The organism is Methanofollis aquaemaris, assembly GCF_017357525.1.
Taxonomy (GTDB): Archaea; Halobacteriota; Methanomicrobia; order Methanomicrobiales; family Methanofollaceae; genus Methanofollis; species Methanofollis aquaemaris.
Map to the genome: position 1 here is coordinate 1,986,741 of NZ_CP036172.1, position 55,802 is coordinate 2,042,542.

The 55,802-nt window shown below is 57.9% G+C and carries 53 protein-coding genes, 4 tRNA genes and 4 rRNA genes (1 of these 61 only partly in view); 24 read left to right on the top strand and 37 right to left on the bottom strand.

All coding sequences use genetic code 11. The annotated features are described in order from the left end of the window. The first annotated feature begins 92 nt into the window (after positions 1 to 92). Complete coding sequence (cofC, locus tag RJ40_RS09545; protein ID WP_265580627.1) at positions 93 to 737, top strand: 2-phospho-L-lactate guanylyltransferase; 645 nt, start codon at positions 93 to 95, stop codon at positions 735 to 737. Here the strand turns inward: cofC and cofE are convergent. From cofE to glyA, 4 genes are read right to left on the bottom strand one after another with little or no spacing between them, the layout of a single operon-like run. Further along, on the bottom strand, positions 663 to 1,466 hold the full coding sequence (gene cofE / locus RJ40_RS09550) for a coenzyme F420-0:L-glutamate ligase (protein ID WP_265580628.1): 804 nt from the start codon (positions 1,464 to 1,466) through the stop codon (positions 663 to 665). The genes cofC and cofE overlap by 75 nt on opposite strands. Next, the gene (gene folP, locus RJ40_RS09555; protein ID WP_265580629.1) at positions 1,463 to 2,272 is read right to left on the bottom strand and encodes a dihydropteroate synthase; all 810 of its coding nucleotides are present in this window, start codon (positions 2,270 to 2,272) and stop codon (positions 1,463 to 1,465) included. The genes cofE and folP overlap by 4 nt, the downstream gene beginning before the upstream one ends. Then, a complete protein-coding gene (gene folD / locus RJ40_RS09560) occupies positions 2,254 to 3,099 on the bottom strand; it encodes a bifunctional methylenetetrahydrofolate dehydrogenase/methenyltetrahydrofolate cyclohydrolase FolD (protein WP_265580630.1) in 846 nt (281 codons plus the stop codon). Before folD ends, folP begins: the two co-directional genes overlap by 19 nt. Further along, entirely contained in the window at positions 3,096 to 4,340 is a 1,245-nt protein-coding gene (glyA, locus tag RJ40_RS09565; protein ID WP_265580631.1) for a serine hydroxymethyltransferase, read from the bottom strand. The genes folD and glyA overlap by 4 nt, the downstream gene beginning before the upstream one ends. A gap of 751 nt (positions 4,341 to 5,091) precedes the next feature. Here glyA and RJ40_RS09570 point away from each other — a divergent pair. The 11 genes from RJ40_RS09570 to ppcA all read left to right on the top strand — a co-directional run bounded on the left by RJ40_RS09570 (position 5,092) and on the right by ppcA (position 18,104). Further along, complete coding sequence (locus tag RJ40_RS09570) at positions 5,092 to 5,652, top strand: DUF7518 family protein (protein ID WP_265580632.1); 561 nt, start codon at positions 5,092 to 5,094, stop codon at positions 5,650 to 5,652. A gap of 11 nt (positions 5,653 to 5,663) precedes the next feature. Beyond that, a complete protein-coding gene (gene smc / locus RJ40_RS09575; protein WP_265580633.1) occupies positions 5,664 to 9,104 on the top strand; it encodes a chromosome segregation protein SMC in 3,441 nt (1,146 codons plus the stop codon). Next, entirely contained in the window at positions 9,097 to 9,816 is a 720-nt protein-coding gene (locus RJ40_RS09580; RefSeq protein WP_265580634.1) for a segregation/condensation protein A, read from the top strand. Before smc ends, RJ40_RS09580 begins: the two co-directional genes overlap by 8 nt. Further along, positions 9,794 to 10,276 carry an SMC-Scp complex subunit ScpB gene (scpB, locus tag RJ40_RS09585; RefSeq protein WP_265580635.1) on the top strand — a complete coding sequence of 161 codons (483 nt, stop codon included), beginning with the start codon at positions 9,794 to 9,796 and terminating at the stop codon, positions 10,274 to 10,276. Before RJ40_RS09580 ends, scpB begins: the two co-directional genes overlap by 23 nt. A gap of 900 nt (positions 10,277 to 11,176) precedes the next feature. Continuing rightward, positions 11,177 to 12,643, top strand: a 16S ribosomal RNA gene (locus RJ40_RS09590). 61 nt (positions 12,644 to 12,704) lie between these two features. Further along, a tRNA-Ala gene (locus RJ40_RS09595) sits at positions 12,705 to 12,776 on the top strand. A 110-nt stretch (positions 12,777 to 12,886) separates the two neighbouring features. Next, positions 12,887 to 15,804 (top strand): 23S ribosomal RNA (locus tag RJ40_RS09600). Between the two features lie 76 nt (positions 15,805 to 15,880). Continuing rightward, positions 15,881 to 15,952: transfer RNA gene (locus RJ40_RS09605), tRNA-Cys, on the top strand. Between the two features lie 6 nt (positions 15,953 to 15,958). Continuing rightward, positions 15,959 to 16,080 (top strand): 5S ribosomal RNA (rrf, locus tag RJ40_RS09610). A 284-nt stretch (positions 16,081 to 16,364) separates the two neighbouring features. Beyond that, positions 16,365 to 16,486: ribosomal RNA gene (gene rrf, locus RJ40_RS09615) — 5S ribosomal RNA — on the top strand. Together the 16S, 23S and 5S rRNA genes with 2 tRNA genes alongside form the textbook arrangement of a ribosomal RNA operon. A gap of 181 nt (positions 16,487 to 16,667) precedes the next feature. Beyond that, positions 16,668 to 18,104, top strand: coding sequence for a phosphoenolpyruvate carboxylase (ppcA, locus tag RJ40_RS09620; protein ID WP_265580636.1), 1,437 nt, complete (start codon positions 16,668 to 16,670; stop codon positions 18,102 to 18,104). Between the two features lie 972 nt (positions 18,105 to 19,076). Here the strand turns inward: ppcA and RJ40_RS09625 are convergent. The 28 genes from RJ40_RS09625 to RJ40_RS09760 form a co-directional block, all read right to left on the bottom strand. After that, a complete protein-coding gene (locus tag RJ40_RS09625; RefSeq protein WP_265580637.1) occupies positions 19,077 to 20,384 on the bottom strand; it encodes a PEGA domain-containing protein in 1,308 nt (435 codons plus the stop codon). Between the two features lie 26 nt (positions 20,385 to 20,410). After that, positions 20,411 to 20,953 (bottom strand): hypothetical protein, encoded by a 543-nt coding sequence (locus RJ40_RS09630; RefSeq protein ID WP_265580638.1) that lies wholly within the window; start codon positions 20,951 to 20,953, stop codon positions 20,411 to 20,413. Between the two features lie 330 nt (positions 20,954 to 21,283). Then, on the bottom strand, positions 21,284 to 22,966 hold the full coding sequence (locus RJ40_RS09635) for a glutamate--tRNA ligase (RefSeq protein WP_265580640.1): 1,683 nt from the start codon (positions 22,964 to 22,966) through the stop codon (positions 21,284 to 21,286). 1 nt (position 22,967) lies between these two features. After that, positions 22,968 to 23,942, bottom strand: coding sequence for a polyprenyl synthetase family protein (locus tag RJ40_RS09640; protein WP_265580641.1), 975 nt, complete (start codon positions 23,940 to 23,942; stop codon positions 22,968 to 22,970). Positions 23,943 to 23,959: 17 nt separating this feature from the next. Then, the gene (locus RJ40_RS09645) at positions 23,960 to 25,297 is read right to left on the bottom strand and encodes an RNase J family beta-CASP ribonuclease (RefSeq protein ID WP_265580642.1); all 1,338 of its coding nucleotides are present in this window, start codon (positions 25,295 to 25,297) and stop codon (positions 23,960 to 23,962) included. A gap of 19 nt (positions 25,298 to 25,316) precedes the next feature. Next, entirely contained in the window at positions 25,317 to 26,351 is a 1,035-nt protein-coding gene (gene fni, locus RJ40_RS09650; RefSeq protein WP_265580643.1) for a type 2 isopentenyl-diphosphate Delta-isomerase, read from the bottom strand. A 62-nt stretch (positions 26,352 to 26,413) separates the two neighbouring features. Beyond that, positions 26,414 to 27,169, bottom strand: a complete 756-nt coding sequence (locus tag RJ40_RS09655) for an isopentenyl phosphate kinase (protein WP_265580644.1) — start codon at positions 27,167 to 27,169, stop codon at positions 26,414 to 26,416. Next, a complete protein-coding gene (gene mvk, locus RJ40_RS09660; protein ID WP_265580645.1) occupies positions 27,162 to 28,031 on the bottom strand; it encodes a mevalonate kinase in 870 nt (289 codons plus the stop codon). Before mvk ends, RJ40_RS09655 begins: the two co-directional genes overlap by 8 nt. Before the next feature lies 1 nt (position 28,032). Continuing rightward, positions 28,033 to 28,824: an AmmeMemoRadiSam system protein B gene (gene amrB / locus RJ40_RS09665; protein WP_265580646.1), complete on the bottom strand. Its 792-nt coding sequence runs from the start codon at positions 28,822 to 28,824 to the stop codon at positions 28,033 to 28,035. A 13-nt stretch (positions 28,825 to 28,837) separates the two neighbouring features. Further along, positions 28,838 to 29,449, bottom strand: coding sequence for a 30S ribosomal protein S2 (gene rpsB / locus RJ40_RS09670; protein WP_265580647.1), 612 nt, complete (start codon positions 29,447 to 29,449; stop codon positions 28,838 to 28,840). 2 nt (positions 29,450 to 29,451) lie between these two features. Next, on the bottom strand, positions 29,452 to 30,639 hold the full coding sequence (gene eno / locus RJ40_RS09675; RefSeq protein WP_265580648.1) for a phosphopyruvate hydratase: 1,188 nt from the start codon (positions 30,637 to 30,639) through the stop codon (positions 29,452 to 29,454). A gap of 4 nt (positions 30,640 to 30,643) precedes the next feature. Further along, positions 30,644 to 30,814, bottom strand: coding sequence for a DNA-directed RNA polymerase subunit K (locus RJ40_RS09680; RefSeq protein ID WP_265580649.1), 171 nt, complete (start codon positions 30,812 to 30,814; stop codon positions 30,644 to 30,646). Between the two features lie 29 nt (positions 30,815 to 30,843). Beyond that, a tRNA-Pro gene (locus RJ40_RS09685) sits at positions 30,844 to 30,918 on the bottom strand. Beyond that, positions 30,919 to 31,107, bottom strand: a complete 189-nt coding sequence (locus RJ40_RS09690; RefSeq protein ID WP_220681007.1) for a DNA-directed RNA polymerase subunit N — start codon at positions 31,105 to 31,107, stop codon at positions 30,919 to 30,921. It lies immediately after the preceding tRNA gene. A 31-nt stretch (positions 31,108 to 31,138) separates the two neighbouring features. Beyond that, positions 31,139 to 31,540 carry a 30S ribosomal protein S9 gene (locus RJ40_RS09695; RefSeq protein ID WP_265580650.1) on the bottom strand — a complete coding sequence of 134 codons (402 nt, stop codon included), beginning with the start codon at positions 31,538 to 31,540 and terminating at the stop codon, positions 31,139 to 31,141. A gap of 12 nt (positions 31,541 to 31,552) precedes the next feature. Then, entirely contained in the window at positions 31,553 to 31,975 is a 423-nt protein-coding gene (locus RJ40_RS09700; protein ID WP_265580651.1) for a 50S ribosomal protein L13, read from the bottom strand. Positions 31,976 to 31,980: 5 nt separating this feature from the next. Then, positions 31,981 to 32,349 (bottom strand): 50S ribosomal protein L18e, encoded by a 369-nt coding sequence (locus RJ40_RS09705; protein ID WP_265580652.1) that lies wholly within the window; start codon positions 32,347 to 32,349, stop codon positions 31,981 to 31,983. After that, positions 32,350 to 33,174: a DNA-directed RNA polymerase subunit D gene (locus RJ40_RS09710; protein ID WP_265580653.1), complete on the bottom strand. Its 825-nt coding sequence runs from the start codon at positions 33,172 to 33,174 to the stop codon at positions 32,350 to 32,352. Then, positions 33,174 to 33,569, bottom strand: coding sequence for a 30S ribosomal protein S11 (locus tag RJ40_RS09715; RefSeq protein WP_220681012.1), 396 nt, complete (start codon positions 33,567 to 33,569; stop codon positions 33,174 to 33,176). Before RJ40_RS09715 ends, RJ40_RS09710 begins: the two co-directional genes overlap by 1 nt. A 2-nt stretch (positions 33,570 to 33,571) precedes the next feature. Then, complete coding sequence (locus RJ40_RS09720; protein WP_265580654.1) at positions 33,572 to 34,111, bottom strand: 30S ribosomal protein S4; 540 nt, start codon at positions 34,109 to 34,111, stop codon at positions 33,572 to 33,574. A gap of 16 nt (positions 34,112 to 34,127) precedes the next feature. Beyond that, positions 34,128 to 34,580 carry a 30S ribosomal protein S13 gene (locus RJ40_RS09725; RefSeq protein WP_265580655.1) on the bottom strand — a complete coding sequence of 151 codons (453 nt, stop codon included), beginning with the start codon at positions 34,578 to 34,580 and terminating at the stop codon, positions 34,128 to 34,130. A 28-nt stretch (positions 34,581 to 34,608) separates the two neighbouring features. Next, a tRNA-Ser gene (locus RJ40_RS09730) sits at positions 34,609 to 34,693 on the bottom strand. Positions 34,694 to 34,790: 97 nt separating this feature from the next. Continuing rightward, positions 34,791 to 35,765, bottom strand: a complete 975-nt coding sequence (locus RJ40_RS09735) for a deoxyhypusine synthase (RefSeq protein ID WP_265580657.1) — start codon at positions 35,763 to 35,765, stop codon at positions 34,791 to 34,793. A gap of 542 nt (positions 35,766 to 36,307) precedes the next feature. Continuing rightward, positions 36,308 to 37,096, bottom strand: a complete 789-nt coding sequence (locus tag RJ40_RS09740) for a CBS domain-containing protein (protein ID WP_265580658.1) — start codon at positions 37,094 to 37,096, stop codon at positions 36,308 to 36,310. Then, complete coding sequence (locus RJ40_RS09745) at positions 37,093 to 37,935, bottom strand: CBS domain-containing protein (protein ID WP_265580659.1); 843 nt, start codon at positions 37,933 to 37,935, stop codon at positions 37,093 to 37,095. The genes RJ40_RS09740 and RJ40_RS09745 overlap by 4 nt, the downstream gene beginning before the upstream one ends. Before the next feature lie 2 nt (positions 37,936 to 37,937). Then, a complete protein-coding gene (locus tag RJ40_RS09750; RefSeq protein ID WP_265580660.1) occupies positions 37,938 to 38,879 on the bottom strand; it encodes a CBS domain-containing protein in 942 nt (313 codons plus the stop codon). 4 nt (positions 38,880 to 38,883) lie between these two features. After that, positions 38,884 to 39,642 (bottom strand): CBS domain-containing protein, encoded by a 759-nt coding sequence (locus RJ40_RS09755; protein WP_265580661.1) that lies wholly within the window; start codon positions 39,640 to 39,642, stop codon positions 38,884 to 38,886. Continuing rightward, positions 39,639 to 40,202, bottom strand: coding sequence for a CBS domain-containing protein (locus RJ40_RS09760; RefSeq protein ID WP_265580662.1), 564 nt, complete (start codon positions 40,200 to 40,202; stop codon positions 39,639 to 39,641). The genes RJ40_RS09755 and RJ40_RS09760 overlap by 4 nt, the downstream gene beginning before the upstream one ends. Before the next feature lie 207 nt (positions 40,203 to 40,409). On the opposite strand from RJ40_RS09760, the gene RJ40_RS09765 reads away from it, so the two are divergent. The 4 genes from RJ40_RS09765 (at position 40,410) to RJ40_RS09780 (ending at position 43,124) form a co-directional block, all read left to right on the top strand. Continuing rightward, positions 40,410 to 41,051, top strand: coding sequence for an Era-like GTP-binding protein (locus RJ40_RS09765; protein ID WP_265580663.1), 642 nt, complete (start codon positions 40,410 to 40,412; stop codon positions 41,049 to 41,051). Between the two features lie 5 nt (positions 41,052 to 41,056). Continuing rightward, positions 41,057 to 41,431, top strand: a complete 375-nt coding sequence (locus tag RJ40_RS09770) for a DUF2073 domain-containing protein (protein ID WP_265580664.1) — start codon at positions 41,057 to 41,059, stop codon at positions 41,429 to 41,431. A gap of 6 nt (positions 41,432 to 41,437) precedes the next feature. Beyond that, complete coding sequence (locus tag RJ40_RS09775) at positions 41,438 to 41,830, top strand: Zn-ribbon domain-containing protein (protein ID WP_265580665.1); 393 nt, start codon at positions 41,438 to 41,440, stop codon at positions 41,828 to 41,830. A gap of 172 nt (positions 41,831 to 42,002) precedes the next feature. Beyond that, complete coding sequence (locus RJ40_RS09780) at positions 42,003 to 43,124, top strand: KamA family radical SAM protein (protein WP_265580666.1); 1,122 nt, start codon at positions 42,003 to 42,005, stop codon at positions 43,122 to 43,124. A gap of 163 nt (positions 43,125 to 43,287) precedes the next feature. Here the strand turns inward: RJ40_RS09780 and RJ40_RS09785 are convergent, their stop codons facing one another. The 3 genes from RJ40_RS09785 to RJ40_RS09795 are packed head-to-tail and all read right to left on the bottom strand — an operon-like array spanning position 43,288 to position 46,248. Next, complete coding sequence (locus RJ40_RS09785) at positions 43,288 to 44,514, bottom strand: PKD domain-containing protein (RefSeq protein WP_265580667.1); 1,227 nt, start codon at positions 44,512 to 44,514, stop codon at positions 43,288 to 43,290. A gap of 25 nt (positions 44,515 to 44,539) precedes the next feature. Continuing rightward, positions 44,540 to 45,346: a type IV pilin N-terminal domain-containing protein gene (locus tag RJ40_RS09790; RefSeq protein ID WP_265580668.1), complete on the bottom strand. Its 807-nt coding sequence runs from the start codon at positions 45,344 to 45,346 to the stop codon at positions 44,540 to 44,542. Continuing rightward, positions 45,346 to 46,248, bottom strand: coding sequence for a hypothetical protein (locus tag RJ40_RS09795; protein WP_265580669.1), 903 nt, complete (start codon positions 46,246 to 46,248; stop codon positions 45,346 to 45,348). Before RJ40_RS09795 ends, RJ40_RS09790 begins: the two co-directional genes overlap by 1 nt. A gap of 191 nt (positions 46,249 to 46,439) precedes the next feature. On the opposite strand from RJ40_RS09795, the gene RJ40_RS09800 reads away from it, so the two are divergent. Both RJ40_RS09800 and uppS read left to right on the top strand, forming a co-directional pair. Next, on the top strand, positions 46,440 to 47,372 hold the full coding sequence (locus tag RJ40_RS09800; protein WP_265580670.1) for a radical SAM protein: 933 nt from the start codon (positions 46,440 to 46,442) through the stop codon (positions 47,370 to 47,372). Positions 47,373 to 47,443: 71 nt separating this feature from the next. Then, positions 47,444 to 48,133: a polyprenyl diphosphate synthase gene (gene uppS / locus RJ40_RS09805; protein ID WP_322743904.1), complete on the top strand. Its 690-nt coding sequence runs from the start codon at positions 47,444 to 47,446 to the stop codon at positions 48,131 to 48,133. Positions 48,134 to 48,150: 17 nt separating this feature from the next. On the opposite strand, the gene RJ40_RS09810 is transcribed toward uppS, so the two are convergent. Both RJ40_RS09810 and polX read right to left on the bottom strand, forming a co-directional pair. Next, a complete protein-coding gene (locus tag RJ40_RS09810; protein ID WP_265580671.1) occupies positions 48,151 to 48,741 on the bottom strand; it encodes an undecaprenyl diphosphate synthase family protein in 591 nt (196 codons plus the stop codon). Continuing rightward, positions 48,738 to 50,423: a DNA polymerase/3'-5' exonuclease PolX gene (polX, locus tag RJ40_RS09815; protein ID WP_265580672.1), complete on the bottom strand. Its 1,686-nt coding sequence runs from the start codon at positions 50,421 to 50,423 to the stop codon at positions 48,738 to 48,740. The genes RJ40_RS09810 and polX overlap by 4 nt, the downstream gene beginning before the upstream one ends. A gap of 109 nt (positions 50,424 to 50,532) precedes the next feature. Here polX and RJ40_RS09820 point away from each other — a divergent pair, with 109 nt between their 5' ends. The 6 genes in view from RJ40_RS09820 to RJ40_RS09845 are tightly spaced (at most 7 nt apart) and all read left to right on the top strand, a layout consistent with a single transcriptional unit that may run on beyond the window. Beyond that, positions 50,533 to 51,204: a metal-dependent transcriptional regulator gene (locus tag RJ40_RS09820; RefSeq protein WP_265580673.1), complete on the top strand. Its 672-nt coding sequence runs from the start codon at positions 50,533 to 50,535 to the stop codon at positions 51,202 to 51,204. Further along, entirely contained in the window at positions 51,201 to 53,057 is a 1,857-nt protein-coding gene (gene feoB, locus RJ40_RS09825; protein WP_265580674.1) for a ferrous iron transport protein B, read from the top strand. The genes RJ40_RS09820 and feoB overlap by 4 nt, the downstream gene beginning before the upstream one ends. Before the next feature lies 1 nt (position 53,058). Beyond that, entirely contained in the window at positions 53,059 to 53,769 is a 711-nt protein-coding gene (locus RJ40_RS09830) for an RAD55 family ATPase (protein WP_265580675.1), read from the top strand. After that, positions 53,766 to 54,941 (top strand): GTP-binding protein, encoded by a 1,176-nt coding sequence (locus tag RJ40_RS09835; RefSeq protein WP_265580676.1) that lies wholly within the window; start codon positions 53,766 to 53,768, stop codon positions 54,939 to 54,941. Before RJ40_RS09830 ends, RJ40_RS09835 begins: the two co-directional genes overlap by 4 nt. 7 nt (positions 54,942 to 54,948) lie before the next feature. Next, positions 54,949 to 55,698, top strand: a complete 750-nt coding sequence (dph5, locus tag RJ40_RS09840; protein ID WP_265580677.1) for a diphthine synthase — start codon at positions 54,949 to 54,951, stop codon at positions 55,696 to 55,698. Then, positions 55,695 to 55,802: the start of a DUF357 domain-containing protein gene (locus RJ40_RS09845; RefSeq protein WP_265580678.1), read on the top strand. The gene runs 459 nt beyond the window's last position; the window shows 108 of its 567 coding nt (coding positions 1–108); the start codon lies at positions 55,695 to 55,697; the stop codon falls past the right edge of the window. The genes dph5 and RJ40_RS09845 overlap by 4 nt, the downstream gene beginning before the upstream one ends.

Genomic DNA, 55,802 nt, shown 5'->3' on the forward strand with positions numbered 1-55,802 from the left:
CCTGACCCTTGTGGGAGAGTGAGATTGGCCTGAGTTTCAGGGTGTCCCCTTTCCGATTGCTTTTTGCATCTATCTGGCCAACTCTCTCTGAAATGGCCATAGACGCGATCATACCGTTCAAGCCGAAGAACCCCAAGACCCGCCTTTCCTGCATCATGGAGCAGGACGAGCGGGAGGCGTTCGCACGCGCCATGCTCTCGGACGTCCTCGCCGCCGTCCGCGCTGCAGGCTGCGCCCCCACTCTCCTCAGCACCGGCCCCTTCGAGCACCCCGACGCCCGGGTCGTCGTGGACCCTGCAGGACTCAACGAATCCCTGAACCGCGTGCTCGCGACTGCACAAGAACCGGTCCTTATTATTATGGCAGACCTCCCCCTCGCCACTCCAGAGGCGGTCGGCAGGATGATCGGGACCGATGCTCAGATGGCGATCGCTCCCGGCCTGGGTGGCGGGACGAATGCGATCTTTGTGAAAGAGCCCTCCCGGTATCATGTGGACTATTATGGCGCAAGTTTCTGCAAACACATGGCGATCGCCGCCGAGGCGGGACTCTCCTGTGAGGTCACCGACTCCTTCAGGCTTCACACCGACGTCGACGAAAAAGAGGATCTCGTCGAGGTCCTGATCCACGGGCAGGGATCTGCCGCCTGCAGGTGCCTCGACTCACTCGGGTTTGCCCTCTCCATCGAACGCGGCCGGGTCGGCGTGGAGCGCCGCACCCATAAAGAGGCACTCTGATGCGTCGATAGTGGGTATTCCATATTCTTCGTTGAGTTCGATTCCCGTGCCGCGCACCAGCACGGCCGGGACGCACTCGTCCGCCTCGCCCATCAGGAGTTCGGCCGCCGAGGCCAGACAGTCGCCGACGGCGCGCTTGGTCACCTCGAGTTTGCGCCCGAAGAGATCGCATCTGCCCGACTCGTCGACGACGGCCGAGAGCCCCGCGCATCCGATCGCGACGCCACTGCACCCGAGGCGCATCGCATGGGTGCGCGAGTCGATGACGAGCACCCCGGTATTCACGCCCAGTCGTGCGCGCACCTCCGCCCGCACCCGTCCGGCCGAGGCGTCGGGATCGCGGGGGAGGGGGACGACCGTCCCGTCGGGGGCGTTCGAGTGGTCCGCGCCGGCGTTCGGGAGAAGGGTGCCGTTCTTGAGGGTGAGCAGGAACCCCGGGATCCCGCCGACCACCCGGTCGCTCTCCCTGAGGACCACCTCGGTGATCGCCGGGTCGATGGCATAGCGCTCGGCAAGCCGGCGCGCCTCGTCGGAGGGGACGACCTCGTCGAGACGGACCGTCCTTCCCTCGGCCGTCGCCACCGCGGACTCGGCGAGCAGGATGATGTCGCCGTCCCGGATCCCCTCGCACGCCGCGGCCTCTGCGGCCGAGACGACCCTCTCCGCGACGTCGTCGCCGTCCCGGATCAGTCCGGTCTCCAGGGCATAGACCGCATACCACCGGCTCATCTGCTCATCTCCATCTTCTCGACCACCAGGATCGTGTCTCTCGTCGCCGCCACGTCGTGGGCCCTCACCATGTCGGCGTGCGGCAGGAGTCTGGTCGTGACCGCGAGGGTGGCGGCCAGACGCTCTTCCGAGGGCCTGCCGACGAGGTCGCCGAGGTAGGACTTTCTGGATATGGCGATGAGGACCGGTCGCCCGAGTTCCTGGAAGCGGTCGAAGTGGCGACAGAGGTCCCAATCGTCGTCGAAGGTCCGTTCAGCCGTCCAGTTCCCGACGGCCGGGTCGAGGATAAGGTCGGTGATCCCGGCACGCTCGGCCCGCGCGCTCACTTCTTTGAGGGCGTCGAGGGTCGCCGCCGTCCCGCGCGGGTCGCCGGGCCGGTGCTGTGCCGCCATCCCGATGACCGGGAGACCGGCGTCGGCGGCGACGGTTGCGTACGCGGAGTTCGCAAGTCCGCCGATGTCGTTGATCGCATGAACATCATGGCGGAGGCAGGCCTCCAGCACCTCGGGGTACATCGTGTCCACCGAGAGCGTGATCCCTGATCCATCGAGGGCCGAGAGGGCGGCGGTGATCCGGCCGATCTCTTCCTGGACAGTGATCGGGACCGAGTGCGGGGCCGTGGACCGAGCACCCAGGTCGATGAGGTCGGCACCTGCATCGATCATCTGGAAGGCGCGTTCACGCACCGTCGCTTCGGGTACATATGAACCGGAAAAAAAAGATTCAGGGCTGCAATTGATCACGCCCATCAGGCGGACCGATGCGCCGCCCCCGACCTGCATCCCGTTTACTGTGCAGGGTCGCATGACATCGCCCGCGCCGCCTTGAGAGTATTCTCCATCAGGGTGGCGATGGTCATCGGCCCGACCCCGCCGGGTACCGGGGTGATGGCCGACGCCTTCTCGACCACCGAGTCAAAGTCCACATCTCCACAGAGTTTGCCGTTCTCGTCGTGGTTGATCCCGACGTCGATGACCACGGCACCCTCTTTAACCATGTCGGCAGTTACGAATCTCGCCTTGCCGATCCCTGAGACCAGGATGTCGGCCTGCTGCATGATTGCAGGGAGGTTCTGGGTCTTGGAGTGGCAGATCGTCACGGTCGCGTCGGCGTTGAGGAGCAGAGCGGCCATCGGCCGTCCGACGTCCACGCTCCGTCCCACGACGACGGCGTTCTTGCCGGCGATCTCGATCCCGTACTCGGCGAGCATCGTCATGATGCCCTGCGGGGTGCAGGGGACGAAGCCGGGGTGCCCCGAATAGAGGCGGCCGATGCTGACCGGGTGGAACCCATCCACGTCCTTTTCAGGGGAGACGGCGTCGATCACTGCCTGGGTGTCCACCTGCGGCGGGAGCGGGAGCTGCACCAGGATCCCGGAGACTTCCGGATCCTCGTTGAGCTTCTGCACGGTTGCCAGCACCTCGGCCGTCGTCGTTTCGGCAGGGAGGTCCGCACGGACCGAGGTGATCCCGACCTTTTCGCAGGCCTTGTGCTTCATCCTGACGTACATCTGGGATGCGGGATCCTCCCCCACCAGCACGGTGGCGAGGGAGGGGTGGATGCCCGACTCCTCGATCTCTTCTTTGATGAGGTTCAGCCTCTTCTCAGAGAGCGTCTTGCCATTGAGTATCATTCTGTTACCGCGTAGATGGAGAACTTGCTTGCGAGCGCCTCAACCTCTGTCTTCACCCCTGCGATCTTCTCCTTGTTCTCGATGTCGTTGAGGACAGTGGCGATGAAGTGCCCGATGGCTTTCATCTCTTCTTCTTTCATGCCCCGTGAGGTGACAGCCGGGGTGCCGATCCGCAGACCGCTCGTCACGAAGGGCGAGAGGGTCTCGCGCGGGATGGTGTTCTTGTTGACGGTGATGCCGGCGTCGTGAAGTGCATTCTCGGCCTGAAGTCCGGTGAGGCCCTTGTCGGAGAGGTCGAGGAGCATCAGGTGGTTGTCGGTGCCGCCGGAGACCAGGCGGTAGCCTTCGCTGTCGAGGGTGGCGGCGAGGGTCTGTGCGTTGTTAACAACCTGTTTGCAGTAGTCTTTGTACGACTGGGTCAGGGCTTCCTTGAAGCAGACCGCCTTGGCGGCGATGATGTGCATCAGCGGACCGCCCTGCAGACCGGGGAAGACCGCCTTGTTGATGGCCTGTCCGAACTCCTCACGGCACATGATCGCGCCGCCGCGGGGGCCGCGGAGGGTCTTGTGGGTGGTCGTCGTGGTGAAGGGGAGGACGTCGATTGGCGAATTGTGAAGGCCGGTGGCGACGAGGCCCGCGATGTGGGCAATGTCGGCCACACAGGAGGATCCGACCTCTTCGGCGATCTCACCGAAGGCCTTGAAGTCGATCTCGCGCGGGTAGGCCGAGGCGCCGCAGACGATCATCTGGGGCTTCTCTTTTCTGGCCATATCGGCGAGGGCCGCGTAGTCGATGACCTCGGTCTCGTGGTCGACGCCGTACTGGACGACATCGTACATCTTGCCTGAGAAGCTCACCGGCGAACCGTGGGAGAGGTGGCCGCCCTCGGAGAGTTTCATGGACATGATCTTGTCGCCGTAGTTGATGGCGGAGAAGTAGACCGCCATGTTGGCGCCCGAACCCGAGTGGGGCTGGACGTTGGCGTACTCGGCACCGAAGAGTTTGCAGAGGCGGTCCTTTGCGAGGTTCTCGATCATGTCATAATACTCGCAACCCCCGTAGTAGCGCTTGCCAGGGTAGCCTTCTGCATATTTGTTGGTAAGGATCGAGCCTGCGGTCTCGAGGACGGCCTTCGAGACAACATTTTCAGATGCGATCAGTTCGAGCCCGTTTGTCTGTCGCAGCCGCTCTTTCTCGATGAGCGCTGCGATTTCAGGATCAGTATCGGCAAGACTAGACATGTACAAAAAGGTTGTATTGCTAGGTATTATGTCTTCGTCCGATAGCCCGGAGATGTCAGCGAGCAGGGGGGTGAGATGGCGGGGCGTCGAAAGATCTTCCCCCTGCGGGAGAGAGCAGGGTAAAGTATCTCGTTCTTCTGTGGGGACAACCCTTCTGATCGACGTGCCTTCCTCATGAACCGCACCGGGGGCGCTGCCCCCGTAAACTCCGGGATTGTGATAGGGGTGGGAGGGCTGGCGATGATTGTTCAGAGGGGGTTTCCGTACTCTGCCGATCTATCATAGAGGGGCGAAGGTGTGATCGGCTCCTCATGGTCACTCCAGAAGAGGAATGCAACAGAGCTGAATCTTATAATATGTCATCTGGATTGATCTCTTAGCGGGGGGCGGCCGCCGTCCATGAAAAGGTGGCCAAATGTCCGTACCGAGAACTGACACAGGTGCCCCCTGGTTCCCCCGCGTGAGGATCAAACCAGAGACGACGCCACGCTCTTTGTGATCTTTGATTCAGCCTTCCCGACTCAATCCCGGGGGTTCAGTGTTGTCACCCCGGTAAAAGAGAGAAACTCTCAAAAGAATCGTTTATATCGTATTTCTCCTGCATATTCGGGGCAGGGACAGTAGATCATACGTCTGGATTGATTCGCAATGGCCCTTTGTATCTCTTATCCTGCATTCGTCGCAGGAATACCGCAGGAAAAGAGCACAAGGATTATAGGTCAATAGAATCATCTTTATTTCGAGGGAAAATATGCTCAAAAAAGATGCAAAAGTAAAATTTCTTGAGCATCAACTTGAGGAGAGGGAGCGGGAGATAGTGTCTATGCATGGAGCGGAGAAGACTTTTATCAACCCGGAAGATGAGCGGGTCTACCGGCTTGAGCAGCGTGTGAGAGATCTTGAAGCCCTGGTCAAGGGGTTGACCGAGGAGGTGCTTGACCTCAAGACCATCACGATGAAACTCTATCGGGCCTATGAGACGAAGGCCCGGGCCGCCGAGAAACCAAGGTCAAGGGTTGTGGTGGATGAACGGGTTGAGGAGGTAGAACCGCCTGTACCGGTACAGATACCTGTGAAAGAGATACCGGAGGTCCGCGAAGAGGATGAGAGAGATCTCGATCTGATCATGCAGACGGACGGCACGCTCAAGCGTGAGCGTCGGTACGGTTCGGACTATATCATCGCCCCCACGAAGTATCAGGTACCTCCGGGCCTGGGTGGCGGGCGCAAGGGGGAGGCACCCCGCAAGTCCGTCAGAAAAGGCGGGGATATCATCTTCGCTGAGGAAGAAGACGACTCCATCACGAAATAAGGGGCTGTTGGGTGTACATTACCGGGATTGAGATAGATAACTTCAAGTCTTTTGCAAAAAAGACAAAAATCCCTTTTTTAGAGGGTTTTACTGTCGTCTCTGGCCCGAATGGCTCCGGAAAAAGTAATATCATCGACAGTCTCCTCTTCGCCCTGGCCCTCTCCAACTCGCGCGGCCTTCGGGCTGAGAAACTGACCGATCTCATCAACCTCAATTCTGGCAAAAATACCGCTGAAGTTGCGATCACCTTCTCTGACGGGACCGAAATCAGGCGGCGGATCAAACGTACGGCCTCGAACTATTATTCATACAACTATCTTAACGGCAAACTCGTCAAGCAGAACGATATTGTCGACTTTCTCGCAAAGTTCGGGGTCACTCCCGAGGGATATAATGTGGTGATGCAGGGCGACATCACCAGGATCATGGAGATGAGCGACTTCGAGCGCCGGAAGATCGTCGACGAGATTGCCGGGGTTTCGGAGTTCGAGGGGAAAAAAGCCAGGGCCCTTGATGAACTTGAGGTGGTGCGCGAGCGGATTGAGCGGGAAGAGGTGGTGCTCTTTGAGCTCAATGCGAGGATCGAGGAACTGAAACACGAGCGCGAGCAGGCTCTGGCATATCGCCACTGGCAGGAAGAACTTGAGCACTTCAAGAGTTGTCGTGCGGCAGCGCAGGTGCGCGATATGGAGAAAGAGCATGCGTCCATCCTTTCAAGTATAACTGAAACCGGGACCGACCTTGAGCGGACGCTCTCTGATCTCGGAATCGAGCAGAACGACCTTGAGTACCTGCGCGGCGATCTCAGGGATGTCGATGCGGAGATCAATGAGAAGAGCGGGAGCGAGTACCTGAAGATGATCTCGGCCCTTGAAGGGGCCAAGGGCAGGATAAAGGTTGCGGAAGGGACGATCGCGCGGTTGAAGAAGGAGAAAGAGGGCAATCTTGAAGGGGTCAACCGTGCGTTCCTTGACGAGAAGCGGGCCTCTGAACGGGTTCAGGAGTGTACCGCGCAGGTCCGCACCCTCTCGGTCGACCGGGCAAACCTCTCGATGGAACTTGCCGGGGTGCAGGCGACGGTCGGAAACCTGGAGGCCGAGATCGCACGCGGGGGGAAGGCGGCCGAGGGCCTGAAGGAGCGGCTTCTATCTCTGATTGGTGAGGTGGAGGAGAAGAAGGGGACACGTTCGGAGTACCTTCACCGGCAGGATCTCTTGATCGAGAAAAGCCGGATGCGAACCTCTGAGATGGACCGGCTCCAGGGCCGCCTCACTGAGGTGCAGTCGGGGGGCGAGAGCCTTGCTGTCGAGATCGAGAAGGCGCAGAGGGCATCGGCGGAGTTGGTGGAGAAGAAGGGTGCCCTTGATCGTGATCTTTCAAAGGCCGAGAGTACCCTCTTCGCCAGGCGTTCATCTCTTGAACGGATCCGCAGAGAGGTCCAGGACACCGAGCGGGAGTTGATGCGGCTCGAAGCTCAGCAGCAGTCGCGCGGCGGTGTGGGCGGACCCGCGCTTGAGGCGGTCCTGGGTATGGATGGGGTGTGCGGGACGGTTGCGCAGCTCGGGAAGACGCCGCCTGAGTATGCCACCGCGCTGGATGTTGCGGCCGGGGGGAAACTGCGGTATGTCGTCGCCGAGAGTGACAGTGTGGCGGCGGAGGCGATCCGGTACCTTAAGGAGCAGCGGCTTGGTCGACTCACTTTCCTGCCTATGAATAAACTGAGGGGGAAAGAGTATCCTCTGGTGCGCGAACCGGGTGTGATCGGGTATGCTAAGGATCTCCTTTCTTTTAACTCGGAGTATGACCTCGCCTTCCAGCAGGTCTTCGGCTCGACCCTGGTCGTCGACACGCTTGAGTGCGCTCGCAGGTTGATGGGCCGGTATCGGATGGTCACTCTGGAGGGTGAACTGCTGGAGCGGTCCGGGGCCATGACCGGTGGGTACCTGAAGAAGCAGCAGCAGGGTGGGTTTGGAGCGGCTGTTGAGGATGAGATCGCACGGTTGTCGGCATCGCTCGCGGAGAAGCGGGAAGAGATAGCAGAATTCGAACATTCTGTCGCCTGTCTCACCTCGGAGGCAGAGGAACTGCGAAAACGCCGGTCAGGGATCGAGCAGGACGCGGCACGGTATGCGATGGTCATTGAGGAGTATGAACGCCGGATAACTTCGCAGCAGAGTGATGAGGTGGAACTTACTGCCTCGCTTGCGACCCTCAAGGCCGAGGTGGAGGAGAGCGCCGGCGAACTTGCTTCGGTCGAGGCTGCACTCGACGGGGTGGGGGATGCGCTTGCCGTCCTTAATCGGGAGGTCGCGGCCCTCAAGCAGAAACTGGATGACACCGAGATCCCCCGGCTCACTGAAGAGTTTGAGCAGAAGCGTCGGGAGTGTGAAGGGATAGAGCGTCGTCTCCGGAATAAGGAGGCCGATATTGCTGACGCCCAGCGTGAACGGCAGTATTTCGAGCGGCGGGTGGAGGAACTCGGGGCCGAACGCGAACGGCTTGCCGATAAGAATGCCGGAATCGATGTCGAGGTTTCCGGGGCAGAGGCAGAGATCGTCTCTGCCAGGGCTGAGATCGCCGGGCTTGAGGAGCGGCAGAAGGCGTTCTCGTCTGAACTCGACGGGCTGCGGAGAAAACGCGAAGAAATCGCAGAGTCGATTGTTGAGGCTGAAAAAAGGTGTGCCGGGTTGAATGCAAAGTCCGACCGGGTACGCCTCCAGATCGCCTCCCTCAAGGAGAAGGCTGCAGAGTTGGCTGTGGAGATCGAGGGTCTGCGTGAGCATGCAGGTGAGGAAACCGATCTCTCACTCTCTGAGATCGAGGGGGGGATCGCGGAGGCGGAGCGGAATGTGCGCTCTCTTGGGGCGGTAAACATGCTGGCCATCGATGAATATGGGCGGGTATGCGATCGCATTGAGGAGCGGACTAAGAAGAAGGATGTGCTCTCCGCGGAGAGGACTTCGATCCTCGAGCGGATCGAACACTTTGATACCCTGAAATATGACTCCTTCATGGAGGCTTTCAGGGCGATTGATGCAAATTTCAGAGAGATATTTGCTCGTTTGACTGCTGGAAGCGGAAATCTGGCCCTTGAAAACCCGGATGATCCTTTTTCGGGGGGTCTTACTTTTGCGGTCCAGCCGCGTGGGAAGAAGGTCCAACTCCTCTCTGCACTCTCGGGGGGGGAGAAGTCGCTGACCACGCTTGCGTTTCTCTTCTCGATCCAGAAATACATGCCCGCACCGTTCTATGCCTTTGATGAGGTGGATATGTTCCTTGATGGATCAAATGTCGAGCAGGTTGCAGCCATGATCAGAGAACTCTCTGGACGTGCTCAGTTTATCTCGGTCTCTCTGCGAAAGCCGATGATCGAGCGGGCGGACCGGATTATGGGGGTTACGATCCGCCCGGACAAGAGCACGCTGGTGACTGGTGTCGAGAACCATGCATGAGGAGCCTGTTGAGATCCTGGTCCAGCTTGCTGAGCGGGGTGAGATCGATCCCTGGAATATTGATATTGTTGATGTAACCGATCGTTTTCTCACTGAACTTGAGCGGTGCCGTGAACTGGATCTTCGTATATCTGGGCGCACACTCTTTTTTGCGGCGACGCTGTTGAGGATGAAGTCCGAGTATCTTACTGAAGATCTCTCTGAGGGTCAGGATGAAGAGGAAGATCTGGAGGTCTCTGTGGATGATGAAGAGGACTTTGGACTTGCCGATGAGGCTGAACCGATCGAAAGGCTTGAGCGGGAGATACAACGGCGTATCGGTCGGAAGAAGGTGCGGCGCAGGCCGGTCACACTCTATGAACTGATCACTGAGTTGAAGACGGCGGAGAAGGAGGAACGGCGCCGTCACCGGAGGCGCGCGCAGCAGGGGGAGGAGATTCCCATACGCGCCAGTGATGTGGTGGCGGTGGCGCATGATGAGGACTATACGGGTGCGGCTGAGGTCGTGCTCGGGTGCTATGATACGCTCGCCCCGGATGGCGGGACGGAGACAGTGCGCGCCCTCTGTGCATCTCTTGGAAAGGGGACGATAGAGATCTATATCCCACTCCTCTTCCTTGCCCAGGAGGGAGTTGTGGCACTCTGGCAGGATGAATACTTCGGTGATGTTTACATGAGGAGGAATGTGGATGGACAAGGTAGCGATGCTTGAAGCCATTCTTTTTGTGGCCGACTCGCCGGTCGATTATGGGGACGTGGCAAAGATGCTGGGGGTGCGACGTGGGGAGGTGTCTGCGCTTGCTTCTGAACTCCAAAAACGATCTGAAGGGCGCGCAGCTCCTCTGGAGGTGCTTGATTCGGGTGAAACGATCTATATGGTCTTGAAGGAGGAATACAGCGAGTTTGTCTATCCTTTGATGCGCCCTGAGATTTCGAGAGCGGTTTTGCGGACTCTTTCAGTGATTGCATACCGGCAACCGATTCTTCAGAGTGATCTTGTAGAGGTGCGTGGGGGTGGGGTGTATGCGCATGTGGAAGAACTTGTGGAACGGGGTCTGGTGGCGCGCCAGCGGAATGGGCGGAGTTATGAACTCCAGACAACTCCTGAATTCTCGCGTTATTTTAAAACTGCGGCATTTTCAGGCGTGCAAGAACGTCTGGATCTCAGGTAGTTATTTATGTGTGACCTTACAACATTGTAAGGTCGTGTCTGAGACGGTTTCAGGGGAACTGTCCATGTGGTGGTTCCCCTGGGATTGTATCCTTGATTCTTGCTTCAAGCAGGAGTCAAAGGGTATATATACGTCGAAGACTAACATAAGTAGCGCACAAGGTGGCCCGGACTGGTTGCTATGCAATCTGTCTGGAATTGGTCTCTGGATTATCTTTCCTTTAACACATCTCTTATGGGGTGTGACTGCGAAGGTTTATATCCTGGAGCGCCCAATATTGTTACCTCACAAAGTGACTGGGGTTCGATGAATCCGGCGAGATCGGAATCGGACCTTGATGAAATTTGAGGCATCAGGTATGGTCTTCCTTTAACGCATCTCTTATGGGGTGTGACTGCGAAGGTTTATATCCTGGAGCGCCCAATATTGTTATCTCTAACCGAGCATACAATGCGGAAATTCGTGGCAGAAAAGGTTTATATGTCACGACGACCAATGTTGTTAGCACGCAAGGTGACATGCGCCGAAGACTCCGGACAACCGGAATCGGCACAGGGCGGTTCCGACGAGGTTTCTTCTCTCGCTCCGGCGGGGCGAAGGTTTATATCCTCTGAAGTGGAACATAATTATGCCTCAAGGGTGACATCGAGCCAAGAAATTGGTTCGAGACGGTGACTCCAAAGGTTTATAACCTCTGAAGTTTAATACTGTATCCCCACGAAGTCACTCGGGTGCGAGGAAGCTCGCCCCTGACAAGGGACGCAGGATTCGGTCCTGTGTTTCGATGGAGAATCAAAATCACTGAATTTAGTCAGTGTTGGTTCTGACGTTGGCACTAGCAATGCGGAAATCTATCTAGCAACCGCTAATCCCTTTAAGATATAAGTGTGTTTACTTCAAATTCTGGTTGATCCTGCCAGAGGCCACTGCTATCGGGGTTCGATTTAGCCATGCGAGTTGAGAGGGTTCGGCCCTCGGCGTAATGCTCAGTAACACGTGGACAACCTGCCCTAAGGTGAGGGATAACCCCGGGAAACTGGGGATAATACCTCATAATCTACAGGTGCTGGAATGCTCTGTAGGTCAAAGGTCAGCCGCCTTAGGATGGGTCTGCGGCCGATTAGGTAGTTGTTGGGGTAATGGCCCAACAAGCCTGTAATCGGTACGGGTTGTGGGAGCAAGAGCCCGGAGATGGATTCTGAGACACGAATCCAGGCCCTACGGGGCGCAGCAGGCGCGGAAACTTTACAATGCAGGAAACTGTGATAAGGGAACCCCGAGTGCCCGTATGGACGGGCTGTTCAGGTGCTTAAAAAACATCTGGAGAAAGGGCCGGGCAAGACCGGTGCCAGCCGCCGCGGTAATACCGGCGGCTCGAGTGGTGGCCACTATTATTGGGCTTAAAGCGTCCGTAGCTTGGTAGTTAAGTCTCTTGGGAAATCTTCCGGCTTAACCGGAAGGCGTCTAAGGGATACTGGCTGCCTAGGGATCGGGAGAGGTGAGAGGTACTCTGGGGGTAGGAGTGAAATCCTGTAATCCTCAGGGGACCACCTGTGGCGAAGGCGTCTCACCAGAACGACTCCGACAGTGAGGGACGAAAGCTGGGGGAGCAAACCGGATTAGATACCCGGGTAGTCCCAGCCGTAAACGATGCGCGTTAGGTGTATCGGTGACCACGAGTTACCGAGGTGCCGAAGGGAAACCGTGAAACGCGCCGCCTGGGAAGTACGGTCGCAAGGCTGAAACTTAAAGGAATTGGCGGGGGAGCACCACAACGGGTGGAGCCTGCGGTTTAATTGGACTCAACGCCGGACAGCTCACCGGGTAGGACAGCGATATGATGGCCGGGCTGAAGACCCTGCTTGATCAGCTGAGAGGAGGTGCATGGCCGTCGTCAGTTCGTACTGTGAAGCATCCTGTTAAGTCAGGCAACGAGCGAGACCCACGCCAACAGTTGCCAGCATGTTCTCCGGAACGATGGGGACACTGTTGGGACCGCCTCTGCTAAAGAGGAGGAAGGAATGGGCAACGGTAGGTCAGCATGCCCCGAATTACCCGGGCTACACGCGGGCTACAATGGTCAGGACAATGGGTTCCGACACCGAGAGGTGAAGGCAATCCCCTAAACCTGCCCTTAGTTCGGATTGTGGGCTGCAACTCGCCCACATGAAGCTGGAATCCGTAGTAATCGCGTTTCAAGATAGCGCGGTGAATCTGTCCCTGCTCCTTGCACACACCGCCCGTCAAACCACCCGAGTGGGGTTTGGATGAGGCTGTGGTCGTTGCCACAGTCGAATCTAGGTTCCGCAAGGGGGGTTAAGTCGTAACAAGGTAGCCGTAGGGGAATCTGCGGCTGGATCACCTCCTAACGAGATCGGGTTCGCGGTTGTTGGATAGACCGTAAAGTTGCTAGTGTCAAGAAGGGAGCGGGCTCATAGATCAGTGGTAGATCGCCGCCTTTGCGAGGCGGAGGCCGAGGGTTCAAATCCCCCTGAGTCCACTTTCAATGCACCTGGAGACGCAAGTCACCAGGGAAGGGCTGAAGGTCAAGCCAATGACCTAAAGAAGCCGTGTAAAGGGAATGCACATCGGGCGTCAAATGGGTTCAGCGGAACGCTGGAACGATGCCTATCAGTGGATGGCTCGGTTCGAGTGCCGAAGAAGGGCGTGCCAAGCTGCGATAAGCTCCGGGGAGAGGCAAGGAATCTACGATCCGGAGATTCCCTAATGGGACATCCCAACATTTCGGTGTTGATCCGTAAGGATCGGGAACGCCCCGAATTGAAACATCTTAGTAGGGGCAGGAAAAGAAATCAACCGAGATGTCGTGAGTAAAGGCGATTGAAAGCGACATAGTTCAAACCGAATCCCTTCGGGGACATGTGGTGTAGTAGGCCTGCCGTCTGGATGATGCGGTGAAGTGGAAGTCCTCTGGAAAGAGGTACCAGAGAGGGTGATAGTCCCGTACATGTAAACTAATTTATCCTGGCAGTGTCCTGAGTACCGTGGGTTGGAATTCTCGCGGGAATCTGGGGGTCATCAACCTCCAAAACTAAATACAACTCGAAACCGATAGCGTAGTAGTAGCGTGAGCGAAGGCTGAAAAGTAACCCTGAAAAGGTGGTTAAAAGTGCCTGAAACTGATAGGTGATAGTGTGTTACGGCGCGAAAGGATCTTCTACATGAAGGAACCCGTCGCGAGGCGGTAGTACGGGTGTAGTTGCCAGTGTCGTAACTTACGTTTTGAAGAATGGGCCAGAGAGTTAGTCTCGTTGGCGAAGGTTAACCGTAGAGGGAAGCCGAAGCGAAAGCAACAAGTCCGTAGCCTTCGGGCATGGGACGGCGTATTAAAAGTGCGCGGAGTCAATGGGGCTAGACCCGAAGCCGGGTGATCTATGCGTGGGCAGGTTGAAGCGTGACGAAAGTTGCGTGGAGGACCGCATGAGGTTTTGATATACAAATCATTCTCGTGACCTGTGTATAGGAGTGAAAGATTCATCGAACCCGGCATCAGCTGGTTCCTTCCGAAACATGCCGTAGCATGACCTGGCCTGAGATAGTCGGTGAGGTAGAGCACTGATTGGGGATCCCGGGGGAGAAATCCCTCGCTCTCCTGTCAAACTCCAAACTCCCCGACGTCGTAGAGGGCTGGAAGTCCGCATTACGGGGTAAGCTTGTAATGCGTAAGGGAAAGAACCCAGACCGTGGTTAATGTCCCTCAATGTAGGCTAAGTGTCAATACTGAAAGACGTCCTAGGCCAAAAACAACTGGGAGGTGAGCTTAGAAGCAGCTACCCTTCAAAAAGTGCGTAACAGCTTACCAGTCTAGGTTTAGGGCACTGAAAATGGACGGGGCTAAAGCCTACTACAGAGACCACGGAGCACCGAAAGGTGATCTAGTAGGAAGGCGTCCTGCATGGGAAGAAGCGGGGGCGTAAGTTCCTGTGGACCGTGTAGGAATGAGAATTCTGGCAGTAGTAGAAGCAAAGATGGGTGAGAATCCCATCCGCCGGAGGGGCTAGGTTTCCTCGGCAATGTTCGTCAGCCGAGGGTTAGTCGGTCCTAAGTTGCACCGTAACGCGAGTGCAGCGAAAGGGAAACAGGTTAATATTCCTGTACCATTTGGTCTTTGCGAAAGCACTGACACTTTGGGATATGCCGGGCAAGGTTGTCGCCTTGTCTAAGCATCTAAGTTCGGGGAGTACCGTTATGGTGAGAACCGGATGAAAGTGTGATGGGGTAACTCGGCAAATTCCTGGAGTCCATGAAAAGGTGACCAAATGTCCGTACCGAGAACTGACACAGGTGCCCCTAGCTGAAAAGGCTAAGGCGTGTCGGATAAATCGTGTTTAGGGAACTCGGCAAATTAGCCCCGTAACTTCGGAAGAAGGGGTGCCTGCCTGGTGATCAGGCAGGTCGCAGTGACCAGGGGGCTCTGACTGTCTAATAACAACATAGCTGACTGCAACTCCGTAAGGACTAGTATAGTCAGTGATTCCTGCCCAGTGCGAGTATCTGAACACCGGTTTCAACCGGACGAAGGACTCGTAAACGGCGGGGGTAACTATGACCCTCTTAAGGTAGCGTAGTACCTTGTCGCTTAATTGGCGACTTGCATGAATGGATTAACGAGAGCCCTACTGTCCCAAACACGAATCCGTTGAACCTTTTATCCTGGTGCAGAGGCCAGGGACCCCAAATGGGAAGTGAAGACCCCGTGGAGCTTTACTGCAGCCTGTCGCTGTGTTACGGTATTCTTTGCGCAGTGTAGATGGGAGGCGTCGATCCGTCCCTTGTGGGGGGCGGGGAGCCAACGATGAGACACCATCCTTAGTTTGCTGTAACACTAACTCAATCGAGGACAACGATAGGTAGGCAGTTTGGGTGGGGCGCCACACCCTCGAAAAGATATCAAGGGTGCCCTAAGGTCAACTCATGTGAGTCAGAAACTCACAGAAGAGTGTCAAGAGCAAAAGTTGGCCTGACGCGATTCCGAACAGCAAGGAATCGCGAGAGGAAACTCGGGTCTAACGAACCAATACGCCCTTTTGGTGAGGGCTATTGACGACAGAAAAGCTACCCCGGGGATAACAGAGTCGTCGCCGGCAAGAGCACATATCGACCCGGCGGCTTGCTACCTCGATGTCGGTTCTTTCCATCCTGGCTGTGCAGCAGCAGCCAAGGGTGAGGTTGTTCGCCTATTAAAGGGGATCGTGAGCTGGGTTTAGACCGTCGTGAGACAGGTCGGTTACTATCTATTTGGGGTGTTTGGAGTCTGAGGGTAAGAAAGAAATAGTACGAGAGGAACTTTCTTTCGTCGCCTCTGGTCGATCGGTTGTCTGACAAGGCACTGCCGAGCAGCTACGCGACAAGGGGTAAAAGCTGAAAGCATCTAAGCTTGAAACCCAGCCCAAAAAGAGACTCCGTTGAGGACATGGGTAAAAGACCCGCTTGATAGGCTCGGGATGTAAGCACGGAGGCAACGACGTGTTCAGTCCGCGAGTACTAACGTCCGAATCCAGTTTTCCGTTGAACCCAGACGAAACCCGATGTGCATACCCTTAAATTCTATAATGTTTAACATTATAGATACATATCACGGCTGCCAAGGTGGCGGAGTGGCCACGCGGTTGACTGCAGATCAACTACACCCCGGTTCAAATCCGGGCCTTGGCTTTGGGTGATAGCGGCCAAAGCAACGGGGAAACACCTGGACTCTTTCCGAACCCAGCAGTTAAGCCCGTTAACGTATTACTCTGTACTGAGTTGCGAGAGCACTTGGGAACAGTAGTGCGCTGCTATCCCCTTCCTTATAATTAGACTGTTCTTCTTTGAGTTGTTTTGTTAAGAGTATTCTGTATTTGGCAGAGTTCTTCAGCATGAATCCATCTTTACTGAAATAATTGTTATTCTATAATGTATGAAGTATCCTGGGATCATTGTACAGGAAGATCCATAAACCTAGATCAGTTGCCATTTCGTTGTTCTATTCTATGTATTTCTCCCAATTTGTGATCCTGGGATTTCAAGTATTTCGGATCAAAGGTATGCATACCCTTATATCTCATTGACGCTGATTATTATAACGTATAGCGGCCAGAGCAACGGGGGAACACCTGGACTCTTTCCGAACCCAGCAGTTAAGCCCGTTAACGTATTGTCCTGTACTGAGTTGCGCGAGCACTTGGGAACGGCAGTGCGCTGCTATCACTCTTTAATCTGAATTTATAGTTCTGTTTTCAGATATTTTGCTCTATCTTGGCCTGGTTTTATTTTTCTGTCCGAAATGATATATATCCTCATGTTCATACCGTATATATTGGGATTATTCTGTTCTATGGATCCCCATGGAGTATTTGCCATGAATGATATCCCGGAGATCCCAAAGTGTATGAGTACACAACATCCTGACAATGTTCATATTCCGTTTTTTGCTGAGAATGCACAACTCGGTGGAGAAGATGAAGTCAGGGAGGCCTACTATGCTTACTCTCATCTCGGGTGCAGAGAGCAGATGTGGGACTGTGAGGGAAAAGAGGTTGACAACTTCGTCGTGAAAAAACTCCTTGCCCGGTATGGTTCATTTTTCGGTGAACATCCTCTCGGAAAAGATGTCTTTCTGACGCTCAGGGTGCCGAACCCCGAAGTTGAGAAGGCCGAGGCAAAGGTTCTTCTCGAAACTCTTGAAAGTATTCCCCGCTCCTATGATGTTGCCCATCTCTTCTCAGAGAACAATGTCCCTCCAATCTTCCAGGTCATCCTTCCGATGACGTCATCATATCCCGCTATTGATAATATTTACCAGTATTACCGTGACTTTGTAGTGGGTCAACAATACAAACGTCTAGGCGGACGTGAAAAAACCATTGCCGATTGGATTGGGCGGTTCTATCCTGAGAAGATCGATGTGATCCCGCTCTTTGAAGACCAACCAAGCATGCTCAACGCCGCTGGCATAGTAGGCCGGTATATGGAGGATAAAGACCTCGCCTACCAGCGGGTCTTTCTCGCGCGTTCGGATCCGGCAATGAACTATGGGATGGTGAGTGCGATCCTTCTCAACAAAGTTGCACTCTTTCGTCTCCACCTCCTGGCTGAGGAGACGGGCGTCTCGATCTATCCAATCATCGGTGTTGGCTCTGCTCCATTCAGGGGAAACCTTGGTCCCGAGACAGTTGAACGATGTACTGCCGAATATCCGAGTGTCCATACCTTCACCGTTCAGTCGGCCTTCAAGTATGACTATCCCCAGGATAGGGTCCGTCAGGCGGTGGCCACTCTCGAGGAACGCGAGGTGTCGACCCCGATGGAGATCGAAGAGGAGGAGGCACTCCAGGTGGTTGGGAAGTGTACGGCACGTTATATGGAAAGCGTCACTATTCTCTCAAACATGATAAACCGCGTCGCTGCCTTTGTTCCCAGTCGGAGAAAGCGCAAACTCCACATCGGGCTCTTTGGCTATTCCCGGAGCATGGGAGGGGTCACCCTCCCCAGAGCGATCACCTTTACCTCAGCATTGTACTCAATCGGTCTTCCACCTGAACTTCTCGGTCTTGACGCTCTTGATTCCGACGACATCGAGTTCTTGCGCGAGGTCTATGTGAACTTCGACGCCGACCTGGTCGATGCAGTGCGATACTTTGATCCCGAGTCTGAGTATGTCCCGGCATCCCTGACGAAGACGGTCTGCGATCTCGTCGACGTCGAACCTGACCTGGAACACCTTGAGTGTGTGGCCTCGGTCCGTCTGGCCTTGAAGGAGGGTCGGACCGCAGACGTCAGGTCCGGGATCCTCAGGGCGGCGAACATCAGACATTTTCTGGGCTGAAATTTTCTCTCATTTTTGGCTCCTTTGTCAGGCGTGAGCCGAACGCATGCCTCAGGCATACCGCATGAAAATTGTTCGGAACAGTGTTCCGTGGTGTGGAGGATCCTTGATCCTCCCCTCAACGACGGTGAATATTCTACGATAGGAACGGCCTGCCTAGATCGACGTACCTTCCCTCATGAATCGCGCCAGTGGCGCTGCCCCAGGAACTCCGGTATAAGAGGGGGTCGGGGGTTCGGATCCCCCGACAAAGTGCGAAGGGGAAGGCAAGTGACGTGAAGAGCCGACCCGACAGAAGAACGTGGATTACCATGAAAAACTTTTCATGAGGTATGCCTGAGGCGTGCTTTCGCTTCATGAGCGATTCTACAGGGTTGACCCCCCAGAAATCCGCCTTCAATCAGGCCATCTTTCATGCCCTTTTTTTGGACTGGATCCTGTGGTCATGAAGTTTACCATTGCCTGGGGTCACATTGTGGCTCAGGTGACGAGTTAAAACTCGGTTCCCTCGCCGCGTTGCATAAAGGAACGTCCCTACGGTTCGATCGTAAAAAAAGTTCAACTTGCGCTCGGATTTGGGGCTTTGTTCTTGAAACCGGGGACAATATGCCCTGATCTGGGGATGGGCTGTACCTCCTTGCCCATGCATTCCCTGTCGTTCACTCTCCCTTCAAGATCGGAACCGAGAAGACGAAATTGGAGATCCAGAAGAGCGTGCTGCCGCCCCATACCTATTTTCGCCGTGGGGGGGTCCGGGGGAGTCTCCCCCCGGCGCGAGAGAGCAGGCTCGCATTTTTTCATTCTATTTTTGGGCGGCCGGTCTGATCACCCCTATCCCACCACTTGCGCCGGGGGCGCTGCCCCCGAACCTCCGGGATTGCGAAGGGGACAGGAAGGCAGCGGGGAGATCATGGAGAGGGGGGTGTCGTCCAGGTGCATTTGTGTCGGCAACTTTTCGTTTTTGACACGACACTAGTGCTCTTTCTTCAGACCGATGATGGCTGCAGCGAGCACGGTCCCGAGAAAGGCTATTATCGGGAAGGGAGTCCCCGCCTGAGTCTGAGTAGTCTCAGGATGTGCAGTGAGCGTGCCGTTGACCATCACCGTCGTCCCTGTCTGGACCAGGAACTCCCCGCTCCAGGTTTCATACCCTTCGAGTTCGAGACTGACTGTGTAATTTCCGGGTTCAAGGTCGGGGACCGTAACCGGGGTCTTGCCGACGAGTAGGTTGTCCATATAGACGGCGGCACCGGGGGGATTGGAGGAGATGGCCAGGGCACCGGTCGTCGGAGTAGGTTCTTCTGTCGTGGTGGGCGGCGGCGGAATAGTCGTCGGTGTCTTCTCTGTAGGCTCTACTGTGGCTATGGTGTAGGCACGCACCATGCTGTCCCCACTGCCGGTCACCAGAGTGAGACCATCGGATGTGAGGGCAACAGCCCTGATCGCCGCCCCGGTTTCTCCGGTCAGAGTGGTCTGTCCGTTCTGGTCGAGAACAGAGAAAGTCTTGTCAAGCGAGCCGGTTCCGACACTTCTAGCACCATCTGCCGCAGAGACTGAAGTAACCGATCCACCGGTCCGAAACTCCCAGAGAATTTCACCATCTCTGGAGAAGAGGTAGGCCCTCCCCTCTGACGTGCCCGCAGCGATATACCGGCCGTCTGGTGAACACGAGACCCCCAGAGCATCCCCGAAGACCCCCCTGGACCAGAGGAGTTTTCCAGAGGTGTCGAAGAGATAGACCCGGTCGTCGGCAGAACCTGCGGCGATCAGGGATCCGTTCGGGGTGATCGAGGTGGAAAGAACATCATCTCCAGTGACAGACTTCCAGAGGATCTTTCTCTCTCCATCGAAGAGGTAGACCCGATCGTCTGAACTTCCGGCGGCCACATATGCTCCACCGTCGGCGACGGCGACGGCAAACCCTCTCCCCGGCAGGAGATAACTCCAGCGCGCTTCACCATCGATGTCATAGAGATAGACATGATTATCAGAGGAGGCCGCGCCCACCGCGCTCCCGTTCGGCGCGACCGAGACACTGTTCACGCTTGCCTGGGCCTTCTTTTCCCAGAGCACCTCTCCCTCGCGTCCAAGGAGCGTGACCTTCCCATCATCTCCCCCCGCCGCTACCGCACCGCCGTCGGCAGAGATGGAAACGCCCCGCACCGTCCCTTCTGTCTCGTAGATCCAGTCAAGGGAGGCCTCTTCTGCGACCACCATGCCGCAGAGGAGAGAGAGTGCAACGGCCAGGAAAACCGTTGCCCATTGTTTTTTCTGTGTCATGGAGGGAGATCTCTCGGAGCCTCTATTTAACTTCGGCGGATGAAGAGCATTGCACCTATGAGTCCGAGGGCCGCCGCTGCTCCGCCGGCCGATGCTCCTGTTGGGGTCGTTGTCGTGGCGGTCGGCGAGGCGACCGGGCTCTCCGGTACTGATGTCGTGGCGGTGGCTGTTCCTGTCACCTCCTCTGCGGTGACAATGAAGGTGGTGCTTGCCCGTGCATCCCCTTCCACCCATTCGACGGTGACCGTGTACTCGTCAGGCGGGAGTTCGGCATCGGTCGTGAACCACCAGATGTTCAACGGCTCTCCCGCCTCGACGCTCACCGTCCCGCTCGCCCCGGCGGACAGCACCTCTGTCTCTTTCCCGGTAGGTTCGAAGGACAGAGAAGTCACCTCTACCTGGAAGGTATTTCCTGGGGCGATGTTTGTCGTCCCGGCGATCGTCAGGTTTCCTGTGCTTTCGGCCCAGACTGAGTCGATGGCTATCACCTCGGTTGCCCCGACCGCCGTTCCTCCAGCGAGGAGGAGGATGGTCAGGACAACTATGAGGCATGGTGTGTGATACGACATGATCGCGGGTGATCGCTGTGGTGATATATGAAGATAGGGGAATGCGGGAGCATGAGTCAAAAGCACCTCTCGATCTAGTATCGTGTCAATCCCAAAATGTCTGGACCTCCGGGTTCCTGATCACGCTCTTCACGGCGGGGCAGCGATCGGGACCGCTGCTTCGTCGCCGCCCCACCCCTATCCTCATCGTGAGGGGTCCGGGGGCAGCGCCCCCCGGCGCGAGAGAGCATTTTAGAATTCTTTGTCCTTCTGGTGGGACGGCTCGTCTGATTGACGTTTACTTCTGAAAAAGTATTCAACACGGCCGAAAAAAGAAAAACGTGGCCTCCTTCACCGGTGGGCGAAGAACGCGAAGACCCGGCCGTCCTCGACCCGGTCGATGCGTGCGAAGCCCACCCGCTCGAACTGGACCATCCCACCGACATGCTCCGCGACCTCGGGCTCGCAGACCCCGGCGATGTCGCCCTCAGGGGTGCGGAGGGTACACGGAACTCCGTATTCTGCCGGCAGCCACTGGATGATCGGGGCCTTCGCCTCGCGGGCCGCCGCGAGATCGTCGCCTGCATAGAAAGCCTGCCCCTCTCCTTTCAGTTCGATATTGAAGAGATCTTTGAGGCGGACCATCGCTGCCCCCTTGACCTCGGCCGTCGGGAGGACGATCCCACCGGTGAAGGCGAGTTTGCGCATCCCCCTCTTCTCGTTGCCAGGATAGCGCGGCACCAGTGCCGTCTGTTCGGGCGCCCCCTCCACCTCGTATCGCACCGGGTCGGGTACAAAGAAGAACCGGTCCGAGGACTCGTCGATGACCGCCTTGTTCTGGGCGTACAGATTCTCCCAGGAGAAGGATATATCCGTATCGCCGGTTCCGAGATCGACCATCGCCCTGCGCACCGCTTCAGGCTGGATCCCCCGGCGTGCGATCGCCCGCAGGGTTCCCAGGTGGACATCGTCCCAGCCCGTATAGGTGCCTTCGTCGATCCCCTGGTGCATCGAGGACGTGGAAAGGACCAGACCCTCGATGGACATCCGTCCATAATGACGATACACCGGCGGCTTCCACCTGAAGTAGTCGAAGATGTAGCGCTGCCTTCTGGTGTTTGCGATATGGTCCTTACCCCTGATCACATGAGTGATCCCGAGGAGATGATCGTCGACCACCACCGAGAAATTCATCAGCGGATAGACCTTCGCGTCGATCCGTGGGTGTGCCGGGGAATCAACGATCCTGAAGATGGAAAAGTCCCTCATCGCCGGGTCCGGGTGTTCCAGATCGGTCTTCACGCGCACCGTCACCTGTCCCTCGGCAAACCCGCCGGAGAGCATCTGCTCCCAGAGCTCAAGATTTTCCTCCAGCGTATGGGCCCGGCACGGACAGGCCTTCTTTGCCATCTTCAGTTCCCGGAACCGCCCTGCATCGCAGGTGCAGACATATGCCCCGCCGAGTTCGATCAACTTCCTGCCCAGGTCATAGTAGATATCCATCCGGTCGGACTGGTAGACGACATCGGTCACCCCGAGCCCCATCCATTTGATATCTTCCTGGACCATCCGGTAGGCCTCAGGGTCCACCCGGCGCGGGTCGGTGTCCTCGATCCGCAGGACATACCGCCCACCGTACCGCTTCACATAGGCATCGTTGAGAAACGCCGCGCGTGCATGGCCCAGATGGAGCGGCCCTGAAGGATTCGGGGCAAACCGCATCACCACGCCGCCCTCGGAATCTTCCAGAGGGGGAAGTTCCTTTTTTGTCTCCTTCTTCTTCCCCGCGTCCATCTCGCTGACGATCTCGGGAGCAAGCTCGGCGAGTTTCGCCTTCCATGCCTCCGGTGCCATCGCCGCCACCTCGGCCAGCACCTCTTCGAGGACTGCCGGGAGTTCTTTTGCGTGCGGCCTGAGTTCGGGATGGGTGCCGAGCACCTTGCCCATCACCGCCTTTGCCAGAGGGACGCTGCCATGCTTTGCCGCGTTTTCGAGCGCGTAGATGGAGAGGATCCGTCTGAGCTCCGCGTCCATCTTAGAAACTCCTGCTGATGAAGAACTCCACGAGTTCGTCTAAGTGCTGACGTTCCTTGCACTCGGGCAGGACCGATAGAGCGCGCCTGGCCGTCGCCACCTTCTCCTCTGCGATCCGGCGGACCGCGTCGACCACGCCGGCCTCCTCCAGTTCGGCGATTGCCCGGTCCAGTTCCTCAGCGGTGAGGTCAGCCCGGCGGTACCGGGCGAGGTCCAGCCCCTTCTCCCGCGCTGTGATTGCGATGAGCGTCTGCTTCCCCTCGCGCAGGTCTGAACCACGGTCCTTCCCGCTCTTCTCGGGGGGTGCAAGGAGGTCGATGAGATCGTCCTGGATCTGGAAGGCGATCCCGGCGTTCATCCCGTACTGGTAGAGAGCGTCAACCTGGACGGCGTTTCCGCCGGCCAGAATCCCGCCGATGGCCGCCGACGCTGCATACAGCGCTCCGGTCTTCTTCCCTGCCATCTCGATATATTCAAAGCCCTCGACCTCCCTTTCAGCGGTCTCAAAGGTCATATCCTGGTGCTGCCCCTCGCAGATCTCGGCACATGTCCGTGCAAGCATCGCAACCGCCTTCACCCGTGCCCGATCGTCGGCGACAGCATGGGTGATGAACTCGAAGGCCTTTGCATAGAGAACATCGCCCGCCAGGATGGCTGTCGGCTCATCCCACTTGACGTGAACCGTCGGCGCACCCCGCCGCGTCGCGTCCCCGTCCATGATATCGTCGTGGATGAGGGTGAAAGTGTGTGTCATCTCCAGGGCGATCGCCGCGTGCATCAGGTCGTCGGAAGACCCCGGACGCACCGCCTCGGCCGAGAGAAGGAGCACCGCCGGCCGCAGGCGTTTCCCACCTGCGAGGAGCAGATGGGCACTTGCCTTAAAAAGTTCGCCAAACGCGTCACCAAAATACCGATCGAGCATCAAGTCGACCTGCTCGGCGGTCCTGTCCAGATACTTTTTGAGATCTTCGCTCATACGAACCAGTTTCTCCCTTATTTGATCAACAATCTCTGCCCATTCCTCAGGATGTGGATATCGTTGTTCAGGGTGTACCCACACCCCTCTGCGAACCTCAGGTATCCGCCAGTCATCCCGATGTCCCCATGTGAAGGGATGATGTGCTGCGGGTTGAGGAGATGGATCAGTTCATAGTGGTCTTCCACATAGGCGTGACCGCTCACGTGGAGTTCATCAAAGATCCGCGCCCCTTTCATCCGCAGGAGGGTCTCGACCAGGTGGCGCTGACCATAGTTCATCGGGTTCGGGATGACCTTCGCCGAGAAGAGCACCTTGTCTCCCTTCGCCATCTGGAACGGTGTGTCGCCGTGGGCTATCCTGGTCAGGATCGCTCCGGGCTCACCCTGGTGGCCGGTGACGATCGGGACATACTTGTCCTTCCCGTTCTTCATGATCTGGCGCAATGTCCGGTCGACCGTTCGCCGGTTCCCGAAGACCGAGAGATTTTTGGGGAAGGCGACGAGTTTGAGTTGTTCCGCCGTCGTCGAGTATCGTTCCATAGACCTACCGAGCAGGACCGGCTTTCTTCCGATCTCATACGCACACTCGGCGATGGTCTTGATCCTTGAAATGTGGGACGAAAAAGTCGAGACGATGATCGCACTCTTGTCGTCCTCATAACTGGTCATCGTATCTCTGACCAGTTCTTTTGCGATCCGCTCGCTCGGCGCTCTGCCCTTCCGCTCGATGTTGGTTGACTCTACGACGAGGGCAACGACGCCCTCCTTCCCGATCTGGCGCAGCCGCGCAAAGTCGGGCGGGTCGCCGAGCACCGGGGTCCGATCGAGCTTGAAGTCGTTGGCATACACCACCGCCCCGCGCTTGGTGTGGAGCACTGCCATTACCGTGTCGATGATCGAGTGCTGCATCCGCACGAACTCGAGAGTAAGGTTCTGGGAGATGCGATACCGGTTGCCGGCCCGCAGCACCTGGAGTTTGTTGTTTACCCCGAACTTCTGTTCGCCCTGGATCTGCTGTTTGATCAGTTCGATGGTGTAAGGTGTCCCGATGATGGGAGCATTGTAGCGGTGAGCGAGTTTGGGGATCGCACCGATATGGTCCAGGTGACCATGCGTGCACACGATCGCCTTCACCGTCCCCTCGACGGTATTCATCATGGTGTCGTCGGGGATGGCCTTCATCTCGATCAGGTCCAGGGAATGCATGTTCTCAAGTTCTGCATCCTCGTGGATCATGATCTGGTCGAGCCGCAGGCCCATATCGAAGACGACGATCTCCTTTCCACAGCGGACAGCGGTCATGTTCCGGCCGACTTCATTGTAGCCGCCCACTGCAACGATCTCAATATCCATTTTCTTTCTCCTTGTCTCTTTATTTCCCGAGCATCTGCCTGGTAGCCCCGGTAATATAGGTCCGCGCATGTGCAAGGTCCCGGACACTGCCTGAGCCGGTCAGAAACATTGCGACCCGCAGTTCCCTGAGGAACGCCCGGACCGTCTGTTCAAGCGCTTCTTCACTCTCCATGGCCGGCCTGAGGAGGGGGAGGGCCATACCCCCGAGGTCGGCGCCGAGAGCAATGGCCCTGGCAATATCGATCCCGTTCCTCACCCCGCCGGTGGCGATCACCGGCCCGCTGCCGGCCACCTCGCAGAGACTCACCACAGTCGGGATGCCCCATCCGAGGAAACATTGGCCAAGGGCCTTGAGTGCTTCATCCCCGCCGGTCCGTTCCACTTCGACTGCCGCCCACGACGTGCCGCCGGCACCGCCAAGGTCGATCGCCGCAGCGCCCGCACCCCAGATGAGACGGGCGGTCTCTGCCGAGATCCCGGCCCCGGTCTCCTTGATGATCACCGGAGTCTTAAAGTCCCTGCAGAGGTCTGCGATCGCTGCAAGACACCCTCGGGCATCGTGGTCGCCTTCCGGTTGGGTTGCTTCCTGGAGGAAATTGAGGTGGATGCAGAGGGCATCGGCCTCGATCATCTCAACCGCTCGTTCGGCCCATTCGGCTCCATGGTCGCGGAGTTGCACCGCTCCGAGATTTGCGCAGAGGAAGGCGTGAGGCGCCTCGTCCCGCACCACCGTAAAACTTTCTTCGAGTTCCGGGTGTTCGAGGGCGGCCCTCTGGGAACCGACGCCCATACCGAGCCTGAATTTCTCTGCGACCCGTGCAAGTCTTTGGTTCACTTCGGTGGTTGCTGGATGGCCACCGGTCATGGCAGCGATAAAGAGTGGGGAGCCAAGCTCCGCTCCCAGGAAGTGCGTCTGCAGTCTGATCCCGTTGAGGTCGAGTTCGGGGAGGGCCGCATGCGCGAGCCTCACGTCCTCGAACCCGGCTCTTCCTGCCTCGACCTGTTTGTTGCAGCAGATCTGGAGGTGGTCGAGTTTGCGGGAGGATGTCTGCATATCTTTTCTGATCTCAATCCCTCCGAAATGTATCTGGGTGTGCCTGCCGTACTCTCTGGCTCTCACCTTCTGACTATCGTTCCGCCGTGGTCTTTTCCGTTGAGGAAGTCCTCGATTCGGGAGATATGGAATATATGTGACTCCACTCCCGCGTCGGCAAGTGCGAGCAGTTCGGTGATCTTCCCTTTCATGCCGCCGGTGACGTCGGTGTTCCCTGAACACCCGATAGACAGACGCCCTGCTGAGTCCCTTGTGATCTCCGGCACGACCGCCCCGTCGTCGAGGACGCCCGGGACGTCGGTTGCAAGCCCGACCCGTCCCGCTTCAAGCGTGAGGGCGAGGTACCGGATGATCTGGTCACCTGAAATGATACAGGCACCGCGGCGTGTGTCCATCACCACATCCCCATGAAGGACCGGGGTGATGCCCAGCCGCACCAGTTGAGCTATAGGTATGCACTCACAGGATATGAGTTGTCCGTTTTCGGCACGGCACGCGGCGAGTGGGTGGACTCCGATCGCGTCCACGCCATGCTCGCGCAGCGCTGCCACCACCGCCCGGTTCAGGCCTGCAACTGCCTCGTGGGTGACAGCGATGCCCGCCTTGTTCTCCCTGTCGACACCTTCCTGGATATGATACTGTTTTGCTTCCGGGTGGCCGCATGATCCCGCCCCATGGACGAGAACCAGGTGGAGATCGGGCCTGGCTGCGATCACCTCGGCGAGTGCCGCCAGGCGCGCATGCTCGACTCCTCCTGTTCCTGCCTTGTCGGTGACGACACTCCCCCCGAGTTTTAGCAGCGTGATCTTTTTATCCATCTTTCTCTTTGCGTATGCCTTTGGTGTCGATTGTGGTGATGATCGAACGTGCACCCATCGCATCAATCGCACCTGCAACTCTGCTCTTTGCATGTTTAGGGCATAGAGCAACCATGCACCCGCCGCCTCCCGCTCCGGTCAATTTTGCACCGAACGCTCCGGCCGCCCTGGAAGAGAGCACGAGCTTGGAAAGCACCGGGTGGCCGACGCCGAGGGCGTCGAGGAGAGCATGGTTTATGTCCATGCACTTGCCGAGTTGTTGCGGTTTGTTCATCGACTTGATCGCCTGGGTTGTCACCGCGCCGATGGCATCCATGATGGGGTCCACGATATCAGGGTTGTGCTGCCGTTCCTTTGCCACATGTTCCACCATCTTCGCGGTTGAATGGGAGATCTGTGAGTTCCCGATGACCAGGTGGAGGTTCTGTGGAGGAAGTCGACGTTTCGAGTCGCCGGTGATCAGGACGATCCCGCCGAAGGTCGTGACATAAGTGTCGGTCGGGCTTGCCCTCCCTCTCTGGGCCTTCTTTTCGATGGCAAAGGCGCGCCGTGCGATCTCGTCTCTTGAAAATCCGAGATCGAACTCGTCTGAGATCGCGGCGAGGGTTGCGGTGGTCACGGCGGCTGATGAACCCAGTCCTGAGGAAGAGGGGATCTGGGACCTGATGTACACGCTCCCTTTCACCCCGGTTGATCTGAAACACTCTTCGATATAGGGTGAACGCACGCGGGGAGGGTTACGGTGTTTTCTGACCGTTACGGTGACTCTGGGCTTGATGGCCATTGCCACGCCCGGTTTCCCGTAGACGACGGCGTGTTCTCCAAAAAGGAAGACCTTGCCAGGTGCGCTCCAGGTAGCCAATCTACATCACCGCTACCGCCGCGTACCCGACGACGACTGGATCCCCTGTTATGTTCCCGCTTGTAGTATAGGAGAGCAGTTTTCCCTTTGTGGCACCGAAAGCCCGGGCCACAAGAACCATCGTTGCGATCGGTCCGTATCCACAGGCGCTGACATTCAAAGATCGGATCCTCCGATAAAACTCGGGGACATCCAGCGTGTCCAGCGCCTCGATCGCCTGCAGATCTACATGCCTGGCAAGATCCTGGGGGACATAGTGCGAGAAGTCGCTTGATGCCACGACCCGCACCTCCCGTCCGGTTTCGCGGGTGGCGCGGATGATCTGCTCTGCCAGTGACTCGGCGCTCTTCATGCTCTGGTCTCCCATCATCAGGGGAACGATCCGTGCCCGCGGGAAGCGATACTTGATGAAGGGCAGTTGAATCTCGATCGAGTGTTCGCCGGCATGGGCGCGTTCGTCCACCGGCACCCCGATCACCTCGACGAGTTCGGTGTCGGTGTCGACGATTCCGAGAGGAGTCTCCCAGGGAAGTGCCGAGGCGCAGGTCATGAATCCCTCATGGCTCGGGCCGATTACGATGAATGTCCCATCAAAAGAGGATGAAATGGCGGCAAACGCTCGGGCCGCCACTGCCCCTGAGTAGGGGTAACCTGCGTGGGGGGAGACGATGCCAAGGGCATCGGGCATGTCGGTCTCTCCAGCATCCTGGAAGACCATCCCGAGGAACTGCTCAAGATGAGCCGGGTCACCCGGATAATACATGCCAGAGACGCTGCATCTTCTCGTCTCCATCCATGCCCCCTCCTTACAACTCGGTCTCGAAGTCCTCGGGAGCGAGAGAGGTGGAAATACCGCGGAGCCTGAACATCTCCTTGGTGAGCAGGTAGTAGATGAGTGAGAGTGCCTTTCTCCCTTTGTTGTTCGTCGGGATGACCAGGTCGAGGTTCTTGGTCATGTTGTTGGTGTCGCAGAGCCCGACAACCGGGATCCCGTTCTGGACGGCTTCCTTGATGGCCTGGACATCGCCCATCGGGTCGGTGACCACGACGACGTCAGGTTCGATGTAGCCCCTGAAGTTCGGGTTGGTCAGAGTTCCGGGGATGTACCGGCCAATGGCCGACGTCCCACCGATGCTCTCGGCGAACTTCCGTGCCGGGTACTGGGCATACTGCCTGGAGGCCACGACCAGAACCTTCGGGGCGTCGTACTGGGAGAGGAAATTTGCTGCGGTCTTGATCCTCTCGTCGGTCGACCTGATGTCAAGAATATACAATCCATCCCCGCGCACGCGGTAGATGAACTTCTTCATGTCCTGGCTCTTCTGCTGCGTGCCGATGTGGACGCCCGCTGCGAGGTAGTCTTCCACCGGCGCGAGGGGCTCGTCCAGCACGATCTCCATCTCATTTGCTTCAGCCATATTTAGATCAGCTCCTCAATGCGTAACAGTTCATTCAGTTTTGCTATCCGCTCGCCGCCCACAACTCCGCACTTGAGGAAGATACACTCGAACGCGGTAGCGAGATGAGCGATGGTCTCGTCGGTTGTTTCACCTGAGCGGTGGCTCATCACCGTATCCATTCCATGGGTATGGGCGAGGTGCACCGCTTCATAGGTATCGGTCAGTGTCCCGATCTGGTTGGGTTTGATGAGCACACAGTTGGACGCCTCGGTCTCGATGCCCCGGGTGATCCGCTCGGTGTTGGTGACATAGAGGTCGTCACCGCAGATGAGGCACCGGTCCCCGACCAGTCCGGTGAGCTCGGCAAAGCCCTCGAAGTCTTCCTCCTGGAGAGGATCTTCGACATAGACAAGGTTGTATCGGTCGACAAGTTCGGCAATATAGGCGATCTGGTCTTCTTGTGACCGCTTTGCGTCTTTGTATGTGTAGGTCTTGCCGTCCCAGAGTTCAGAGGCCGCAACATCGACACCCATACTGATTGCAAAGTTCAGTTCGTCGGAGACCGTACCTACGGCCTCTTCGAGCAGTTCGAATGCCTCGATGTCCTGGATCCTGGGTGCCCAGGCACCTTCGTCGCCCTTGCCGCAACCCTTCCCGGCTGCGATCAGGAGTTCTTTCACTTTCTTGTGCACCGCGGCGTTGGCAAAGACTGCCTCGTCCGCGCATGATGCACCGGTCGGTACGATCAGGAACTCCTGGATGTCGGTGGCATTGGCTGCATGTGCCCCACCACCGATGACATTGCCCAGGGGCAGGGGCGTCTTCTGGGCGAAGGCCCCGCCGAGGTACCTGAAGAGGTCGGATCCGATTGCATCTGCAGCAGCCTTTGCACAGGCCAGTGAGAGTGCAACCGCAACATTCGCACCGATGTTCGAGAAGTCTGGTGTCCCGTCGGTCTCGTGGAGAACGGCGTCGAAACCTGCCTGGTCGGCGGCATCTCTGCCGATGAGTTCTGGCAGAAGATGCTCGCGTGCCGCTGCGATCGCATCGCGTGGCGGGCGTACTTTTGCCTCCCAGGTGCCGGTCGATGCTCCACTTGGCGCTGCAGCCCGGCCGAAACCAAATGCAGTGTAGATCTCTGCTTCGACGGTCGGGTTGCCCCGGCTGTCCTGGATTGTCCTCAGTACAATTCTCTCAATCTCAGTCATCAGATCACGCCTTTCTCTTGACCGTAATGGGGATCCGATCGGTCTCGAATTCTTCGATGGCGATACTGAGGGGATCGACACTGGTGGTTTGAATCAGGACTGGGGCACCCATGGAGACCTGGAGCGCTCGTGCTCCGATGATCCGTGCTTTTTCATAGCGAGTATATGGGTCCATTATTCACCCTCAAAACTCATAATAGATAATGGGGTCGCTGAGATTCGAACTCAGGTCACAGCGTCCCGAACGCCATAGGATAGTCCAGGCTACCCCACGACCCCTCACTGATACGGGTTGATGTCCTCCACAATCTCTTTGTGCGTGAGCAGCATCCGCCTGCAACAGTACCGCTTCAAACCGAGATCGTCGAGGATCTCTTTGGGATCCTCGCCTGCCTCCCGTCGCTGTTTGAATTCTTCCCATGCGGGAGAGATCACTTTACCGCATGTTACGCAACGTACCGGGATCATATCTCGATTACCTCCATCTCCTTTGTCCAGCTTAACGATAAGACTTTTGGAACTTTGCCCGTGCGCCTGGGCCGTGTGGCTTCTTCGCTTCCTTCTGGCGTGAATCGTTGACCAGGAGGGTGCGGTCATAGGTGACGAAGATGTCTTTGATCTTCGGGTCGTTGTGCCACTTGACGATGCCACGGGCGAGTGCGGTCCTGACCGCTTCGGCCTGGCCCATGAACCCGCCGCCGTTGACCTCGATCGTCACGTCGACACCCTCGATTGCGTTCGGTGCGAGGAAGAGGGGCTCTGAGATCTTCATGCGGGCCAGTTCGCTCCCATAGATCTCGAGGGGCACGGCGTTGATCCGGACCCGGCCCTTCCCTTCCTTGAGGGTTGCTCGTGCGATCGCAGTCTTCCTTTTTCCACTCGTGTTAATGACCTTTGTCATCTCTCAATCACCTCAGAACTTGGAACCAAGGATTCTGCTGATCTCGCCGAGCGTGATATACTTCGGGTTGTTCAGCCGCTCGATCCCTGCGGTTTCGATGGTCTCGAATTCCTTGCCCTGGAACTGTGCCGGAACGCCGGTGTAGACCATGACCTTTTTCAGGGCCTCAGCGCCGCGCTGCCGCTTGTACGGGAGCATGCCGCGAATGGTCCGCTTCATAATGAGATCGGGACGCCGCGGGAAGAACGGGCCGCCTTCGACTGAGCCGCGCTTGTGCTTCTGCTCGTAGTTGGCCAGCACCATGGCGCGCTTGCCTGAGACGATCGCCTTCTCGGCATTTACGATCACGAACTCTTCGCCCTGAAGTGAGCGTTTTGCGACGTTGCTTGCAAGCCGTCCGAGCAGGTTTCCGTCTGCGTCGATAATCGTCACCATTGATCTCACCTCAGAATCCTCACGCCAGAGCCCTTCGGGTTTGTCTGGACCAGTTCTTCAATGGTCATGCAGCTGCCCTCGAGGCCGTTGATCTTGCTGATCGCGGACTCGGAGAAGTTCAGTGCCGCCACCGATACTTTCTGGTTAAGCACGCCGCTCCCGAGCACTTTGCCCGGCACCAGGATTGTCTCGCCGTCCTGGGCGTACCGATTGATCTTTCCGATGTTCACCTCAGCGTAGTTTCTGCTGGGTGATTCCAGATTTTGTGCGATGGCCCGCCAGACCTTCGCATCGTTCTCGCGCGCCGTGTCTTTGAGCGTCGCGATGAGGTGCGTAAGGCGCGGGTTCGTCTTCTGGTTCGTCGTCTTTGCCATCTAATTCACTCCGGCTATCTCACTCAATGTATCTGAGAGATCCGTCGACTGTTTCCTGATGAATTCCAGTCCCTTTTCGATTATTGTTAAAACAGGTATGGACCCGTCGCTTTCCACGACAAAGATGAACCGTGAGCTGTCTGCGGAGACCGTGATTGCGGGCTCTTCGCCGATGCCGGTGGTCATGCAGGCCTTCTCGCAGAGTCTACAGATTGAGCACTCTTCAAGTTTGCCTTCGACCACACCCATTGTCTTGCCCTTCAGTTCGAGCACGCCGCGCGGGCACTCGTCAATGCACATGCCACAACCGTCGCAGTTCTCAGAGACGGTGATGACGGGGTACTCTTTGTACCCGCAGGCATTGGTCGGTTGCCACTTGGCGTGGTTCTTCCCTATGCCAAGGACGGCACGGGCCTCAAGGACGACCTTCTGCCCCTCGAAGAGTTTGACGATGGGGATGTCATCATGGACCAGTTTGGTATCCGGGTCGGTTGAGATGAGGTCGCTTGAGAGGACGGTTCTGGGGCCTTCGACACTCATGGTGAAAGACACCATACAGAGCGGACACCCTTCGCCGCCGCATGAACATTCGCTCTGAAGAACGAAACGGGACAGGTCAGTCTTTATCGGGATCAATCCGAGTCTGTGTGCCAGAATCTCATCGAAGAGTACGCTGGAGTTGTCATAGGTTCTGACATCTTCGATGGCGAGCGTCGGCACCTCGCCGATCATGGCGCGGCGCATGGCATTGGCGAACGCTGGGGTGGCGTCGCTCAACACGAAGCGAGCGGCGTCATCATCAATTCTGGCAAATTCGATCTGCATCAGACTCTCCTTCCGCGTCTCCCACCCTTTTGACGGATCGAATCATGCGGGACCGGGGTTACATCCTCGATCTTGCCGATACGCATGCCTGCACGGGCAAGTGCTCTGATGGCTGCCTGGGCGCCCGGACCGGGGCTGCGCTGCTTGCCCTGGCCGGGGGCGCGGACCTTCACGTGGAGTCCGATGATGCCCTTCTCCTTCATGGTGTTGGCGACGTTGTTGGCCATCTGCATCGCAGCATAGGGAGAACTCTCGTTGCGGTCCTGCTTGACGACCATCCCGCCGCTGCTCTTGGTGATAGTCTCCGCGCCGGAGAGGTCGGTGACGGTTATGATGGTGTTGTTGAACGAGGCGAAGATGTGTGCGACGCCCCATTTTTCCTTCTCGTTTGCCATGATTACCTCCCGCTGATCCTGGTGCGCTCAGCGTGCGACTCGGTGGCGAGCGGAGAGTGCCCGTAATATTCGATCTGGCTTTCCTGATCTCTGGGGACCATGTAGCCGGGGATGGTGACCTTGCGGTTGCCGATGGCGATGTGGCCATGGGTGATGAACTGGCGGGCCTGTTTGGGTGAGCGGGCGAGTCCCTTCCGGTAGACGACGGTCTGAAGTCTGCGCTCGAGTTCCTGCTCGGTCTTCAGGGCGAGGACATCGTCGATGTCAGCCTCTCCACCGACCAGGCCGTAGCGCTCAAGGCGGTTGAGGAGCTGCTGCTTCTTGGCTTCCGACTGTGTGGTGTCGGTGCCCGCAGATTCGAGGGCGAGGATTTCACGGGTGGCCTTACGGTACTTGCGCAGGGCGCTCTGGGCCTTCCAGAGTTCCTTCTTGTTCCTCAGGCCGTACTCAATAACGAGTTTAACTTCCTCCTCGATGCGGCTCTTCTCGAACCGGCGCTTCGGGGTGGAGTAAGTTTTATGATTCTTGCCTGGATATCCCATATTTCTGTCTCCTCAATCAGGCCTTCTTTCTGCTCACACCCACGGTCGTGCCGGTCCTGCCGGTGGACTTGGTGCGCTGGCCGCGAACCTTCTGGCCGGTCTCGTGGCGGATCCCGCGGTAGCTGCGGATCTTGCGCATGGTGTTGATGTCCTCTTCGAGGGTGAGCCCGACCTCGCTGGCCATGAGGTGTCTGGGCTTGCCTGAAAGGATATCAATGGGACGGTTCAGCATCCAGGTAGGAACGCTTGACGTGTAGTTGTCAACAGCGGTACGGATCCGGTCGATCTCGTCATCAGCCATCTTCCCGAGGATCGCGCGTGGGTTGATCTCGGCCTGCTGCGTGATGATCTTTGCAGCATGCCGCCCGATCCCTTTGATCCCGGTCAGGGCGATGAGCGCCATTTTCGTGCCGTCCAGGTCGGTGTCTCTGACCCGGACGAAGTACTTGATTTCTTCTTCTTGATCCATCTGATCGCCTCGTCAGATCTGGTCAAAGCGCTGAGGGAGGGATTTGAACCCTCGAGTCCCAGGGGGACACAGGTTTAGCAAACCTGCGCCATACCAGGCTTGGCTACCTCAACATTTGAATTGCGCATCTGTGGACACTCGCAACGCACTTGCGCTGCTCCATGAATGATGTTCAGTAGTATTCGTTCGAATTCTTAATAATGGTTGTGGTTAGGTCCGACCGGGGCGAGCCCGTTCGAGCCCGCTCCCGAGAAGGGCTGAAGTGACGATCGGGAGAGCGATGGTGGCGTCGCAGAAACATTGAACACTTCTGGTCTCCGGCGATTCTTTCCCCCATGAGATCGCCTCCTCGAAGGTACACCCTGACAGTCCGCCCCAGTGGGGGGCGTCGGAGGTATACTGGACTGCGTAGGCATGGCCGCCAAGTTCGTGCCCGTGCATCGAGGCGATCACCTGGGTCTGCTGGATGAAGTTTTTCGGGACGCCACCGCCAACATAGACGACCCCGGTCTTTTGAGCGCCTTCGACGATCCCGGTCAGTTCGTCGGCATCGGCGATCTGGTCGATCGCAACTTCCGCGCCCCGCCGGCGCGCGACGGTGAGGGCGATGCCGAGCGATGAGTCGCAGAGGGCCGGGACAAAGATCGGGATCCCGGCCTGTACGGCGGCTGCGGTGAACGACCGACCGTTCGGTGCGAGATCGGTGATATGTCCGACGAGCCGGCGGATGAAGTCTGCTGAGGAGGCGTGGTACGGGGCGAGGCTCTCGGCGAAGGAGGCAACCCGGTAGTCTACACTTCTGAATTCATTCTCGTACGCAAAGACATCGTAGATCCGGTCGATACCCTGTTCATACAGTGCTGCGTCATCGACACAATGGTGGCCCAGGTAGTGATTGATGCTGAGGTGTTCGGCGATATCGTGAAAGATATTCGCGCCGGTTGAGACAATGGCGTCGACGTATCGATGAGCGATCAGTTCGATGAGGCACTCTTGCATCCCGGCGGGGACCATGGCCCCTGAAAGCCCGAGGATGATGGTGCAGTCGGGATCCTGGATCATCTCTGACCAGACCCTGACTGATTCTCCCAGTTTTCTGCCCTGGAACCCGGTCATGCTCATGGCGTGTACGAGTGATGGAACGTCGCTGTTTGGGCGGACCGGTCGGCGTGGGTTGAGTTCCATGGCTCTTCTCCTGGAATATACTCGTATGAAGATAAGAAGAACGCATTGATCTGTTCCTGGGAAGGGGGACATCCGGAGAGTACCTTATAGGAGTTCTGTAGAGGTTTTCTCTCTGACTGCTGTGGGATCGGCTTTGTAGATTGGGCATGAACTCCGTGCTCAAGCATACGTGATTGAACATTGCTCTGAGCAGCGTTTCAGAGTGTGGTTGGATCCCTCTCCTTGCGACAGGGCATCCGGGAGGATGCTGTTCAATCGCCACCCCCCGGCGCGAGCCGGCGGGTTCAGATCGGTCTGGTGGGGCGGCCGGTCTGATCGATGTGCCTTCCCACGCCATACGCGCCGGGGGCGCTGTTCACAGGGATTGCGATTGGGCCGGGAAGGCAGAGGAGAGATCGTGGAGAAGGTTTTGTCGTCTCCGGTGCTCTCTTGCGCGAGAGAGTACAGAGTATTTTTCCATGGCCGGAGTTCTCTCTCGTCCAGATACATTCTACTGACCTGTCACCAGGACACTGTAAAAAAGGGTAAGATTATTTTTTTTCTCAGAGGGCCCGGACCAGCGACGAACGGGTGACGAGTCCGGCGACGCGGTTGTTACCGTCAGAGACCGCCACCGAACTGATCTTCTTCTTGAGCATCAGGTCGATGATCTCAGAGAGCGAGAGATCGGGGTTGATCGAGATGAGGGGGGCGGACATGATGTCGCGGACCAGGAGATTCCTGATCCGGTGGTCCTGATACTTCCCCTCGACGAGCTGGCGAAAGGCCTGCATCGACTTCGCCACATCGGTCTCGGTGACGATCCCGATGGGGCTGCCGTTCTCGTCGGTGACGATGAACCTGGAAAGCCCCTCGTCTACCATCCGGCGGCGGAGATGGACGACTCGTTCCTCGGCGTTGATGGAGAAGGCCGGCTCGGTCACCTCCTTGAGTGTTGCTGAGGGCTGGAGAACCCGCAGGAGATCGCTGTAACTCACCTGACCGATGAGCCTGTGGTCGGTATCAAAGACCACCACGATCTTTGCGTGCTGCAGGAGGGCGGGAAGGACTTCGATGCCCTGGTCCGGGTAGGCAGCGGTGTAATCGGTTGAAACGGTGTTTGCGACGTGGATCTTGGTGGGTGAAATGTCGGAATTCCGTTTTTTCCCGAGTTTGTCGGCGATTGCCTCCCGTGAGATGATGCCGGCCACCGACCCGTTGTCGGTGACAATGAGGGGATCGACATCTTCGTTCAGCATCTTGTCGAGGGCATCGGTGATAGGCGCGGACTTGGCGATGGTAACTGGTTTTGTCATCACGTCTTTGATGTAGATGTACATGTCTTCGCTCATTTTGCCACTTCCTGTAAGATATTGTCCCGTTTCACGATACCGAGGATTTCGTTTCCTCGTGTAATGACCACGCTGTTGATGCGGTGGTCGACCATCATTCGCACCGCCTCGGCGGCGGTGGTCTCGGGGGGAGCGGTCAGGACCGGGTGGGTCATGAAGTCCTCCGCGATTGCCGAGACTTCAGTTACATATCTGAATGCTTTTCTTCCACCAGATGCTTCTTTCCTCAGCATTTTTATATCTTTTTCGGGTATGCCCCCGGACACGTTTGCGTATTCGAAGAATGCAAGATTGGTTTCGGTGATGATGCCGGCGAGTGTCCCATTGTTGTTGATGACAACCATCTTTTCATCCCGCTCTGAGAGAAGGTCGATGATGTGATCGAGGGAATGATAACGGTTCACGATCACGGCTTCTTCCATCAACCCGGTGACCCCCACTCCGAGATTCCCTGCCGCCTTTGATCTGAGGACATCTGCCTTGGTGATAATACCGAGGAGTTCTCCCTCTTTGATCACCGGCAGGCCGCTGACCATCCGGTCGATCATGATGGCAGCGATGTCCCTGATGCCGGTCTCCGGGCCGACGGTCATGGGCTCGGACGTCATCAGGATGGAGACCGGGATGCGGTCGATCGGTCTTCTCCGCCAGACCGGTTCGGTCTGACGCAGGCGACGGGCAAGATCTTTTTTGGTGATGATCCCCACGACGTGGGCTCCTTCCATGACCGGAAGACGAGAGATCTTGTGTTTGATCATCAGGTTCCTCGCATACGCCGCTGTGTCATCAGGCGCGACCACTCTGACCGGTGATGACATCACCTCCTCCGCCTTCATCATTCTCACTCCTGGGAAAACGCTCTTACAAGATCAAATTCGGTGATCAGGCCGATCAGTTTCCCGTCTTCAATGACCGGGAGAGCACCGACCTTTTTCTGCAGCATCTTCAGTGCCGCATCATTGATGTTCCTGTCAGGGACCGTGGTGTACAGATCGCCTGAGACAAGCGTGCGAACCGGCAGGGCCATCATTTCTCCCACGTCGCCGGTGGAAAGTCTGGTGAAGACCTCGCCGTTTCCGAGATATTTCATGATGTCTGATGCCGTGACAATCCCGAAAAGGACGTCGTCGGAGACGATGGGCAGACGCCTGAAGCCATGCGCGATCATCTCTCTGGTGACCGTGCCTATGGGCGTGTCGGGGCCGGTGACCCGCAGTCCGGTGCTCATAACCCCTTCGACCACGACGTCGGTCTCCTCGGTGGCGAGTGCCTTCATGACATCGCGCTCGGTGACGATCCCGACGACAACCTCTTCGTCGTTCACGATCGGGAGACCTCCGATCTTCTGGGTGACGATCGTCTCGGTGACCTCGGCGAGCGAGGCCGAGTCGGGGATCGTCCTGACCCGTTGGGTCATGATCGACCGCACGCTCTCGTTGATCGCGGCGATGAGGTTGCCGTTGTGTTTGACCCGCACAAGGTTGTAGTGATCCCCGCCGCCGAGGAGGTCGATGATATCGCGGGCGGTGACGATCCCGCGCAGCCGATGGGTTCCGGCGTCAGTGATCGGGAGCCTTCGGAAACCGCAATCGGTCATCATTTCGACTGCATCGATGATACGAGTCGTCGGGGGGGCTGAGATGACATCTCTGGTTGCGATACCCATCACTTCGCCCCTGGTCTCGACGACCCGGGACTTGAAGTCGACCGGTCCGCGGTCCAGTTTCCCGGGCATCTTCAGGAGTTTGTCGCCCTGATTCGTGTTCTGCCAGTTCTGGTACATAGCATCATTCCTTCACATGGAGCCCTTTCAGTACGTCATGCCTGTCGATCATGCCGACAAGGGTTTCACCCTCCATGACCGGCATCTGTGATAGATCGTGCTCGACCATGCGCTCTGCTGCTGTTCTGATGTCTTCTTCAAGGTCGACGGTGACGGGTGGCGTCACCATCACGCTCTCGACCGGCACCTTCCCTCCCCGTTCGAGGCTTTTTCTCACTCTGCCGTTATTCAGGATGTCCCTCCTGGATATGATTCCGGTCAGGGTATTGTTCTTCATCACTGCGAACGCGGTGATGTCTCTGTCAAGCATCTGTGCATAGGCTCTGCTGACGGTGTCGGTGGTTTCACAGACCGGCGGTGACCGGCGCATGTAGTCCTTGATCTCCCCGTGGAGGTCCTCGCGTGTGCAGAGGATAGGGAAGATCTCCGAGAGCAGCACGCTGCCAAGCACGTTTCTGTTGTCATCTACGACGGTGGCTGTATCGGTCCCGTTCTCGCGGATCGCTTCCGCGACTCGTATCAGGGGCAGGTCGGACGGGACCGTGGTCCCTTCGCGGACAAACCCCTCAATGAGAACGTCGGACTTTGTCTCAGTGATCTTCAGCACGTCGGTGATGTTGATATACCCGACATAACGCCCTCTGGCATTGGTGATCGGGATCTCGCGGAAGATATCGTCACGCAGCACCTGGCGTGCCCGGGTCATGGGATCGCCTGTGGTGAGGACCGGGGTCTTCACCATCAGATCTTCAGCCACTTTCATCTCAAGCGCTCCTCCTCCTGACAGTCTTCACACAGCAGCATTGAGTCCACCCGCATAAGGTTGTCGCTCATATGCCCGCACCGGTCGCAAACGCCCATGTCGAAACTCTCATCGCGGTTGATGACGATGAGATCGGACATCAGTTCGTTGAGCTCGTTTGCAACGGAAAGAAGATCCCTGACCGTGACGATGCCGGTCACGTTCCCGCCCTCGACCACGGGCAGTCTTCTCACCCGGTGTTTAATCATCATCTGTGCAGCTTCCCCAACCGTCTGTTCGGTCTCGATGGTGATCAGAGGAGTGCTCATAATCTCCCTGACATACACTGAACTTGGCTTGAGATCCTTTGCGACGACCTTGCAGTTGATGTCCTGCTCGGTGACGATTCCGGTGGGAATGTTCCCTGAAAGGACGATGCAACTCCCGACCTCATCACGGCACATGTGGGCTGCGGCTTTTGCGACCGTTGCCTCAGCCTCGATGGTGGTGGGGTTGACCCTCATTATTTCCTTCAGCGGAACTCTTGTTTCAAAGTACATCGTGTCTTGTGTATTTGACATGAGTTCACCCCGAGGGTCGCTGTTCTCTGGATTATTCCAGACAAAACACTACTATGAGATTCCCCTATAAAAGAATACTGGAGGACATTTTGGAAATCATGCTCGTATGTCCTCGAGTGATATTCTCGTCAATATAGGGGATTATTTATACCGAGGAGAGCAATCTTTTAGTGAATAGCTGGTAATTCTCGGATAGGGGATGGAGTAATGAATTTTCTGTTTCGGGCAAAACTGAAGGCATCTAAATTCTTCCGGGCATTCTTCGGGAAGAAACACTCAAGGATCGGGATTTATGGGCCCCCCAACGCAGGGAAGACCACCCTTGCCAATAGGATCGTCAGGGATTGGACCGGTGACGCGGTCGGCCCGGTGAGTGAGGTACCCCACGAAACCAGGCGGGCCCGCCGTAAGGAGGATATCACGATCACCGGTACGAACGGGAATTCGGTTGTCATCGATATCGTCGATACCCCCGGTGTGACGACCAAGATCGACTATCATGAGTTTCTGGAGTACGGTCTGGAGAAGGACGAGGCGGTCAGACGGGCCAGAGAAGCGACCGAGGGTGTCGCCGAGGCGATGCACTGGCTCCGCGGCGATCTTGACGGCGTTATCTACATGCTTGACTCCACGCAGGATCCCTTCATGCAGGTGAACATCATGATGATCGGGATCGTCGAGAGCAGGAAACTCCCGGTCGTGATCGTCGCCAACAAGATCGATCTCCCCGACGCTGCGCCGCAGCGGATCAGGTCCGCCTTCCCCCAGCACCCGGTGGTGCAGATCTCAGGGATGGAGGGGAAGAATGTCGAATCGCTCTATGAAACGATGACTCAAATCTTCGGGTGATCCAGATGATCCAGGGAGTTCAGATTGATTTCGTCTCTGCGGATAGGATGGAGAGGCTGAGCATGATGGAGAAGATCAGGCTGATCCTCGACAATGTCAGGGCCGGCCGGATCGTCGTGCTCGAACGTGGGCTTGCTCCTGAAGAGCAGAGCAGGCTCATTGAAGTTACGATGATGGAGATCAGTCCGGGAGGTTTTTCCGGGATTGAGATCGAGACCTATCCGACAAAGGATGGGGGTGAGGGGTTCGGAGGCTTTTTATCCCGGTTTGTAGGGAGGAAGCCTGACGAGTCCAGACTCACGGTGATTGGACCCGCAAACCAGCTCAAAACCTTGAAAAAGGACGAGGGTCTGATCAGTGCATGGGTCTCCTCACGGTGAGGTGAAATGCCACATAAGTGTACCAGGTGCGGACGGGAATTTGAAGACGGTTCGACCGAAATCCTGAAGGGCTGCCCGAGTTGTGGGGGCAAGAAGTTTCTCTACGTCAGGGATGAGCAACGGCACGATGACGTGCTTGAGGAGAAGTCGGTCGAAGAGATTGCTGAGGAAACCGGTGAAGAGACGCTTGAGGTCATGGAAGGGGTTTCCGGGCCGGTTGACTGCTATGAACGCGTCGAATCGATCCGTATCGTCGGCCCTGGGTCTTATGAATTGAATATTGAGAAACTCGCGCAGAGCGAAGACATGGTGGTCGGCCTGGGGAATGAGGGGAAGTATATGGTTGATATCCTCTCTATGGGTCGTCAGCGCCGGAAACGACGTTTTTGGAAGGATTGATCTCCCTTCCTGTTTTCTATATCTTTTTATATCTTCGGGTGTATAGGATCTGGTGCTATACCTGGACGGCATGGGCACGGCGTGTCCGGTGTCGTCCGAGCCCGGTTTTTTCAGTGAAATGTACCTTTTCTGGTAGTTCCAGTACAGATCCGGGTAAACGGAGGTGAACAAGATGAAACCACGATACCTGACACGAGTTGACCAGATCGATGCCCTGAATGCTGAAGACAAGGCCCCCCTCAGGAAGGTCGAGGATATGTTTGCTTTCCGCTCAAACGAATATTATCTCTCTCTCATCGATTGGAATGATCCGACCGATCCGATCCGGAGAATCGCGATTCCCGATCCGATGGAACTGGAGGATCAAGGGGTTCTCGATCCTTCGCAGGAGAAGAACTATACGGTTGTCAGAGGGATCCAGCACAAGTACCGGGAGACTGCGTTGCTCCTGGTGTCGGATGTATGTGGATCATTCTGTCGGTTCTGCTTCCGAAAACGCTTGTTCATCGAGAGGGGTGCTGAGGTGACGAGAGATGTGACCGAGGAACTTGCTTATATCAGGGATCATTCCGAGATCACGAATGTCCTCCTGACCGGCGGAGATCCATTGATCATGTCCACGTCAAAGCTCGAACCGATCGTGCGTGCGGTGCGGGAGATCGAGCATGTCAGGATCATCAGGATCGGGTCCAAGATGCCTGCCTTCAATCCGTTCCGGATCATCGAGGATCCGGCGCTGCTGGAGATGATCAGGCGTTATTCGACGCCTGAGAAGCGGATTTATATCATGGCTCAGTTCAACCACCCCCGTGAACTCACTTCCCGGGCATTGGAGGCTCTCTCTCTCCTCATGGAGGCCGGGGCGGTGGTGGTGAACCAGACGCCTTTGTTGCGCGGGATCAACGACGACCCGGAGGTGCTCGCGAAACTCTTCAAGAAACTCTCTTTCATCGGTGTCCCGCCGTACTATGTCTTCCAGTGCCGTCCGACGCGGGGGAACGGGATGTTCCAGGTACCGGTTGAGGAGACGTATGAGATCTTTGAGGAGGCGAAGGCGCAGGTCTCCGGACTTGCAAAGCGTGCGAAACTCGTGATGTCCCATGTGAGCGGGAAGATCGAGATCGCGGGCTTGACTGATGATTGTATCTATTTCAAGTATCACCAGGCGGCTGATTCGGCAAATATCGGGCGTTTCATGGCGTTCAAGCGCAACCCGGCCGCACTCTGGTTCGATGACTACACCGAACCGGTGAACGACCGTGCCGATCTGCCGGGGTTGACCTGCCCGATCTGATCACGCTCTTTTTTTGCTGTGTAGAAGTCCTCTGCTGGAGTGTGAATCAGGGACTGACCACATCTTTGCCCCTGCGTGACCGATCGGCAGATGTCAGGATCACTCTTTAAACGATCACCCTCCGCCTTCCTGACCCTATGTATCGTCCATCTCTTCATTATCTTCAGACAAGAGCATACCTCTCCGCCCCGCCCTGATAGAAGACCTGTTTCTGGATCTGGCCGATGCCGGTGAGGTCGAGGTTCATCACGCCCATGGAGTCGGGCATGAGGGTGGAGAGGACGATGCCGTGTCCGTCGTCCCAGTCTTCGAGGATGACCCTGCCGTCGACGAGAAGGGAGGTCCATGCGGTTTCCGGCTCGATCGAGAGGGTGAGGGTGGAGACTGGATTGTCATACCTGCTGATCCAGATCTCGCCAAAGCCGATCGCACCCTCTCCGACGATCTCGTCGTTGACTGTGACCTGGACGTCGGGGAACTCGAAACTGGTGATGGTGTATCCGGTGGCAAAGAGTTTACCTTTCTGGTCGCCTATGAGGGTGAACTCGACCCGATCGCCGGGGGAGAGGGCCAGGTATTTCCCGCCGACCTGGATGTAGGACCAGGAACCCGTGACAGTGAATGCAAGGGAACTCCTGTCGTTAAGCGTGCCGCCCTTGGGCGGAGCGGTGATCAGGGTGATGTCCAGGGTCTCTGCGGGGGGGGCCGTGACCGTGATGGTTCGGGATGTGGTGTCGGAACCGGCGCTGTTCCTTGCGGTGAGGGTGACGGTGCAGGTACCGGGTGTGTCGTAGGTGTGCGCCGGGTGTTGCTCGGTCGATGTCTCGCCGTCCCCGAAGTCCCATGACCAGGAGGTCGGCGACCCGGTGGAGAGGTCGGTGAACCGGACGGTGAGGGGAGTGGCGCCTGCAGCCGGGTCGGCCGTGAACGCTGCTCTGACCGGTGTGGGGGTGACAGTCGGGCCGGCTGATGTGCTGTCCCTGAGTATGTGAAGGAGCCATGTGCTCCCATTTTCTCTCACACCGTCGGCGGTGATCCTGATGTCAGCCGGCACCTCCCCCCCTTCAAGATCAAGGAGAAGTACATCTCCGTTTCTCCAGGCATTCCAATCTCCTGAGCCGTCGAAGGTAGTGAAATCGGCAGTCCGGTCTCTGCCGTCGAGGAGGATCTGGAAGTGCCCCTTCTCCAGGGGATCGCCACCGTCATGGTACAGCATGATGCGACCGTCGGCCAGGGCGTCGTTGTCGAGGTGCGCAAGCATTGCAGGTGGGGCGCTGCCCGGGTGGCTGGAGAGGACGACGAGTCCTATCACTGCAGCCGTTGTGACGAAGATTGCGATGAGCAGAACGACGGCGATCTGTTCTGAGATCGCCTCTTCGGTATTTCCCATCTCTCTCTCTCTCCTCCTTTTCAGGTCATTCTGCTGCCTGGATCCGTGCCGCCACGCTGTCCCTTGCCACCGCGATGCCGGCGTCGTCATAGGCGACGGCTCTGATGGTGACCTCCTGGCCGGTCATCTTCTTGAGTTGTCCGTAGTTGGTGGTAATTTCGGCGTAATATTTCCCGTCCGGGCCACGGTCCGCTGTGTATACTCCTTCGATCGGGAGTCCGCCCCCGGAAGACTCAAGGATGAATCTCACACTCTCGACCGTCCCCCCGGTAACCGAGGCCCGGACTGTCGAGAAGTACTGCGGATGTCCTGAGAAGACCAGCAGACCTCCGTCAGTAGGTGAGTTGATCTTCACCGCGGCATCTCCGGGGCCCGGTCCCGGTCCGGGTCCGGGGGTACTCCCTCCCTCGTCCACGACTGCGGTGATAACCCCTGATGCCCCGGGTTCGGCGATCACTGTCTCCCCCCCCCCGACGAGGGCGGTGACAATGACGCGGCCGTCCAACTCTCCGTCCGTATATTTCATTGCCTCGCCAGGTGACCAGGCACCATCTCCGTCAAGGAGAAACTTGTCGGTCCGGTCAACAGGCCCATCCCCTGCGTCCACGTACAGCCGGTAGGTTCCGGCCTCCAGCGGGTCGCCGCCCTCATGGACGAGGACAAAGGTGCCGTCGGCGGTGGTGCCGGGGGTGAGAGAGGCCACCGGTACCTCCACGGGGTGGGTGCCGGAGAGAAGCAGGGCAACGACGATTGTCACCCCGACGACGGTCAGGGCAATGAGGAGGACGCTCCCGACCACCTCGGAGATTCCGTCTTCTCTCTGCATTCCCATCACTCGATCCTCGCCGCCGCCCCGTGGAGGGAGGCGTAGAAGTCGGCCCTCTGGACATGGAGAAGCACGTCCTTCTCGCCGGGGTCGGGCCCGGTGACGGTGATGGAGGCAATATTGCCGTTTCGTGCAACCTGATACCACTCGTCCGGGATCCCTTCCCGCGCCGGTGCTTCCTTCAGGGCCCGTTCCCAGGCCACCGCTCTCCAGGGATCACTGCTCTTGATGCTGAGCCGCATCCACTCGATCTGGGCGTGGATCCCGTACGGCGGTCTGTCCTCTGGCATATCCTGCAGTCTCGTCTCCACCCGCACCGGCCCCGTACTGCTGACCGAACCGGATCCCTTGATGGTCACCGGCGTGATGGTCACCGATGCGGTCGTCAGGTCGAGGTTGGAGACGGCGAAGAGTGGGGCGAGTCTGAGGGTCGTCCCGTCGTCCTGGGAAAGGAAGATCCCTCCCATCTGGTAGGTCCAGGTCTGGTCCATCCAGTAGTGGTTTTCTGAGGTATACTCAAGGGCGCCGAGTTTGATCTCCCATCCCCCCGGGTGGTCGCTGGTCTCGATGGTGAGGAGATCGCCCTCCGTGATGTTCAGCCCTCCCGCGGATGCCGTCGGCGTGAAGAGCGGGAGATGTCCGCCTTGTGCAGTGGCCTGACCGGTGCCCATGTCGAAGGCGAGGGAGAGTGGGACGCCGGTGGCGTTGTTCAACCAGAGAGAATCGAGAGCGAGTTTATAATCGATAAAACGGTCTTTGACATCGTTCATGTGGCCGATCTCGTCGTTTCGTCCCTGCGCGGGGACGGTATAGACCTGGTAGACCGAGAGTGCGAGCACGAGGACGCCAAGGAGGAGAACAAAACCCACCACTTCTGAAAGCCCCTCCTCGTCCTCTGCCCGTATCATGCTAATAATGTACATCGGTGCGATATTTATGGTTTTCAAAAGGGCACGCCTGCCGTCTGGGATATGGTTAAGGACAACCGTACGTACATATACGGTGGACAGGTTCTATGAATAGAGACAAAACGGCTCATGCCGGTGATTGCAGCACACATCTCTCTGAGGGGTGTGTTCTCTGCTATCAGGGGGCGAAGATGGTTCTTTTCGTGACCGGTGTGTGCGGGAGGGACTGCTGGTACTGCCCACTCTCCGAGACGCGCCGGAATAAGCGCGTTGTCTATGCGAACGACCGGCTGGTGAAGAGTCCCGACGACATCATCGAGGAGGCCGAGATGATGAGCGCGCTCGGCACCGGCGTCACCGGCGGCGAACCGTTCCTGGTCCTGGACGATGTTGTCAGGTACTGCCGTCTCCTCAAGGAGCATTTCGGACCCGATCACCATATCCATCTCTATACCGGGATCGCTCCCACAAAAGCGCAGCTCGAGCCTCTCCGCGGGCTTGTGGACGAGATCCGCCTCCACCCGCCGCAGGAACTCTGGGACGGGATCCTGACCGGCCCATACGCCGCCTCGGTGCGGACCGCCCGTGACCTCGGGTTTTCCATCGGGATCGAGGTGCCCTCTCTCCCTGGCATCGAGGCCCTCGCCGCGATCCTGCCTGAACTTGATTTTCTCAACATCAACGAACTCGAGTGGAGCGAGACCAATGCCCAGGCCATGCGGGAACGGAACCTCGACCTTGAGGACGGCCTTCACAATGCCGTCGGTGGGGCTGAGGCCTGGGCTGCTCCTCTCCTCGACGATCCGAAGGTCCATTTTTGTTCCTCGGACTTCAAGGACTCGGTCCAACTGCGGGAAAGGCTCAAAAGAATCGCAGCCAACACGGCCAGGGCCTTCGATGAGATCACCGGGGACGGAACGATCATATATGGGATTCTCGAACTGGAAGGCGATGATCTTCCACTGGCCCTCTCGGAAAATATAAATGACATCGAGATCTCTGGTAATCAGGTTGAGATGGCGTGGTGGATGCTTGCTGAGATGCGGGACCGGCTGCCAGGGCGCAAATATGTCATTGAGCGGTATCCCAATGAAGGTATAGTCCTGGAGGTGACGCCACTCTGAGCCTCAGGGGACAGGTCGAGCCGCTTTATGAGCGCTACCTGAGGTGGCAGTGCAAGCATATCCCTGCCCATATCGCCATCATCCAGGATGGCAACCGGCGATATGCAAGGCTCAACAACGTCGGAACCATAGACGGGCACCGGGCAGGTGCCGAGACCACCCAGCGTGTCCTTGAGTGGGCCCAGGATCTGGGGATCCGGACGATCACGCTATACTCATTTTCGACCGAGAACTTCAACCGAGACAGTGTCGAGGTCAACTATCTCTTTGATCTCTTCAAGAAGAAGTTTGCTGAGATCTGTGAAGACGACCGGGTGCACAGGAACCAGATCAGGGTCCAGATGATCGGCGACCGTTCGATGCTCCCCCCCGATCTCCTCAGGATCGTCGAGGCTGCCGAGGACGCCACCCGTCAATACAGCCGTTATTTCCTCAACATCGCACTGGCGTACGGCGGGAGAAACGAGATTGTCCATGCCGCCCGGGGAGTCGTTGCGGGGGTGAGGGACGGCACCGTGGATGCCGATGTGATCACGCCAAAGACGGTCGAGAGTTTCCTGTACGACGGGATCCATCTCCCCCCTGTCGACCTCATCGTGCGGACGGGAAACGAGCGGCGGACCTCGAACTTCCTGCCCTGGATGGCAAACGGGAACGAGTGTGCGGTGTACTTCTGCGCCCCATACTGGCCGGTCTTCAGGAGGATCGACCTGTTGCGGGCGATCAGAGTATATGACCAGCGGATGCGGAGGCGTCGGTAACCCGACCGACCGGGGGGTCAGGTTCCGAACCGGCGCGCCCGTGACTGGTAGTCCCTGAGTGCCCTGAGAAAGTCCACTTTTCTGAACCACTTCCAGTTCACGTCAAGGAAAAAGAGTTCCGAGTAAACGGACTGCCAGATGAGAAAGTCGGTGAGATAGTTGCCGCCGGTCTTGATCACCAGGTCGGGCATACACCTGAAGGTGAGGTGACGCTCGATCAACTCCTCGTCGATCTCTGTGGGGTCGACCTCTTCTTCGGCGATCTTTCTGATGCACGCAGCGATCTCCTCCCGTCCACTCATCCCGACGGCAACGGTGACGTCCATACCCTCACCGGCCTTCTCGACGGTGTCGGCATAGTGGAGATCGAGGCTCGCGATGTTCCTGATCTTTTTGATCGCCGGCAAGCATGCTCTGATCTCCTCGGGCCGGTCGGTGGAGATATGAAAGGTTGCCCCGCGGAGTCCGACCTCCCGGCACCACTCTGTCGTCTCATAGATCTTGCCGGGCGCTTCGATCATGTCCTCTCCGGTGATCATGAAACAGACGTGCTGAGGGAGTTTTGTCAGGTTCCTGAGGAGGAGCCGTTCATAGAACCAGTGGATCATCCGCGCCGCTCCAGCAGGTCTGCAAGAGATCGGGTGTTGAGAATGTCGCCGGGCCCGCACCAACCCCGGCGTGCGAGGGCGACGCCGTGCCTGAGATACGCGAGTTCAGGGGCGGCATGGGCATCTGTTCCGATTGCAAGTCTCACGCCCCTTTCTTGTGCCTGCTTAATATAAATATCATCCAGATCCAGGCGGCCGGGCGAGGCATTGATTTCCAGGGCCGTTTCGTTTTCGGCTGCGGCCCTGATGACCCGCTCCATGTCGATGGCCACCGGCGGCCGTCGCCCGATGAGCCGTCCTGTCGGGTGGCCGATGATATCGACATCTCTCTTCTCGATGGCAGTGATCACCCGCCTGGTCATCACGTCTTCGTCCTGGCCGAAGGCCGAGTGGACCGATGCGATGACCAGGTCGCAGTTCTGAAGGCTTTCGTCAGGGAGGGAGAGCTTCCCGTCGGCAAGGATGTCCACCTCCACCCCGGCAAGGAGGGTGCATCCTGAGGTGCGGTTCACCTGCTCGATCGCCACCTGCTGTCGTGCAAGTCTCGGTGCATCGAGACCATGAGCGATCCCGAGGCTTGCGGAGTGATCGCTGACGAGCATATACTCATACCCCCTTTCCTCTCCGGCCGCGGCAATTTCCTCCAGGCTCATCGTGCCGTCGCTCCACTCCGAGTGGACGTGGAGGTCGCCCCTGATCTCCTGCACGTCCACGAGGGGAGGGATGTTCCCTTCGAGGGCCAGGTCCACTTCTCCGCGGTCTTCGCGCAGTTCAGGCGGGACCGGACTCATGCCGAGCGCCGCAAAGACCTCGTCTTCGGTCCTGAATTGTCTGAGTTCGCCGGTCTTGTGATCGGTCAGGCCGTACTCGTTCAGACGCATTCCAGGGATCCTTGCGACCTCCCTGAGCCTGATGTTGAAGGCCTTCGAACCGGTGAGGTACAGGAGCATTGCCCCGAGATCTTTGGGTGCGGCGAACCTGACGTCGGCCCGTCTTCCGCTGATCCTGATTGAGATCTTCTTCTCCCCGGCGTCGATCACCTCGTCGGCAACCCTGGCCAGGGAATGTGCGGTCTCTCTGACCGGTGCGAGGGTGACGATGTCGATGTCCCCAATGGTGGACCGGCCGCGCCGGAGGCTCCCGGCCACCCATGCCTCTCCTGGTATGGCGGCGAGCATCACGTCTGCCAGGTGTTCGGCCTCGGTCAGACTCATCCGATCGGTACCTCTTCTGGCGACGCCGACCGCCCTGAGGATCTCATGTTCTTTTTTCTCTCTAAAGCCCCTGAGCGCCCTGATCCGGTGTGCCCGTGCGGCGGCCTCAAGGTCGTCGAGCCCCACAACCCCGAGTTCTTTCCAGAGTCGTCGGACGGTCTTTGGACCTACTCCCTGGAGGTTCAGGAGAGCGGGGAGCCCCTGGGGCGTCGCCTCACGGAGACGCGCCTGTTCTCTGCAGGTGCCGGTTTCCGCGATCTCTCTGACCTTCTCCGCGATTGCCTTCCCGATCCCGGGAAGTGCCTCGAGTTCGTCCTCGTTCATTCCGGCAACCGATCGGCCCAGGTGCCCGACCACCTCGGCGGCCCTGGCATAGGCCCGCACCTTGAATGGGTTCTCCCCATGGATCTCAAGCAGGTCGCTGATCTCTGCAAGCACCCCTGCAACCAGCCGGTTGGTCGCGTCCATACCTGGAGGGGTTGTGTCCAGGATATATATCGGTGCGGGGGGAGGCCGGATCCGTCGTGATCTGCAGGGAAGCAAATCCATAAGAGCGGAGACTCCAAACGAAGTAGGTATGAGTTCCTCCGTCCGGGAAGACTGTCTGGAGGCGATCCTCGCCCTGATGCAGGAGCACGACCGTCCGGTCACTGCCGAAGAGATCGACGAGGCGGTGGAGGCTGCTTCATCGGAGGTCGCGGCCTCGGTCAGGGCGCTGGTCGAGGAAGGATGTCTTCGGGGTGAGGATGGGGGATATATGCTGACACCTGCCGGAAAAAGTGCGGCTGAGGCGGTTTTCAGGAAGCACCGGGTGCTCGAATGTTTTCTCCATGAGATGCTCGGGATGGACGTGGGCACCGCCTCGAAAGAGGCCTGTATCCTTGAACATACCGTCTCGGACGAGGCAATCGACCGGCTCTCCAGTTATATGGGGAACCCTCGCGGCCGGACGCGGGGGCGCGGGGGGCCGCGGAGGCATGGCGGCCTTCCGGTCGACTGCCCGATGGGTGACATCAACAACGGGCACCGTCCTCTCCTGGACTTTTCCGAAGGGGAGACGGTGAGGGTCGCGATGATCCGGTGCATCGGCCGGAACCGGCGGCTCATCGATCTCGGAATCATCCCCGGCAAAGAGATTACGATCCGGCGCAAACTCCATAACAATGCCCTGGTGGTGAGGGTGATGGGCGCCGACATCGCACTCTCTCCTGAGATCGCATCGACAATTCTGGTGGAGAGAACCGGATGAGATGTGCGCTTGTCGGGAATCCGAGTGTTGGCAAGTCGCTCATTTTTAACCAGCTCACCGGCCTCGGGGTCGAGGTGAGCAACTATCCCGGGACAACGGTCGAGTTGATGCAGGGGACACTCTGCTATCGCCGCTCCTCGATTGAGGTCATCGACCTTCCTGGCATTTATTCTCTGGACGGGGATTCGGCCGAGGAGGAACTTGTCAGAACCTATCTGATGACCGAGGCTCCGGAGGTCATCGTTGCGGTCCTCGACGCCACCCGGCTTGAGCGCAACCTCTACCTTCTCCTCCAGGTGGCCGAGTATGGGATCCCGACCGTCGTCGTCCTGAATATGATCGACGAGGCGGCGGCCCAGGGGATCTCCATCGACTGTGACCATCTCTCCGAACTTCTCGGCCTGCCGGTGATCGAGACCGCTGCCTCCCTGGGAAAAAATGTCGGGGAGATCATCCCGGCGGTCCTGGCCGGGGGGAATACCTCGACGCTCTCGATTCCATACAACCCCCAGGTCGAGGCCGGACTTCGGAGCCTGGAGAAGATCTATGGCGCCTCCAGGCTCCAGGGCCTCCAGGCCCTCCAGGGGATCGGTGATGAGCCCGGGCTCATCGAAGGGGCACAGACGATCGCGGGAGAACTTGAGGCCCGGAACCATATGGCACCCCACCAGATCATCGCGGCAAACCGGTATCTCTGCGCCCGGCAGATCACCGGGGCCGTCATCGGGGCCCAGGAACCGGACCGCCGTTTCTCTCTTGACCGCCTCCTGACCCGCACCTTCCCCGGCATCCCGATCCTTGCCCTGGTTCTCCTCTCGATGTTGCTCACGGTCTTCGTCGCCGGTTCGTTCCTCGAAGAACTGATCGTCGAGAACTTCAACCTCTATGTCATCGAACCGTTCCTGGCCCTCTCTCTCCATCCGCTTGCGGAGACGCTCGGTCACGCCGCTCTTCTTGCGATCGTGGCAGGGCTCGGGATCGCCTTCCCGTTTGTCTTTATCTTCTATATTCTTCTCTCGATCATCGAGGACACAGGTTATATGACCCGGGCCGCCTTCCTCGCCGACCGGTCGATGCACCACCTCGGCCTCCATGGCGGCGCCATCATCCCGATGGTGATGGCGTTTGGGTGTAATGTCCCTGCGGTCATGGCGGCCGGACAGATGCGGAGTGGCAGGGAAAAGACGATCGCAGCCTTTCTCATCACGATGGTCCCCTGCTCGGCCAGGACCGTGATCATCGCCGGTATCGTCGCTGCGTTTGTAGGGATCGGAGCGGCCCTCTCGGTCTACCTCATCGTCATTGTCCTCATCCTGCTCACGGGCTATGTCCTCGCGAGGTACATCCCCGGCGGGCAATATGGTATGATCCTTGAGATGGCGCCCCTGCGCCGCCCTGACCCGGTCCTTGTGCTGCGGAAATCGTGGGAGCGGATCAAGGAGTTCCTCTTCATTGCCATGCCTCTCCTCCTGGTCGGCAGCGTCATCCTCGGTGCGCTGGATTATCTCGGGTATGTTGAGGCCTTTTCCCGGGCAGTCGCCCCCATCTCGGAAGGGGTGCTCGGTCTCCCGGCCTATGCCTCCACCGCCCTCCTCTTCGGGATACTCAGGAAGGAGATGGCCTTCGAGACTCTCGCTGTCCTGTCCGGGACCACGGACCTTGGCTCGGTGATGACCAGCGTTCAACTCTACACCTTCGCTGTGATCAGCGTCCTCTTTGTCCCCTGCATATCCACGATCGCAGTCCTCCTCAAACAGGTGGGAACGAAGATCACGCTTGCTGTTTCGGCATACACGATCATGCTCGGGTTTTTCATTGGTGGGATCATACATCTGATCACAGGTTTGATCTGATATGGATCCGTTCAAGACAGGCATCCCGGCGATCGACGAGACCACAGGAGGGATCCCACCGGCTTCTAATCTGCTTCTTCTTGCCCCTCCTTTTGCCGGCGCCGATCGTCTGGCATATTTTCTCGCTCAGCCCGGAGAGAGCGACTATACGATTGTCATCTCGGCCGACGGCGACGCTCTGGACGTTGAGGACTCATTTGGTCTCCCTGAGGAGGGGCGCCGAAGGCTCTGGATCATCGACTGCATCACCAGGACGATGGAGCCCACCGCCACCGACAGCGAACAGGTGAAGTACGTGGCAAGCCCGGTGGACCTGACCGGGATGGGGATCAAGTTCACCAGGATCCTGGAGGAGATCGGAGAGGCGGAAGCGGCCAGGAGCGCCGGCGAGGTGCCGCGGGTGCGGATCTGTATCAATTCTCTCTCGAGTTTTCTCATCTATTCAAAACTTGAGGCGATCTACCGGTTCTTCCATATCCTCTCCGCGAGGGTGAGGCGGATGAACGGGGTTGCCATCTATCTTCTCAACCCTGCGGCAGTCGACGAGAAGACCATCTCGACTCTCGAACAGTTGATGAACGGGGTTGTCGTGATCTCGGCGGAGGACGGTGGGGACGGGGTTCGATCAATGGATCTCAGGACAAAGGGCGGTGTCGTCGTCCGTGACGTCCGCTACCGCATTGCAGGAAACGAACTTGTGGTGGAGTCATGATACGGACCGGTATCCTTGCGTTCGACAGGATGATCGGGGGGGGAGTACCAAAAGGAAAGAGAGCGCTCTTCTCTCTGGGGCTCGGGGTGGAAGGGCAGCAGTTTCTGTTCAGTGCCCTTCAGAGTGCCAGACGGCAGAGACGTCGCTGCCTGGTCGTGGTTCCGCAGGCTACCAGAGATGCCTTCCTTTCCGGAACGGTCGGGACACCATATCATATCGAGGGAGACGCGGGGCTCTACTTCCTGGACTCTCCGGTGTTCGAGGAGATCGATGCCAGTCGTGTGGCCACTCCCGAGACCGAGGCCATTGTCTGGGAGAACCGTCTCGACACGGTCATGAGGGAGCATTCCATCGATGCAGTCTTCCTGTACTCCAACCGTCTCTGTGATGCACTCGGGACGTCTCGGGCCCTCGGGCTCTTTGCCGACCTCTGTGCGAGGCGGGGGGTGACGCTCTTTGTGGAGTACCTCAACCTGTATGGTGGCCGTCACCTCAGGGATATGCTGGCTTCGGTCCCCTTTGACCTGGTGGTGACGGCAGGCGAGGGGTTTGGGAACCACATGTTCCTGCATAATTTCAGGGTGGAACAGATCTCCTGGATGGATATGCCGCCCCGCCAGCTCCCCTTTGTGGTTCATGAAGATGGACGTCTCGTCCCGCAGATCCCGAAGATCGTCGTCACCGGTCCGGTGGACGCCGGCAAGACCACCTTCATCAGGACGGTCTCGAAGATGTGGGTTTCTTCTGATCGGGAGGGGGTGTCAGGCACACCGACGACGGTCGCAATGGACTTTGGAAACCCGTCTGTCACCTGCAGCGGTTTTGAGGTCAATCTCTTCGGCACGCCCGGACAGGAACATTTCGGACCGATCATCAGACATCTGCTCACCAACGCAACCGGCGTGGTCTTCATGGTGGACGGGTCCAGGGCCGGGGGCCTTGAAGAGGCGCATGGGATGCTGGCGAATGTGCTTGCCCTCGATGTTCCCTTTCTCGTGGCCGTGAACATGAAGGATCTTTCCGGGGAGATCGGTGACGCTGAGGTGCGAGAGGTGCTTGGTGTTCCTCAAGGGACGCCGGTCATCTCTTTTTCGGCAAAGAAATTGGACGAGGCGACGGCTGTAGTCGACGCCCTTGTAGGACTGATTGTCCATGGGCAATCTATGGAGTGAACGAGCGATGCTGACATTTATCGGACTTGGTCTCTTTGATGAGAACGACGTATCGGTCAAGGGGCTGGAGCAGATCCGGCGGGCCGACTATGTGTTTCTTGAATGCTACACCTCGGTCCTGACCGGGACGACCATTGAACGGATGGAGGAGTTCTTCGGGAAGGAGGTGAAGACGCTTGGTCGAGACGACGTCGAGGGGCATCCTGAAGATTTTCTCAGGCTGGCACAGGACTCGGACGTGGCGTTCCTCACTGCGGGCGATCCGATGGTCTCGACAACTCATATCGACCTGAGGATCCGTGCCGCCGACATGGGGATCAGGACGGCGGTCGTCCACGGGGCCTCGATCGTGAGTGCGGTCTGCGGACTCACTGGATTGCAGAACTACCGGTTCGGAAAGTCGTGCTCTCTTCCGTTCCCGTATGGGAAATGGGCTCCAAAGACTCCGGTTGAGGTGATCGAGCACAACATGGCCGAGAACCTTCATACCCTCGTCTACCTGGACATCCAGCCCGAGAGGTATATGCGGGTTCCTGAGGCGGTGGGGTTCCTCGAGGAGATGGCCGCCGAACGCGGCCTCTCGATCCCGGTCTATGTGGGGGTGGCCAGGGCGGGTTCGGCCGAACCGATGGTTGCAGCCGGGACCGCCGGTGACCTGGCAAAGGTGGACTTCGGGGACCCGCTCCATATCCTTGTTGTCCCTGCCGAACTTCACCACATGGAACGGGAATATCTCGAAACCTTTGCCGGCCTATGACGCTGCCACTCCGCGATGCCCTGGATGCCGATCTCTCCGCGGTCTCTCCCGCTTCTCCTGAGGGTTCGGCCCTTGCGGAGGTCTGTGCCTGTGTTCTGCGGATG

Excerpts from the sequence above, each read along its gene's own strand:
- RJ40_RS09635 (WP_265580640.1), bottom strand. The coding sequence starts at position 22,966 with ATGGACGCGGAGCTCAGACGGATCCTCTCCATCTACGCGCTCGAAAAC.
- RJ40_RS09580 (WP_265580634.1), top strand. The coding sequence starts at position 9,097 with ATGCATGAGGAGCCTGTTGAGATCCTGGTCCAGCTTGCTGAGCGGGGT.
- RJ40_RS09740 (WP_265580658.1), bottom strand. The coding sequence starts at position 37,096 with ATGAGCGAAGACATGTACATCTACATCAAAGACGTGATGACAAAACCA.
- RJ40_RS09725 (WP_265580655.1), bottom strand. The coding sequence starts at position 34,580 with ATGGATCAAGAAGAAGAAATCAAGTACTTCGTCCGGGTCAGAGACACC.
- RJ40_RS09760 (WP_265580662.1), bottom strand. The coding sequence starts at position 40,202 with ATGTCAAATACACAAGACACGATGTACTTTGAAACAAGAGTTCCGCTG.
- RJ40_RS09820 (WP_265580673.1), top strand. The coding sequence starts at position 50,533 with ATGAGTTCCTCCGTCCGGGAAGACTGTCTGGAGGCGATCCTCGCCCTG.
- RJ40_RS09625 (WP_265580637.1), bottom strand. The coding sequence starts at position 20,384 with ATGACACAGAAAAAACAATGGGCAACGGTTTTCCTGGCCGTTGCACTC.
- amrB (WP_265580646.1), bottom strand. The coding sequence starts at position 28,824 with ATGGAGACGAGAAGATGCAGCGTCTCTGGCATGTATTATCCGGGTGAC.
- RJ40_RS09720 (WP_265580654.1), bottom strand. The coding sequence starts at position 34,111 with ATGGGATATCCAGGCAAGAATCATAAAACTTACTCCACCCCGAAGCGC.
- RJ40_RS09680 (WP_265580649.1), bottom strand. The coding sequence starts at position 30,814 with ATGGACCCATATACTCGCTATGAAAAAGCACGGATCATCGGAGCACGA.
- RJ40_RS09570 (WP_265580632.1), top strand. The coding sequence starts at position 5,092 with ATGCTCAAAAAAGATGCAAAAGTAAAATTTCTTGAGCATCAACTTGAG.
- ppcA (WP_265580636.1), top strand. The coding sequence starts at position 16,668 with ATGAGTACACAACATCCTGACAATGTTCATATTCCGTTTTTTGCTGAG.
- RJ40_RS09830 (WP_265580675.1), top strand. The coding sequence starts at position 53,059 with ATGGATCCGTTCAAGACAGGCATCCCGGCGATCGACGAGACCACAGGA.
- folD (WP_265580630.1), bottom strand. The coding sequence starts at position 3,099 with ATGATACTCAATGGCAAGACGCTCTCTGAGAAGAGGCTGAACCTCATC.
- RJ40_RS09710 (WP_265580653.1), bottom strand. The coding sequence starts at position 33,174 with ATGCAGATCGAATTTGCCAGAATTGATGATGACGCCGCTCGCTTCGTG.
- RJ40_RS09800 (WP_265580670.1), top strand. The coding sequence starts at position 46,440 with ATGGTTCTTTTCGTGACCGGTGTGTGCGGGAGGGACTGCTGGTACTGC.
- RJ40_RS09770 (WP_265580664.1), top strand. The coding sequence starts at position 41,057 with ATGATCCAGGGAGTTCAGATTGATTTCGTCTCTGCGGATAGGATGGAG.
- RJ40_RS09790 (WP_265580668.1), bottom strand. The coding sequence starts at position 45,346 with ATGGGAATGCAGAGAGAAGACGGAATCTCCGAGGTGGTCGGGAGCGTC.
- RJ40_RS09810 (WP_265580671.1), bottom strand. The coding sequence starts at position 48,741 with ATGATCCACTGGTTCTATGAACGGCTCCTCCTCAGGAACCTGACAAAA.
- RJ40_RS09645 (WP_265580642.1), bottom strand. The coding sequence starts at position 25,297 with ATGGATATTGAGATCGTTGCAGTGGGCGGCTACAATGAAGTCGGCCGG.
- dph5 (WP_265580677.1), top strand. The coding sequence starts at position 54,949 with ATGCTGACATTTATCGGACTTGGTCTCTTTGATGAGAACGACGTATCG.
- eno (WP_265580648.1), bottom strand. The coding sequence starts at position 30,639 with ATGACTGAGATTGAGAGAATTGTACTGAGGACAATCCAGGACAGCCGG.
- scpB (WP_265580635.1), top strand. The coding sequence starts at position 9,794 with ATGGACAAGGTAGCGATGCTTGAAGCCATTCTTTTTGTGGCCGACTCG.
- RJ40_RS09735 (WP_265580657.1), bottom strand. The coding sequence starts at position 35,765 with ATGGAACTCAACCCACGCCGACCGGTCCGCCCAAACAGCGACGTTCCA.
- RJ40_RS09640 (WP_265580641.1), bottom strand. The coding sequence starts at position 23,942 with ATGAGCGAAGATCTCAAAAAGTATCTGGACAGGACCGCCGAGCAGGTC.
- polX (WP_265580672.1), bottom strand. The coding sequence starts at position 50,423 with ATGGACGCGACCAACCGGCTGGTTGCAGGGGTGCTTGCAGAGATCAGC.
- RJ40_RS09745 (WP_265580659.1), bottom strand. The coding sequence starts at position 37,935 with ATGATGAAGGCGGAGGAGGTGATGTCATCACCGGTCAGAGTGGTCGCG.
- RJ40_RS09630 (WP_265580638.1), bottom strand. The coding sequence starts at position 20,953 with ATGTCGTATCACACACCATGCCTCATAGTTGTCCTGACCATCCTCCTC.
- fni (WP_265580643.1), bottom strand. The coding sequence starts at position 26,351 with ATGCAGACATCCTCCCGCAAACTCGACCACCTCCAGATCTGCTGCAAC.
- RJ40_RS09780 (WP_265580666.1), top strand. The coding sequence starts at position 42,003 with ATGAAACCACGATACCTGACACGAGTTGACCAGATCGATGCCCTGAAT.
- RJ40_RS09750 (WP_265580660.1), bottom strand. The coding sequence starts at position 38,879 with ATGTACCAGAACTGGCAGAACACGAATCAGGGCGACAAACTCCTGAAG.
- feoB (WP_265580674.1), top strand. The coding sequence starts at position 51,201 with ATGAGATGTGCGCTTGTCGGGAATCCGAGTGTTGGCAAGTCGCTCATT.
- RJ40_RS09795 (WP_265580669.1), bottom strand. The coding sequence starts at position 46,248 with ATGATACGGGCAGAGGACGAGGAGGGGCTTTCAGAAGTGGTGGGTTTT.
- cofE (WP_265580628.1), bottom strand. The coding sequence starts at position 1,466 with ATGAGCCGGTGGTATGCGGTCTATGCCCTGGAGACCGGACTGATCCGG.
- RJ40_RS09695 (WP_265580650.1), bottom strand. The coding sequence starts at position 31,540 with ATGACAAAGGTCATTAACACGAGTGGAAAAAGGAAGACTGCGATCGCA.
- RJ40_RS09765 (WP_265580663.1), top strand. The coding sequence starts at position 40,410 with ATGAATTTTCTGTTTCGGGCAAAACTGAAGGCATCTAAATTCTTCCGG.
- RJ40_RS09775 (WP_265580665.1), top strand. The coding sequence starts at position 41,438 with ATGCCACATAAGTGTACCAGGTGCGGACGGGAATTTGAAGACGGTTCG.
- rpsB (WP_265580647.1), bottom strand. The coding sequence starts at position 29,449 with ATGGCTGAAGCAAATGAGATGGAGATCGTGCTGGACGAGCCCCTCGCG.
- glyA (WP_265580631.1), bottom strand. The coding sequence starts at position 4,340 with ATGTCTAGTCTTGCCGATACTGATCCTGAAATCGCAGCGCTCATCGAG.
- folP (WP_265580629.1), bottom strand. The coding sequence starts at position 2,272 with ATGCGACCCTGCACAGTAAACGGGATGCAGGTCGGGGGCGGCGCATCG.
- RJ40_RS09715 (WP_220681012.1), bottom strand. The coding sequence starts at position 33,569 with ATGGCAAACGAGAAGGAAAAATGGGGCGTCGCACACATCTTCGCCTCG.
- RJ40_RS09690 (WP_220681007.1), bottom strand. The coding sequence starts at position 31,107 with ATGATCCCGGTACGTTGCGTAACATGCGGTAAAGTGATCTCTCCCGCA.
- RJ40_RS09835 (WP_265580676.1), top strand. The coding sequence starts at position 53,766 with ATGATACGGACCGGTATCCTTGCGTTCGACAGGATGATCGGGGGGGGA.
- RJ40_RS09655 (WP_265580644.1), bottom strand. The coding sequence starts at position 27,169 with ATGGATAAAAAGATCACGCTGCTAAAACTCGGGGGGAGTGTCGTCACC.
- cofC (WP_265580627.1), top strand. The coding sequence starts at position 93 with ATGGCCATAGACGCGATCATACCGTTCAAGCCGAAGAACCCCAAGACC.
- RJ40_RS09700 (WP_265580651.1), bottom strand. The coding sequence starts at position 31,975 with ATGGTGACGATTATCGACGCAGACGGAAACCTGCTCGGACGGCTTGCA.
- RJ40_RS09705 (WP_265580652.1), bottom strand. The coding sequence starts at position 32,349 with ATGGCAAAGACGACGAACCAGAAGACGAACCCGCGCCTTACGCACCTC.
- RJ40_RS09785 (WP_265580667.1), bottom strand. The coding sequence starts at position 44,514 with ATGGGAAATACCGAAGAGGCGATCTCAGAACAGATCGCCGTCGTTCTG.
- RJ40_RS09755 (WP_265580661.1), bottom strand. The coding sequence starts at position 39,642 with ATGAAAGTGGCTGAAGATCTGATGGTGAAGACCCCGGTCCTCACCACA.